Source organism: Campylobacter sp. CNRCH_2007_0968H (genome assembly GCF_025773245.1).
Lineage (GTDB): Bacteria > Campylobacterota > Campylobacteria > Campylobacterales > Campylobacteraceae > Campylobacter_D > Campylobacter_D lari_D.
Window position 1 is genome coordinate 1 of record NZ_JAKMTQ010000006.1, and the last position, 57,671, is coordinate 57,671.

A 57,671-nucleotide genomic window follows, 5' to 3' on the forward strand; every position below is an offset into this window, starting at 1 on the left:
AATGAAAAAGTTAATATGATTGTAAAACAGTTGTTATGAAATTTTACACTATATCAAAAAAACTAAAAGAAAATGTCAAAAATTTTTACAAAATAACTCTGTATCATGCCCATAAAAACATCACAAAAGAAGATGTTTTTATAGGTTGGGGTAGAAAAAAGTCAGGTTTAAAAGCTGTAGAACTAGCTAAAAAATATAATGCAAGATTTTTGCTTTTAGAAGATGGCTTTTTACGCTCACTAAATTTAGGTATGGAAAATAGTCCAAGTTTTTCTAATGTCAAAGATGATGTGGGAATTTATTATGATGCCACGACTCCATCTAAACTTGAAAATATTTTAAATACTTATGAATTTGACTCTAAAGAGTTAGAGCAAGCAAAAAAGGCCATAGAGCTTATAAAAAAAGAAAAGCTTAGCAAGTATAATAATAATCTTTGCGTGCCAAAAGAGCTTTTTAATATTAACGAAGAACGTGTACTAATCATCACTCAAGTAGCAAATGATGCTTCTCTTAAATTTGGCTTGGCTGAGAATTTTTTAACTCACGATATTATAAATGAAGCTATTAAAGAAAATCCAAATGCTAAAATATATATTAAAATTCATCCTGATGTATTAAGTGGTAAAAAACAAAGTGATTTTGATGTGCAAGATTTGTCAAGTAAATGTGTAGTTATAAAAGAAAATTATAATCCCATAGAATTACTAAGTTGTTTTAAAAAAGTTTATACCAAAACTTCTGGCATGGGTTTTGAAGCTTTGATGTTGGGATGTGAATGTGTGTGTTATGGCGTGCCATTTTATGCAGGTTGGGGTTTAACTCAAGATAAGCAAGTGTGTAAAAGAAGGCTTAAAAAAAGAAGTTTAGAAGAGGTTTTTTATACTGCTTATATTTTATATAGTGAGTATTTTAATCCGTATTTAAATCAAAAAAGCGATATTTTTGATACCATGTATACTTTAGCAAAGTATAAAAAGATAGAACAAGCTAATTCAAATACTTTGTATTTTTTAGGTTTTTCTAAATGGAAAAGAGAATATATAAAACCCTTTTTCAAAGCTAAAAATAATAAAATCATTTTTTTAAACTCACTAGATGAACTTTATAAAGCGAATTTAAATCCTGAAGATAAAATTTTCATTTGGGGTAAAAAGTATGATAAAACTTTATTGGCTAAAGATTTTAATAATGAAATTTTCTTAGTAGAAGATGGCTTTTTACGCTCTGTTTTTTTAGGTTCAGATCTTACACGCCCTTTTTCTTTGATAATAGATAGTAAAGGTTTGTATGTTGATCCAAGCAAATCAAGCGATTTGGAAGATATTTTGCAAAATCATGAATTTGATGAAAGCTTAAAACAAAGAGCTAAAAAACTCATCACTACCATTACACAAAATAAATTTTCAAAATATAATGGCTTAAAACATGAAAAGCTAAATTTTAATACCAACAAAAAAATCATCTTAATCCCTGCTCAAGTAGAAGATGATGCTTCTATGATTTTAGGTGGGGCTGGTTATGATACTTTAAAACTTTTACAAAGTGTAAGAAAGGCCAATGAAAACGCCTTTATAGTTTTTAAACCTCACCCTGATGTATTAAGTGGTAACCGTAATGGTTTAAAAGATAAAAGCATTATTTTAAAATATTGTGATGAGATTATAGAAAATATCAGCATAGATAGTGCTATAAATGCTTGTGATGAAGTGCATACTATAACCTCTACAAGTGGTTTTGACGCTCTTTTGCGTGGCAAAAAAGTAGTGGTGTATGGTAAGCCTTTTTATGCAGGTTGGGGTTTGACAAGCGATTTACATGAAATTCCAAGACGCACAAGAATGCTTAGTTTAGAAGAGTTAGTTGCGGGGGTTTTGATCCTTTATCCAAGATACATCCATCCAAAAAATAAAAATTTATGTGAAGTTGAGCTTGCATTAGATATAATGTTAAAAATGCAAAAAGATTATTTTTCTAAATTTTATTTGCGTTGGTTTATGGATATAAGAATTTATATATTAAGAAAAATAAGAAGATTAGTAGAATTTATTTTGATTAGATGAATTTAAGTAAGAAATTAAAAAAATTTTCTGGTAAAAATGTTTTATTACTCCAAGGACCTGTGGGAGGTTTTTTTCGTAAAATTGCTACAAAAATTCCAAAAGCTAAGGTTTATAAAGTAAATTTTAATGGTGGAGATTTTTTCTTTTATCTTTTTAAAAGCATTAATTACACTAAAAGTTTAGCTGATCTTGAAGACTTTTATAAAAAGCTTTTTGAAGAAAAACAAATTCAAGTTATCTTGATGTATAATGATTGTAGAAAAGTGCATGAGATAGCCATTAATGTTGCTAAGCAAATGGGTATTGAAGTATGGATTTTTGAAGAAGGTTATATAAGACCAAACTTCATTACTTTTGAAAAAGATGGAGTGAATGCAAACTCCACTTTACCAAGAGAAAAAGAATTTTATCTAAGTCAGAAAAAATTTGATAAAGATTTTAAATTTAAAACTTTCTCAAGCACTTTTAGAAATATGGCCTTTGCTTCATTTTTATACTGGCTTTTTGCTTTTTTATTTTCTTGGTATTTTAATAATTCTTTACATCATAGAAGTTTAAAACTATTTGACTTTTTACCTTGGCTTTGTTCAGTATATAGAAAAAATAAATACAAAATCACAGAAAAAAGTTTAAATGAAAAAATTTTTTCTTTAAAGCAAAAGTATTTTTTAGCTATTTTACAAGTGCATAATGATACCCAACTCTCCCATCATTATAAAAAAACTACAGAAAAATTTATAGAAGAGGTGATTATCTCTTTTGCTAATCATGCCAAAGCAAAGTCATATCTAGTTTTTAAGCACCATCCTATGGATCGTGGCTATAGAGACTATACTAAACTTATAGAAGATTTGAGCTTAAAATACAATGTCGAGGGTAGAATTTTATATGTACATGACTTACACTTACCTACGCTCTTAATTAACACAAGAGGTACTATAGTGATAAATAGCACAGTAGGACTTTCTGCTTTATATCATAATAGTCCTTTAAAGGTTATGGGAAAAGCCTTTTATGATATAGAAGGTTTGACTTATCAAAAAAGCTTGCATACTTTTTGGAAAGAATGCAGGGCATATAAGCCTGATGCTGTTTTACACGCTAAATTTAGAAATTATGTGATATATAAAACCCAAGTCAATGGAAATTTTTTCAAAAATACTAGTTTAGATTAAATTTTCTTTTTATAGTTTTTTGCAATTTTTTTTAGTTTAAAAGGTAAACTTAAATAGCCTATTTTAAAAGGAGTTCTTGAAGCTTGCAAAAGTGCATTACCTAAAAGATAAGGCAAGTGTGTTTTGGCTATTTGAGCATGTTTATAATCCGCATAAGCTTTTAGTGGTGGTAGATTTTTTTGATCTTTTTGATTTTTAAAATGATCTTTTTTGACTTTTTTCAATTCAAAAGGTATTTTAAAATATCCTAGATAACTTTTACTATTTTTCATGATAGCTTCCCCAAGCTTATAGCTTAGTCTTTCTTTTATCCTTAAGCTAGCTCCATAAAGTTTATTGTTTTGGTGGATAAACATCTCATATTCATTTTTTAAGCCTTTATGATTTAAAAAACGCAAAAGATTATGATTTTGACTTTGTAAAAATGTTTGCATATCAAGTTTTTTTAGTTCATGGTATTCTAGTGCTAATTCTTTGTAAAATGCTATAGGTGGTATCAAAAGCTCATAAGCATTTGTAAGTTGAATTTTACATTCAATTTTTTTATCATCATCTTTTTCTAAAAGTAAAATTCCTATTAAGTCCACATAATCAAGTCTTGGTGTTTTTTCATTTGCTATGCTTAAGCCCGAACTTTCCTCACTTTGCTTGATAATTTGTGTATTAACATACAAAAAGGTTTGCTCATCACAAATTGCTTTTTCATTTTGTATATCTTGAAAAGTATTGATAAGTCCAAAATTTTTTACTAATTTAAAAGATGAGTTTTCAATGCTTATAGATGATATAGCATGGGTTAATGAACTGGCGTGATTCCAAGTGTGTATGCCTAAGATTTGATAATTTTTGAACTCTTTTGGAAAAATGATTTTTTCATTAGCTTTAATCTTTGTAGTTTTTTCGCAAAAAAATGAGTTTTTATGCTCTATTTTAGTTGAATTTGAGGGCGTAAAGATATGAAATTTTCTTTTTGAGCAAATGATATTTTCTTTAGATTTTTTAAAGCTGTGTAAATTTTTAATGATGTTTTTACCAAGCTCTTGCATAGCTAGTGGCATAGGGTGGAATTTATAGTTTTGATCAAAATCATAAAGATTATTTTTTTGGTAGTAAAGATCTACATCGATTAGATTAAAACCATAATGAGCACAATTTTTCCTATGAGCTTCATTGATAGCTTTTGATTTATCATTACAAGCTGGTATGGGGAGTATAAGCACTATAGTAATTTTGTTTGCTTTGTAAAGTTCTTCATAAAAATAATCAATATTTCTAAGTATAATATTTAAACTCATAGGGCTTAAATAATCATTGATATTTGATTCACTGATGAGAAAATTACTTTTATTTATAGTATTTTCATGGCGTATTAACTCATAAAGATTTTGCAAAGAAGTACTAAGCCCTAAAGCGTAATTATGTAATGTAATGTCTTTATTTTCAAGACCTATCCTAAGACCATTTTTAACTACACTATTACTACCACCTAGTAAGATTACATCCATAAGTTCTTTCTTGATTTTTTTAATTTTTATTTATTTTATAAAATATTTTTTAATGAATAATTTCAGAGTAAAAACCCCTCATTTTATCTTTAAATAGGTATTTGACAAAGATAACAACTTTAGCTATATTTTTAAATTCAGTATTAAATTTACTTAGGATGTTGATGAAAAAAATATGCCAAAAAAGAGATGTTTTTTATATAGCTGGTTATGATCCTAGAGGATATAGGCATTATTATGCTGTGTTTAAAAAAAATTTAGCTGAGCAGAATATACTTTTAAATTATGATTATACTTTATCAAAAGCTCAAGTTAATATTTATCCTTTTTGGCAAATTCAAACCCCACATACAAGTACTTCTTACACCTTTTTAAGCTGGAATGATATAGTCAAAAAAAACTGGTCAGAGGGTATAAAAGATGCTCTGAGTGATTGTTATAGTTTTTTTAGAATTTATACCATCACAGGGCTTTTTTTAAAATTTGGTAAAGAATCCCCACATCAACTTATCACAGGTTATTATCCATTTTTTTATGTGCTTTTGAGTTTGATTTTTACTTTATTTTGTGCTTTTGGAAGTTTATTTTATTTGCAAAATTTTCATATTATTTTAGGAATTTTAGCTTTTGTTTTATCGTTAGTGTTTTTACCAAAAATGCTTTATAAATTAGGCAAGAAATTAGCTGTTTTTTGGATAGCTAGAATTTGTTCTTTTTGTGCAAACTGGGAGAAAAATTCTCAAGGTGAACTTGAGTTAAGAATGGATGATTTTGCTAGAGTTATTTTTGAAAAACTAAAAGAAAATGCAAATGATAAAAACTATGAGCTCATCTTAAGCGCACATAGCGTAGGAACGGTGCTTTGTATAAATGTTTTAGCAAAAGTACTTAGAAAATGTGAAAAAGAAAATATTTCTTTTGAAAATTTAAAAGTTTTAACTTTGGGTGAGTGTATACCTTTGGTAAGCTATCAAAAAAGATCTTTTGAGTTTAGAAAAGACTTAGAGTATTTGGGAAGTAAGAATTTAATATGGTATGATTTTACTTCTATTATTGATGGGGCTTGTTTTGCACAAGTTGATTTTATACGCACAAGCGGAGCGAAAGCACAATTTAGTCCAAAATACCTTTCGGCTAAATTTCATACCTTATATAAAAACAAAGATTATAAAAAAATCAAAAAAGACAAATATAAAGCACATTTTTTATATTTATTTGCCACACAAATTCAAGGAGTATATAACTTTTTTGAATTTATTATAGGTAAAAATAAATTAGAAGAAAAAATCAAATAGGAGGAAATCATGGGTCAGTGTCCTTTTCATCCAAAGCCTTATAAAAATAAAGCTTCTACATTAACTACTTTTTTACTAAAAAGAAGATCTTGGCTTGATGGACTTTATGAGCGAAGCTATAAAATGATGATGGGTAGAGTAAAAATGCCCGGATTTGATTTATATGTAGTAAATGATCCAAAAGAAGTTAGACGCATTATGGTAGATGAGGTTAGAGAATATCCAAAAAGCCAACTTTTACATGAACTTTTAGAACCACTTTTAGGTATAAGTATTTTTACAACTAATGATAGAGTATGGGAAAAGCAAAGAGAACTTTTAAGACCTTCTTTTGAAATGACAAGGATTTCTAAGGTTTTTAATTTGATGAGTGAAGCAGCTTCTGATATGATGGCAAGATTTGCAAGGTATGAAGATAAAGCGATTATAGAAGTAGATGAAGCTATGACTTTTGTGACTGCAGATGTGATTTTTAGAACTATTATGTCATCAAAACTTGATGAGCAAAAAGGTAAACTTGTTTTGGATGCTTTTGTAACTGTGCAAGAAGAAACAGTTAAAACAGCTATGCGAAGAATGTTTCGCTTTCCAACTTGGCTTTCAAATCTTTTGGGCGAGAAAAAAAGACTTAAAGCAGGTGGAGTTATACGCAAGGTTTTATCAGATATTATAAAGCCAAGATATGATAATGCCCTAAATGATCAAGGAAAATATGAAGATATTTTATCATCATTGCTTATGGTGGTAGATGCAGATACTAATGAGAGATTTTCTTTTAATGAAATTTTAGACCAAGTTGCCATGCTTTTCTTAGCAGGCCATGAAACCACTGCAAGCTCGCTAACTTGGACGCTATATATTTTAAGTATTTCTCCAAATGAGCAACAAAAAGTTTATGAAGAAATCATGCAAGTTGCGGGTGATGAAGAGTTTAAAATAGAACATATTAGAGCAATGAAATATCTTACAAATGTGTTTAAAGAAAGTTTAAGACTTTATCCACCAGTTGGCTTTTTTGCTAGAGAAGCAAGAAATGATAACAAAATGAGAGATAAGCTTATTAAAAAAGGTTCGGGTGTAGTGGTAGCTCCATGGCTTATTCATAGACATGATAGTTTTTGGGAAAATCCACATGAGTTTGATCCAAGTCGCCATGAAGATAAAAGCAAGATTAAAAAAGATACTTATATGCCTTTTGGCATGGGAGAGCGTGTGTGTATAGGGCAGGGTTTTGCTATGCAAGAGGCTGTTTTGATTTTAGCTAATATTTTAAGGACTTATAAGTTAGAATTAGAAGAAAATTTTATACCCGATATAGTAGGAAGACTAACTATAAGATCAGCAAATGGTATGAATATAAGATTTATAAAAAGGCAAAAATGAAAGAAAAATTAGCAGGAACTATACTACTTTGCGCTATCGTTCCTTTAGCGGTGATTAGTTATCTTTTTATTGTTATAGTGGGTACTTTTGGTAATCCTGCTAGGGTTAGACAAGGTGTGAGAGCGCTTGATCATTTTGTCAATGCTACTTTGTTTAATGGTTATGCTTGGGAGTCTTTATCGTCTCATGCTTGGAGAGAGCGTGATAAAAGATGGGCTAAAATAGTTATTAAAATCACAGATTTTTTTGATAAAAATCACTGCCAAAAGGCAAATAAAAGAGAGCAACCTATAGTGGATTTAGTTTTAGAAAGAAAGCTTACCGAACAAACTGTCGGTAAGCAGCTTTAATTTTCTCCAAATAAAGCTTTAAGGTTTTTAAACGCTTCTTCTTGGTTATTAGTTTTATCTTCATTATTTACTTCATTAAGTTCTATCTCATATCCAAGAAGCATGCTAGCTAGGCGTATATTGATACCACTTTTTCCTATGGCTTTGCTTTTTTGCTCGCTATTTAGCGTTACAATAGCTTTTTTATCTTCAATGCTAACTGAGTTTATAATGGCTGGAGCTAAGCTTCTAGTGATTAAAATTGCCATTTCGTTAGAATACTCAATGCAGTCAATATTTTCATTTTTTAATTCTTTGCTTACAGCATTGATTCTAACTCCTTTTATACCCACAGTTGCTCCTACTGCATCAACACTCGGGCTATTAGCTTGCAAGATGATTTTTGCTCTCTCGCCTGGAATTCTTGCACTTGCATAAATATTTATAAGGCCATCTTTGATTTCAGGAACTTCAGCTTTTAATAAAGCTTCTAAAAATTTAGGGCTAGTTCTACTAAGCTCCATTCTCATACCCGATTTATCAATATATACATGTCTAATAACAGCTTTAATTACATCGCCTACTTTAAATTTTTCACCTTTGATACGATTTTTTCTAGGTAAATATGCACGAAACTCATCAATTTCTACATAGGTATTTTCTTCACTATCTACTCTTACTACGCTACCAAAAACCATATGTCCTACCATTTTTTGGTATTTTTCATAGATTTTTTCTTCTAAGAGTTTTTGAATGTTATATTCTAATTCTTTATGTAAGATATTTACAGCAGTACGGCCTAAATTTTCCAAAGAACATTCATAAGTTAGCTCATCGCCAATTTCTACATCTTTAGCTTCAGACCTTGCTTTACTTAAAGCGATAAAATGCTCATTTTCATTTTCTAATCTTTCATCATTATCAGCTACTATGATGATTTTTTGATAAAGTTGCAAATTTTTACCCGAATCAACAAAAAATTCATATTTATCGCCATAAATTTTCTTAGCAGTATTAATAAGTGCTTTTTTAACTCTTTCTCTTACATCTTCTATTTGTAAATTTTTCTCATTAGCAATGGATTCAATTATATCTGTGATTTTTTCCATAATGACAATACAACCTTAATTTTGGATTTTAAAAGTTTGAAGAATAAAATTATATCTTTAATAAGTTTAATTAAAAGTAAAATTTGCTATAATTTCAGATTAAAAAAACTTGAGGATGATGATATGGACTTAAAAATAGCAAGAACCTCTGTTGATGAAAAGCCAAAAAGTATAAGTTTAGAAAGTATTGAAAAGGCTGTGGATAAAGAAGGTCAAAAATTTTTCTATTTTGATAAAGACAATGCACATAAGCAATTAATCGCTTTAGTAGAGCATTTTGAAAAAAAAGGAAAATGTGTTTATCATAGAACAATCAAATATGGTTTAGATGATGCAGATTTTATGTATGAGGTACATATTCTTTGAGTAAAAAACTTTTTATACAAACTTTAGGTTGTGCTATGAATGTGCGTGATTCAGAGCACATGATAGCTGAACTTAAAGAAAAAGAAAATTATGAATTAACTCAAGATGCAAAAGAAGCAGATTTGATTTTAATCAATACTTGCTCGGTGCGTGAAAAGCCTGTACATAAGCTTTTTTCAGAAGTTGGAAGTTTTGAAAAAATCAAAAAAAATGGCGCTAAAATAGGAGTTTGTGGTTGCACTGCTTCACATTTGGGAGATGAGATTTTCAAGCGTGCTCCTAATGTGGATTTTGTTTTGGGCGCTAGAAATGTTTCTAAAATCACAAAGGCTGTAAATACTCCAAAATTTTTAGGTAATGATATAGATTTTGATGAGAGTAATTATGCTTTTGCAGATTTTAGAAATAGCCTTTATAAGACCTATATTAATATCTCCATAGGTTGTGATAAGCATTGTACTTATTGTATAGTGCCTCACACAAGAGGAGATGAGATTTCTATACCTTTTGAGATTATTAAAAATGAAGCATTAAAAGCTGTTTCTAAGGGTGCTAAAGAGATTTTTTTACTAGGACAAAATGTTAACAATTACGGCAAAAGATTTTCTAATGCTCATGAAAAGATTAATTTTTCAGATCTTTTGGAAAAGTTAAGCGAAATCGAAGGTTTAGAGCGTATCCGCTTTACAAGCCCACATCCATTGCATATGGATGATAGATTTTTAGAGGTTTTTTCTAAAAATCCTAAAGTTTGCAAGTCTATGCATATGCCTTTGCAAAGTGGTTCAAGTGAAATTTTAAAGGCTATGAAACGCGGTTATACTAAAGAGTGGTATTTAGATAGAGCATTGAAACTTCGTTCTATGTGTAAAAATGTGAGTATTTCTACTGATGTGATTGTAGCTTTTCCAGGTGAGAGTGATAAAGATTTTGAAGATACTATGGATGTGCTTGAAAAAGTGCGATTTGAGCAAATGTTTTCTTTTAAATACTCTAAAAGACCATTAACTAAAGCTGCAACTATGCCAAATCAAATTCCTGATGATATAGCTTCAAAACGCTTGAGTGTTTTACAAGCAAGACATACAGAAATTTTAGATGAAATTGTTGTAAAACAAAAAGATAAAGAATTTGAAGTTTTATTTGAAGAATTAAGAAGTGAAGGTTTTGTAGCAGGTAGAAGTGATAATAATTTTTTGATTCAAGTTAAAGGCAGTGAAGAGCTATTAGGACAAATGAAAAAAGTAAAAATCACCAATCCTAGGCGTATGGTGTTAAATGGCGAAATCCTTTAAGATTAATCTTTTAGCTTTTGGAATTTTTTTATTACAATGGCTGATTTTTTTAACTTGTAGAAAGGTTTATTTAGGGCAAAAGCTTCCAAAAAGATCATGTGTGATACTTTTTTGGCATGGGCGTCTTGCTCTAATGCCTTTTGCTTATCGTAAAATGGGTATTAAAGGAAAAAAAGCTTATGTGATGATTTCACACCATAAAGATGGAGAAATCATTGCTAGAAATATTGCTTTTTTTGGTTTGGATACTTTAAGAGGTAGCACAAGCAAAGGTGCTTTGGCTTTATTGAAACAATCTTTTAAAATTTTAGATCAAGGTGATGATGTGATTATCACTCCAGATGGGCCAAGAGGACCTTATCATAGTGTTTCAGATGGTTCTGTGATGATAGCTTTTAAAAAAAATGCTCCACTTTTTTTGCTAAATTATGAAGCAAGTTCTTTTTGGGAATTTAAAAGTTGGGATAAAATGATTTTACCTAAGCCTTTTTCTAAGATTACTTATAGATTAAGTGAAGAAATCAAAATACAAAATTTGAATTTAGAAGAAGCTAAAGTATTGATAAAAGAAAAATTTGATATGATAAGTCAAATAGATAAAGGATAAACACCATGTTATCTTTTTTTAGAAAGTATATTTTACAGCTTTTAATTTGTATTTGTTATGATGAAAAACAATACATTATAAGATGTCATACTTGGAAAAAATCTCAACCAGTTGATACTTTTGAAAAAAGTTTTGAAGATAAAGAAAAAGCAATAGAATATGTTAAAAATTTAAGTAAAGACTTTCAAATTTATTATATTTGTACTTTTTTTACACCTATTGCTCAAGGTGTAGTGCCAAGTTCAAATTTTAAAGAGCTTTCTAATTTTGGAGTAGAAGCAAATAATGTTAAATGTATTCCTTTTAATAATGCTTTGTTGTATGTTTCCAATCAATCTTTGAGTTCTTACAAAGAAGATTATGAAGCTTTTGGTGGTTTAGATTTGCTTTACTCACCTTTTTCTTTGCTTTATCATTGTATAGCAAATAGAGGTTTTGAAGAAAAAATAGGCCTTTATGTGTATAGATATCATGATTTTGTTGCGATGTTAATTTGTAAAAATGAGATTATACTATTTGGAAGTTATTTTAATATAGCTAGTCAAAATTATGATGAAGATGATTTTTTTGATGATATTAAAGAAGAATTTGATTTACAAATTGATGATGAAAATCAAGAAGAAGAAAATGAGCAAAATTATGACTTAAAAAGTTTAGAAGAAATGAGTCAAGAGCTTGATAAACTTGAGGAATTAGATGAAGAAAAAGAAGAGCTTCCTATCGAGTCTTTAGAAAATTTTAGCTCAGATATGAAAATGATAGAATACATCATTTCAAGTGTAAAAGAATTTTATCAAAATCCTTTGTATGATAATAGCTTTTTGGAAGAAATTGTGATTTTTGATGAGGAAAGTTTTAGCGCAACCTCGCTAGATTATTTAGAAAATGAGCTTTTTATAAAGCCAAAAGTAGAGCTTATAGATACTTTAAATTTGATGAATGAGCTTGTAGTTAAGGATTTGAAGCTATGAGATATAGTTTAATAAAGCCGAAGATAAAACCAGTTTTTAATCTTTTTACTAGAATTTGGATTTATTTTACTAGTATTAGTGTGTCTTTGATTTTTGTGGTGTTTATTGTTGTTGTTTTTAAAAGCTACTATGCATCTGTGCAACTTGATGATAAGAAAAAAGAATTGGCTCAAATCATAGCTCAAATTAATTCCAATAAACTTAAATATCAAGAATTAGTAAGACAAAATAATAAAGCAGAAATGATTTTAGGGGATTTAGAACAAGAACGAGAGAATGGTAAAAATAAAGTTTTATTAAAAAGTATTCAAAACCTTTTTACTTTAGTGCCTAAAAATATATCTTTAGATGAGGTTTTAATGGAAGATAGGTCGCTTATTTTAAGAGGTATTACACCTACTAAAGAAATGTTTGCTTTGTTGTTAGAAGCTCCATTAAGAAGTATTTTTTCAAATTCTCAAACAAGCTATTATCAATTAGAAAATGGGTGGTATCGCTTTGTTAGTGTAAATATTACTATACCAGAGGAAATGTATGAACAAAAAAGATAAGAGCTTAGAAGAAGCTGATATATTAAAGATATTGATTTATTCTTTTTCATTTGTTGCACTTTGTGCAATATTGATTTTATTCTTAATTGTACCTTTTTTGAAGGATTATAAAATCGAACATTCTAGATTAGCCGCTCAACAAATTCAAAACACCAAAGCATTAAATGAATTACAAGCTTTGGAAAAGGTTATTAGAGATTTTCAAAGTACAAACGCGCAAAATTTAGCTCAAATCAATGCGGAATTTTCTCAAAAAGAATTAATGGATTTTATGAAAAATTATTTTGATGATGTTAAAATAAATCTTATTCCTATTAAAAAAAGACAAGAATATTTAAAATATCAATTTGGAGTTAGCGTAAAGATGAAAAATCCACAAGCTTTTTATTCTTTTTTAAATGATTTACAAAGATATAAAAATTTAATAGAAATAAGTACGCCTGTTGAATTTAAATCAGAAGAAAAACACATTGATCTTAAATTTAGAATCAAAGTGTTTCATGCTTTAGCTATTCAAAAATAATTACTTCATTATTTTGATAAGGAGAGATTTTTTCTTCCTTTCTACTATCTTGTTTTATATCTTGAGCTTCTAAATTTTCTTGTGCTTTTGATTCTTCCTTGATTTCTTTTATATTGGTTTTTAAACTAGAAGTGATTTCTTTGTAAAAAGCAATAAAAACTTTATCAATTTCCAAAGCACTAGCTGTAAGACTTTCATTTACTTGGGTTGGGACAGCACTATAAACTTGTCTAAAACTTTCTATACTTGCTTGACCTTTTATAGGATAGTTTAAAATAATAGGATCATTTAATTTTGCTGAACTCGTTGTGCTTTGGAAAGTATCTTCTTGATGCAAATTATTTAAATGACTTTGAGCTTCTAAAATAATCATAAAAGAAGATTCTACACTATCGCCTCCAAGACTTGAATTTCTTGTAACTTTATCCTCATATAAGTTAGCACTGATGGTAATATTAAAAGCATAATCAGGATTTTCATTATCTATAGTATATCCTTTACTTTCTAATAGTGCTTTACTATCTTTAAATAGCTGTTTTTTTAGTAATTCTAGGCTTTTATTGATTCTTTGATTTAGGGTAGATTGTTCAAAATAAGAACTATAAAAAGTATTTTTAATAATTTCTATTTCATTGATTTTAACTTTTGGGCTATTTTCTTTTGTATTGTTATGTTCTTCAAAAGAACTTTTAAAACTTGGCATAGAAATATAATAAGTTTTTTGATTACCAGTGCAAGCACTTAAAAATAAAATTATGCTAAAAAATAATAATATTTTTTTCATTTTCTCTCCTTGTTATTTTTATAATTATACAATTTTTTGTTATATTATGTGTTTTATTATAAAGGCTTTTTTATGGAATTTTGGCAAAATATTTATGCAAATTTTGATGTAGTGGCTTTTGAAATTTTTGGTTTAAAAGTGCATTGGTATGGTATTATGTATGTATTAGCCTTACTTGTTGCTTTAATGGTTGCAAAATACTATGCTATTAAAGACAATATGGGAATTTCAAAAGCTATGCTTGATAGTTATTTTATATGGGTTGAAATTGGTGTAATTTTAGGTGCAAGATTGGGTTATATTTTAATTTATGATGCAAATACTTTATGGTATCTTACGCATCCTTGGCAAATTTTTAATCCTTTTTATAATGGAGAATTTGTAGGAATTAGAGGTATGAGTTATCATGGTGCTGTTATAGGATTTTTAATAGCAACTTATGCTTTTTGTAAAAAAAATAAACAAAATTTATGGAAATATTTAGATTTGGTTGCTATTAGTGTGCCATGTGGTTATATTTTTGGGCGTATTGGAAATTTTTTAAATCAAGAGCTATTTGGTAGAGCTACGGATGTACCTTGGGGTATTTATGTAGATGGGATATTGCGTCATCCTTCGCAACTTTATGAAGCATTTTTAGAAGGTTTTATAGTTTTTATCATTTTATTATTGATAAAAAAATATAAAAAATACAATGGAGAGCTTATTGCTTATTATACAATTTTTTATGCTTTAGCGCGTTTTGTTTGTGAGTTTTATAGAGAGCCTGACTTTGGTATAGGCTTTGTTGCTTTTGGTATGAGTATGGGCCAAATTTTAAGTATTATAATGTTTTTATTAGGACTAATTTTATCTTTTTATTTAAGAAATATTAAAAAAAATTTATAAATTTTTATTTTTTTTAAGAATAAAAGTTCTATAATTGCTCCGATATTATAAATTATCAACTTTTTAAAGGAGTAAATATGAGCCAACTCATTGAAGGTTTTTTAGGCAAGAGTGTTGATGGCAAAAAAAGCAAAATGCCAGCAAAACTTGACTATATTCAAAGTGCAACAGGCTTGATTTTAGGCTTGTTTATGTGGGCACATATGTTTTTCGTTTCTACCATTTTGGTTAGTGATGATTTTTTTGATTCAGTAGTTCACTTTTTGGAACTAAAATTTATCATTGATAGCCCTATGATGAGCTACATCACTTCTTTTTTAGCTGCCTGTGTTTTAGTGATTTTCTTTGTGCATGCAGGTCTTGCAATGAGAAAATTTCCTATCAATTTTAGACAATATCAACTTTGTAGAACACACTTAAAATATATGAATCATGGTGATTCTTCTTTATGGTGGGTTCAAGCTGCAACTGGTTTTGTAATGTTTTTCCTAGGTTCAGCGCATTTGATTTTTGTTATAACTAATGCAGATAAAATCAGTGCTGATATGTCAGGCGATAGAGTGGTAAGTCATTTTATGTGGTTATTTTATATTGCCTTATTAATCTGTGTTGAGTTGCATGGAAGTATTGGTTTATATAGATTATGTGTAAAATGGGGTTGGTTTGAAGGTAAAGATGCAAAAGAAAGTCGTAAAAAACTTAAAAAAGCAAAATGGTTTATTAGTATTTTCTTCTTAGTTTTAGGTGTATTAAGCTTAGCTGCTTTTGCAAAAATAGGTCTTAATAATTACCAAAACAACTCTGTAGCACAAATAGTAAAAACTTATGATGGAGCTAAATATGAACATACAATATAGTGATGCTTTAGTTATTGGTGGTGGTCTTGCAGGTTTAAGAGCTGCTATTGAAGTTGCAAAAAGTGGTCAGAGTGTAACTTTATTAAGTATTTGTCCAGTTAAAAGATCTCACTCAGCTGCTGTACAAGGTGGTATGCAAGCAAGTTTAGGAAATAGTGTAAAAGGCGAAGGTGATAATGAAGATGTGCATTTTGCTGACACAGTAAAAGGATCTGACTGGGGCTGTGATCAAGAAGTAGCTAGAATGTTTGCGCAAACTGCTCCAAAAGCGGTTCGTGAGCTTGCTGCTTGGGGTGTGCCTTGGACTAGAGTTACAAAAGGACCTAGAACTGTTGTTATAAACGCTCAAAAAACTACTATCGAAGAAAAAGAAGAAGCGCATGGTCTTATAAATGCAAGAGACTTTGGTGGTACTAAAAAATGGAGAACATGTTATATAGCTGATGCAACAGGGCATTGTATGTTATATGGTGTGGCAAATGAAGCGATTAAACATCAAGTTAAAATCATTGATAGAATGGAAGCAGTAAGATTAATTCATGATGGTAAAAAATGTTTAGGAGCTATTGCTAGAGATTTAACTAATGGAGAATTAATTGCTTATGTTGCTAGAGGAACTATGATTGCAACAGGTGGTTATGGTAGAATTTATAAACAAACTACAAATGCTGTTATTTGTGAGGGAACAGGAGCTGCTATTGCACTTGAAACTGGACTTTGTAGACTTTCAAATATGGAAGCAGTGCAATTTCATCCAACTCCAATCGTGCCAAGCGGTATCTTACTAACTGAAGGTTGTAGAGGTGATGGTGGTATCTTAAGAGATGTTGATGGTTACCGCTTTATGCCTGATTATGAGCCTGAGAAAAAAGAACTTGCAAGTAGGGATGTTGTAAGTCGTAGAATGATGGAACATATTAGAAAAGGAAAAGGGGTAAAAAGCCCTTATGGAGATCATTTATGGCTTGATATTTCTATCCTTGGTCGTGCTCATGTTGAAAAAAATCTTCGTGATGTTCAAGATATTTGTAAAACATTTAATGGTATTGATCCTGCTGATGAGGGTCCAAAAGGCTGGGCGCCAGTTTTACCTATGCAACATTACTCAATGGGTGGTATTAGAACAAAACCAACCGGTGAAAGTCAATGGCTAAATGGTCTTTTTGCATGTGGTGAGGCAGCTTGTTGGGACATGCACGGATTTAACCGCTTGGGTGGAAATTCATGTTCAGAAACTGTTGTTGCAGGTATGATCGTAGGGGATTATTTTGCACAATATTGTAAAGAAAATGGTTCAGAAATTGATACAAACATCGTTAAATCTTTCCTTTCTAAAGAGTATGATTATTTAAAATCTCTTGTTAGCAAAGAAGGAAAGCATGATGTATTTGAAATCAAAAACAGAATGAAAGACATTATGTGGGAAAAAGTAGCTATCTTTAGAACGGGTCAAGGTCTTGAAGAAGCGGTTAAAGAACTTGAAGAGTTATATCATAAATCACTTGATCTAAAAGTGCATGATAAAGAATTAAAATGTGCAAATCCAGAGCTTGAAGAAGCTTACAGGGTTCCAAGAATGCTAAAAATTGCTTTATGTGTTGCTTATGGCGCGCTTTTAAGAACAGAAAGCCGCGGGGCTCATTATAGAGAAGATTATCCAAAAAGAGATGATTTAAATTGGATGAAAAGAACAAATACTTACTGGGTAGAAGGTGAAAGTATGCCTAGAGTTGAGTATGAAGATCTTGACATTATGAAAATGGAAATCCCACCTGCATTTAGAGGTTATGGTGCTAAAGGAAATATCATTGAAAACCCATTAAGTGAAAAACGCCAAGCTGAAGTTGATGCGATCCGTGAAAAAATGGAAGCAGAAGGCAAAGGTAGATATGAAATTCAACATGCTTTAATGCCTTATGAATTACAAGCTAAATTTAAAGCACCAAATCAAAGAATAGGAGTTGATTATGAGTAGAAAATTAACAATAAGAGCATTTAAATATAATCCATTAAGTAAAATTTCTAAGCCTCATTTTGTTACTTATGAGCTTGAAGAAACTCCATTTATGACGATTTTTGTGTGCTTAACTCAAATCAGAGAAAAAATGGATGCGGATTTGAGTTTTGACTTTGTATGTAGAGCAGGGATTTGCGGAAGCTGTGCTATGATGATTAATGGTAAGCCAAAACTTGCTTGTAAAACATTGACAAAAGATTATCCAGATGGTGTTATAGAGCTTATGCCTTTACCTGCATTTAGACATATCAAAGATTTGAGTGTCAATACAGGTGAGTGGTTTGATGGTATGTGCAAACGCGTTGAAAGCTGGGTGCATAATGAAAAAGAAACAGATATTTCTAAACTTGAAGAGCGTATTGAGCCAGAAGTTGCTGATGAGACTTTTGAACTTGATCGTTGTATAGAGTGTGGAATTTGTGTTGCTTCTTGTGCGACTAAGCTAATGAGACCTGATTTTATCGCAGCTACTGGACTTTTAAGAACAGCTAGATATTTACAAGATCCACATGATCATAGAACTATAGAGGATTTTTATGAATTAGTGGGCGATGATGATGGTGTATTTGGATGTATGTCTTTACTTGCATGTGAAGATAATTGTCCAAAAGAACTACCTTTACAAAGTAAAATTGCTTATATGAGAAGACAGCTTGTCGCTCAAAGAAACAAATAATCCTAGCCCCCAAGAAAAGGGGGCACTTAAAACCTTACTAAAACAAATTTGGCAAAATCATAGTGTTTATCTTGACACAAATACACTTTTTGATGAAAGTTTAATTGATGCTCAAAAAGCAGCAATTCTTTTAAGTACTAATCTTGATAATTATGAAAGATTTAGCGCTTTAAATGAATTTAAAAATTTGATGAAAAGTTTAAATTTACGCTTAGATCTTTATGGTATACAGTATGCACAGGTTTGTTTTATTAATGCTTTAAATTTGGGAATTTTAGACAAAAACGAGCTTTTAAAAGCCTTGGAAAAACTTCAAAAAATCACCGATAATACTTTAATATGTGCTTTTGTATCTAGGCAAAAAGTTATTCAAAAAGATTACAAGCAAGAAGTTAAAAACTCACATCAAACACTAGATCTCATTAATCAAAACTTACAAGAGCTTTGCGAGGATGAAAAAGCTCAAAAACTTTTACAAGAAGCTTTGGTTAAATTTAGTAATATTGATTTTTCTATCGCGGTAACGGGTGTGGTAAATGCAGGTAAATCAAGCATGCTAAATGCGCTTTTAAAAAAAGATTTTTTAGGTGTATCTAATGTGCCTGAAACTGCAAATTTGAGTGTTTTAAAATACGGCAAAGACCAAAAAGCTAAGATATATTTTTGGAGTGATGAAGAATGGCAGGATATTTTAAAAAGCTCTAAAGATAATCAAGACATGCAAGAACTTATAAAACAATTAGAGCAAAATTTTAATCTAAATGAATATCTTGAAAAAGAAAATAAAAATGTAGAAATAAAAATTGAAGAATTAAAAAATTACACTAGCGCAAAAAACAAAATCTCAGCACTTATTAAAAAAATAGAGCTTTTTTCATCGCTTGATTTTTTAAAAGATAATGTTTGTATAGTTGATACTCCAGGACTTGATGATGTTATTATCCAAAGAGAGCTTTTAACAAAAGCGTATATAAGCAAGGCTGACTTTTTAATCCACCTTATGAATGCTTCTCAAAGTCTTAGTCAAAAAGATTGTGATTTTATTATAGAATGTTTGCTAACTTCAAGGGTAAGTAAGCTTTTGATTGTGCTTACTAAGGCTGACTTGCTTAGTCAAAAAGACTTGCAAGAAGTAATTAGCTATACTAAAAATAAACTCAAAGAAAATTTAGCACAAAAGCAGCTTAGCCAAGAATTATTAGATAATTTAGATTTTGTGTGTATTTCTTCAAAATTAGCTAATGATTTTTATCAAAAAAAAGGTGGGAATTTAGAACAAAGTAATATTTTAACACTAGAAGAACTTATAGCTAAAAGTTTATATGATAAAAACAAAATTGCTCTAAGTGCTTATAAAAAAGAATTATTATTACATTTAGAAAAAATAGAAGAAAAAATTAAATTTTCTAATAAAATGCTAAATTATGAAAGCTTTGAGCTTGATAAGCAAAATCAAGCTATTGTTAATGATTTTAAAGCAAAAAAAGAAAAATTAACGCAAGTAAAAGCAGAACTAAGTGCTATTTTTAACACAAAAGATGAAAATACTCAAGAAATTTTAACACTTTTGCATTTACTAGCTAAGAAATTAAAAGAAAAACTTATAGATGAGCTAAAATATAATCAAAATAATAAAATCAAAAACAACACTCAAAGACTAAATACTATCATTGATACGACTTTAAAAGATGGAATTTTTGATCTTTTAAGAGAGCTAAAACAGCAAAGTGAGTATAAAATTAATGAGCTTAAAAGCACACTAAGTGTGAAATATGATTTTTTAAAAGCTATTTTAGAGCAAAATTGTGATGATTTTAAAAGTAAGGTTGAAACAAAAATAGAAAGCATTTTTACCAATGATCTTTTTATGGCATTAAAAGCAGGACTTTTAAAAAATTTAGAATCCACGCAAGATATTTATAAATTAGAAAGCTCTTTAGAAAATCAAATTTTAGAAAAATTACAAACATTTAATATAGAAAAAATCGCCCTAGATTTAAAAAATAATCAAGAATTTTTTACTAATTTAGAATTTAGTTTAAATTTATACGAAAAAGAGCAAGAAGAACAAATCAAAGACTTAAAAGACTTGATTTTACAAATAGAACAAAATGAACAAAATTCCAAAGAGTTTTTAGAAAAAAACAATACAAAATTACAAAGTTTAAAGACTTTAAAAACGGAGCTTTTAAATGCAAAATGATTTGATTAATGATTTTTTAAAAGCTTATGAAAATGCTTATTGTAAAAGCTTTGATGATAGTTTTGAAGGAAAGATTTTAGCAATCAAAAATGCATTTTTAGAACCGAGTTTGCATTTAAATGATGTCTTTTTAAAAGATCTTGAAATGATTATAGCTAGCTATAAAAGAGCCATTAATGTGGCCATTATAGGGCAATTTTCCAGTGGTAAATCTACGCTTTTAAATTTAATTTTACAAAAAGAATGCCTGCCAACAGGCGTGGTGCCAGTGACTTTTAAGCCTACTTTTTTACGCTATGCTAAGGAGTATTTTTTAAGAGTTGAATATGAAGATGGCAGTGATGAGATTGTTGATATAGACGAACTTTCTAAATTTAGCGATCAAAGAAATGAGTTAAAAGAAACTAAAAGTTTGCACCTTTTTGCGCCTATTGAACTTTTAAAAGATATCACACTTATAGATACCCCAGGTTTAAATGCAAACACCACCGATACGCTAACTACTTTTAAAGAGCTTTCTTTTATGCATAGTGCTTTTTGGCTTAGTTTGATTGATAATGCAGGTAAAAAAAGTGAAGAAGATGCTATAAAAGCAAATGCTAAGCTTTTAGAGCGTGGCGGAATTTGTGTACTTAATCAAAAAGATAAGTTAAGTCAAGATGAGCTAGAAAATGTTTTAAATTATGCACATTTAGTTTTTGATAAGTATTTTGAAAAAATCATCGCAATTTCATGCAAAGAAGCAAAATTTGATTTACAAAAGTCAAATTTACCTTTACTTTATGAGTATTTAAAAGAACTTGATTATGAGTGCATTAAAAAAGATTTTATTAAAGAAAAACTTAGTAATTTATGCGAACTTTTGTCAAATCAATATGATTTGTTTCAAAATGCGCTAGAGCAATTAGAGCTTAAATTTAATACTGTTTTGCAAACTTTCAAAGCAAGCAAACTAGAGCAAAAAATCAAAATTTTAAATCATAATTGTTTAGATAAATTAAAACTTGTTGGAGAAAAAATTGCTCAAGAAATTTTAAAATTTATCAAAGAAAAAGATAGTAGTTATTATAAAGAAGCTAAGGGTTTATTTAAGAAAAATCTTTATGAAAAAGTTGCTTATAAAGCACCATATCTTTCAAGTGATGATGCGTTTTTGGCTATGTTTTATAACTCTGAAGCAATGAATAAGGAATTTAAAAGATTAAAAAATGAAATCGCTTTAGAATTTAGTCAAATTAAAGATGATTTTTCCTTATTTTTTACTCATTTAGAAGAGCAAATTTTGCTTTTTAAGGCTCAATTTTCAAATTTACAAAAAGAAAATGCCTTAGAAAGTGAAAAAGAATTTGCTAGTTTTAGAAGCTTTGCTAGTGCTAGTGAAGAACTTTTTTTAAAAGATTTTAAACAATTATTGTTTAAAAGCCAACTTGAACTTGATCTATTTTTAGAAAAGCTTAATCTAAAGGCTTTGGCAAATTATGAAAGTGCTACTAAACTTACTTTGGGATTTTTTAGTACTAAAATGAATGCGAGTAAAGAATTTTACGAGCTTGATAGTACCGAGTTTAGCTTGTATCATCCAAAAGCAAGTGAAGTGCACCAAAGAGTATTAACCGAGCTTAATGTATATGAATTTGAAGATTTGCTTTTAAATAAGCCTGTGGTTTTAAAAATTTATAAAAATTATATGCAAAGTTTTGTTGATTTTATTGAGACTAAAAGACAGATTATTTTGAATTTAAAAAGTGAATTTGAGGCTAAAAAATCAATGATTTCTAGCATCAAATCCCAAATTTCTAAGCTTTAAAAATTTTTTCTAAGTGCGCTTTATAATTTGTGAAATATTCTTGTACTTGAGGATTTTTGATTACATCGTTTGCTATGAAAGTAGGCAAAGCACTCATTCCTAAAAACTCATGTGCTTTGTGAAAGTGTAAATACACTCCATCAACTCCAACTCCATTAAAGAATTCATTCTCATCATCAAAAGCTTGCATTGGAGCATTCCAAGTTAGCGAAAGCATGTATTTTTTATTTTTTAAAAGCCCACCTGTGCCATAATTTTTAGTAGGTTCATTATGACTTCTACCATCGTTTTTATAAAACACTCCATGTCCTGCTGTGAAAACATCGTCAATGTATTTTTTCACTATCCAAGGCTCTCCCATCCACCAACCAGGCATTTAATAATAATACTTTTTGCATATTTTTCCTTTTTATGTTTTTAAAATTATAATTTAACTATAATTTTATTTCAATACTGAAATTTATGTAAGATACTATATAAAAGGAAAGTATATGGAAGAAAAGTGCGATTTTATGGAATGCGGATTTAATTATACTTTATCTTTGATTTCGGGAAAGTATAAGATGAGTGTTTTGTATTGTTTGTTTCGTTATGAAGTTGTAAGATATAATGAACTTAAAAGATATCTTGGTAATATTTCTTTTAAGACTTTGACACATACTTTAAGAGAGCTTTAAAATGATGATTTAATCACGCGTAAAGAATACCCACAAATCCCTCCAAAAGTAGAATACCGCCTTGCTAAAAAAGGTCAAAGTTTAATTCCTATTTTACAAGCGATGTGTGATTGGGGCGAGGCAAATCAAAAGGAAGAAAAATGATAGAATTATTAGATGGTATAAATTTAGAAAAATACATGGGTACATGGTTAGAAATGGCTAGAAAACCTGCATTTTTTCAAAAAACTTGTAAAAGTGCTAAGGCAGAATATGAGCTAGAGTATGAAGGCTCTACGCCTATAATTAAAGTCAAAAATATATGCACTAAAGAAAATGGAGAAATCTCTCAGGCAAATGGCAAAGCTAGGGTAAAATCACCAAGATCTTTAGCGGTTAAAATTAGTATTTTTATGAATGTTTTTAACAAGCCAAATTATGAGATTATTTACATTGACACAAGCTATCAAGTTTCTATCGTAGGTAGTCCTGATAAAAAATATTTATGGATTTTGTCAAGAGAGATTTTAGCAAAAGAGCAAATAAACTCTTTGCTTGAAATAGCCAAGCAAAGAGGTTTTGATACTAGCGATGTGATTTTTGATGAGTATTAATCCTGCTCACTCATATCGATTACATAACGGAATTTGGCTTTTCCTGAAGTGAGGTTTTCATAAGCTTTGTCAATCTCGTTTGGTTTGATGAGTTCAATTTCAGGATAAATTCCATGTTCTAAAGAAAAATCAAGCATTTCTTGAGTTTCTTTAATGCCCCCAATAAGCGAGCCATATACTTTTTTACCTGCTTTATGTACAAAGTGAATGATGTTAATGCTAGGACTTACTTCATGTGGAGGCAATCCTACTATAGCCATCTCACCACCAAATTTTAATAAATCCATATAAGCTAGCGGATCATAAGGGGTTGGTATGGTGGAAATGATGAGGTCAAATCTTTCTTTTACCGCACTTTTATCTGTACTAGTATAAAAATTACTCACACCCATAGCTAGAGCTTGTGCTTTTTTGTTTTCATTTCTTGCAAAAACACTTACTTTTGCACCCATTTTCACAGCATATTTTACTGCCATCATACCAAGCCCACCAAATCCTGCTACGGCTACGCTTGAGCCTTCTTTAATATTTGAAAATTTAAGCGGTGAGTAGGTAGTAATACCCGCACACAGCAAAGGCGCTATCTTTTCAAGTGGTGCATTTTTTGGTACATTGATAGCAAATTTTTCACTTACTACGATGTTGTTTGAGTAACCTCCATAGGTGTTTTCATTATCATGAAATACATCTTTGCAGTTATAAGTGTAGATGGTTTTACCATTTTCGCAAAATTGCTCTTGAGATTTTTTGCATGCTTCGCACTCTCCGCATGAGTTTACCATGCACCCAACTCCAGCAAAATCACCTACTTTAAATTTACTCACATTTTCACCCACCGCGATAACTTCTCCTGCTATCTCATGGCCAGGTACGCAAGGGTAGGTTGCTTCGCCCCATTCGCTTCTTGCAGTGTGTATGTCACTATGACAAATTCCTGCGTACTTGATAGCGATTAAGATGTCGTTTTTACCTACTTTATGGCGTGTAAATTCAAAAGGTGTAAATTTAGAATCTTTGCTAAGCATAGCATAACCTTTGCTTTTAACACGACCATTTTCTAAAAAGATTTTTGAGTCCATTTTATCTCCTTTGTGGTTTTTGAAATTATATTAAAGCTAGGTTTTTATTGCAATAGGGAAAATAAAGTAAGATACTATATACTAAAGGTGTGTAGAATTAATATGTTAAAAATTTTTGATTTTTTAACATATTTTTTTATAATGTTAAAAAATTTTATAAATTTTAACATATGGAAAAAACATGAAAGAGTTTATACCGCCAAAACTACCTTTAGATATAAAATTAAACGCAAATATTTATAACCTTATCATCAAAGCTTCAAGAAAATTAGCCGAATTAAATGGACTTAGTAAAAGCATTCCAAACCCAAATATTTTAATCAATGCTTTAATTTTGCAAGAAGCTAAAGATTCAAGTGAGATAGAAAATATTATTACTACTCACGATGAGCTTTTTTTATCTAAAATTGATGAAAAGAAACTAACAAGGGCAACAAAAGAAGTAAAAGACTATGAAAATGCTTTAAAAAAAGGATATGAGCTTTTAAAAAAAGAGCAATTATTAAGAAATGCTCATATTTTAGAAATTCAAAAAAGGTTAGAAGGAAATAATGCAGGTTTTAGAAAACAAAGTGGAACCATGCTTAAAAATCCTATTACAGGTGAAATTAAGCATATACCACCACAAAATTTTGATGATATACAAAAACTTATGAAAAATTTAGAGCAATACATTAACGATGATACTCTAGATGAACTTGATTTTTTAGTAAAAATGGCAATTATTCATTATCAATTTGAAAGTATACATCCTTTTTATGATGGAAATGGTAGAACAGGTAGGATTATAAATATACTTTATTTAGTGTATAAAGGGCTTTTGGATTTGCCTATTTTATATTTAAGTGCTTATATAGTTAAAAATAAAGATGAATATTACACTCTTTTGCAAAAAGTACGCGATGAAGGTGCTGTTTTAGAATGGATAGAATATATACTAAAAGGTGTAGAGCAAACTGCCATAAAGACAATTGAAACTATCATTATAATAGAAAAAATGATGAACGATGTAAGTGATATTTTGCAAAATAAAACAAATTTTTATAGTAAAGATTTTGTGGAACTTTTGTTTTCTCACCCTTATACAAAAATAGATTTTTTAATAAAAAAACTAGATATTTCAAGACAGAGTGCTTCAAAATATCTTAAAATTTGTGAAAAATTAGGGGTTTTAGAATGTGTTAAAATAGGTAGAAATAATTATTACATTAATACAAAACTTTTAGGACTTTTTAGAAAAGGGATTTTTTGATATTTTAGTATATTAAATTAAGGTTATGCATGAAAAATTATGATATATATGTATATGATGAAAAGTGTAGATATGTTTTAGGAAAGAAATCAAATAGTATTTTACTATGCATAGGAATCAATCCTAGTATTGCAACTGATAAAAAAGCTGATCGAACCATAAAAAAATTAGAAAATATAATTAAATTTAATAATTATGAAAGCTTTGTAATGTTGAATATTTATCCAGAAATTTCAACTAATCCAAATAAACTTCCTTATGGATATAATGTTGATATACATAACAAAAATTTAGAGTATATAAATCACATTTTATGTGAATATAAAAATGTGGATATTTTGGCTTGTTGGGGAAATTTAATTAATATAAGAGAATATTTGCATGTGCTATTAAAGGATATTTTTACTCAAGATAAATTTAATAAAACAAGAAAATGGTTGTGTTTGGGAGTTACAAAAACTAATAACCCAAGACATCCATTGTATTTAAAAAATGATACCAAAATAATGCATTTTGATATGAAAAAATACTTATGTAAAAACTAAGGCATTAAAACAATATCCACTAAATCATTTTCTTTTATATCATCATGTGCTATCATTAATGCAGCTTTGTGGTTAAGGTTGTTGATGATGGCACTTGAGCCTTGTTTTTTGCCTTTTAAATTGGCATAAATTTTTCCATCTTTAAATTCCACATTACAAGCTACAAATTCTAAATGCGAACTTTTTTTCTTATAGTCAGTATTTGCAAATGCTTTAAATACATAGTCTTTTTCTTGTAAAAGCCAAGCATTTAAAAGTTCTCTTACATATAAATTAAACATTACCATAGCCGAGTATGGAAAACCCGGCAGGGCAAAGATGAATTTATCTTCAAATTTGGCTATTTTGATATGTTTTCCAGGTTTTACATCGACTTTGTCTAAGATGATTTCATACTCTTTAACAGCTTGTTTTAAAAAGTCAAAATCCCCCATGGAAACTCCACCGGTGGTAACTAAAATATCACACGCATTAAGTGCTTGTTTTAAAACACTTGGAGTTTTTTGCATATCATCTTTTAAAAGTGGAAAAATTCTAGCTTCAGCACCAAGTTTTTTTGCCATATTAGCTATGGCTACATGGTTTGATGAGCGAATTTGTGCAGGGTGTTCTAAGCTTTCGCCTAAGTCTTTGATTTCACTTCCACTACTTAGCACGCCTATGATAGGTTTAGCAAAAACACTAATGTGAAAATATCCAAGCTCAGCTAAAAGTGCTATTTCACTATAGCCTAGTTTTGTGCCTTTGGTGAGTAAAATTTCGCCCTTGGTGTAGCTCTCGCCCACCTTTCTCACAGCAAAGCCTTGTGAAACTTTTTCTTTTACATAAACCATATTATTTTTAACTTCAACTTTTTCCACAGGCACTAAGGTATCACAACCCTCACTCATTAAAGAGCCTGTAAAAGTTTTAACACATTCTTTATTTTGTATTTTAAAGCTTGGGAAAATTCCAGCAGGTACTTCGCCTATGATAGACAAAGCCTCATCTTGTTCGCTAAATTTAATTGCATAGCCATCCATAGAAGCAGTAGGAAATTGAGGGTTGTTAGTAGAAGCTTTGATGTCTATGGCTAAAATTCTATCTAAGCACTGTGTTAAAGCTATGTTTTCTATCTTTTCATATGTTTGTATGTGTGAATGAAGTATGTCTAAACTTTGGCTATAAGAAGTTAGCATTTTAGTCCTTAGTGCTTAAAATTCCTGCTCCTTGAAGTTTCAAAGAGCGTTCTTTGGCATAAATTTTTTTGCCATTAATGATATCATATTTCCATATAGGTGCGCTTGCTTTAAAATCTTCTACAAAATCATTAATTAACTTAAGTCCTAATTTTCTTTGCTTGCTTAAAACCCCAGCAAAATAAGAACTCTCATGCACTTTAACCTCACCGATAGAGTGAGCAAACATCAAGCTTACATTTTCATTTGTAAGTTTTTGGCACCATTTTTCAAACCAAGTTTTTAATAAAGGCTCATATATATCAAAACTTAAAGCCTCAATCTCATCTTCAGCCCTCACTATACCGCAAAATGTGATCAAAGCTCCGCAGTTTTTATCTTTAGCATATTCATACCATCTAGCATAAATGCTAGGAATTTCTAAGGCTCCTTGGTGTAATTCAAACATAACTCATCCTCCACAAACCGGTGGTAATAAGCAAATTTTATCCCCATCTTTTAAGGTAGTTTCATCATCAAAAACCATTTCATCATTTAAAGCAACTGCACAAAGTTCAAGCCATTCTTTTAAGCTTTCATCTTGTCCTAAAATTGCTTTTAATTCTTTAAGATTGCTTACATTTAGTTCTAAGCTTTCTTTGTTAATTGGCCCTAGAAATTCAATTTTTACCATTTTTTTTACCTTTATTCTTTTATTTCTAAAATTCCCATCATTCCAAGATCTTCATGCTCTAAAATATGGCAGTGAAACATTCTAATACCGGTAAATTTTTGACTCATTCTAAGTTTCAATTCTTCTCCAGGTCTTACATTAATCGTATCTTGCAATGCTCTGAATTTTGCTTTTGTTATTTTACCCTTAAATTTAGAAGATATGAGTTCAAATTGTGTTCCATGTATATGGAAAGGATGATCCATATGCGATTTGTTTTTTATTACCCATTCTTCTACTTCATTTAATTTTGAGGTTAAATCCGTTCTATTCATATCAAATGTTTTACCATTGATTAAAAACATAGAGGCAAGGCTTTTTTTGATTTCTTCTTCACTTTTTTTACTAATACCATGCATTTGCATATGATCTTCGCTCATAATCACTTCTTTAAAGCTTGTAGCTTCTTTTAAAGGTGGAAATTCTCGTAGCTTTTCAGGTATGTTTTCTATAGTTTTTTCTACTTTAAGATCAGCTAACATAAGAGTATAAGGTTCTTCTTTAACAAGCATTTTATCGCGGTCATAATAAGTACTTTCAAGTTTAAATTCACCCTTACTTGCTTTGATTAGCACTTCTACTCTTGATGCAGGACTTAAAAATAACTCATCTAATTCAACACCTTTTTCTATAAGCCCTCCATCAGTTCCTACTAAAATAAATTTAGCACCTTTAATGCGTAAATTTAAATATCTTGCCGCACAAAAATTATAAATACGAATTCTTTGAGCTTTGTCAAGTGTTATTTTTGGTTTTAATTGTCCATTGATAAGAACTAAATTTCCTTCTCTACCATTTAGCCAATCAAATAAATTATTATCAGGAATTTGTGCGTTTTCATCTAAACGCAAATCACTAATCACCCAATCTTGTTCTTGTAAATGCGACAACGCGTCTTTTTTGGCTTTTACTACAAATACCCCTGCTAAGCCTTTATAAACTTGCTTTGCTGTGGTGTAGTGTGGGTGTGGATGATACCAGTAGGTTCCTGCTGAATTTTCTCCAAGTTTAAAGCGATAAATTCTTTCTCTACCAGGCATGATAGGATCGTGTGGGTTGCCATCTTGCTCAGGTGGTATGTCAAGTCCATGCCAGTGGATAGTAGTTGGCTCTTTTAAACTATTTTTTACCAAAATTTCTACAGTATCACCTTCATAAACTTCTATTTTAGGTCCAGGTATAGAGCCATTGTAAGTAAAGCATTTTGTTTTTTTACCTTTAACAAGCTCTATTTGACTTTCTTTGATTTCTATACTTGATCTAAAGAAATTTTTCTTTGCACTTGTGTTTTTTAGAAGTTTTAAATTTGCTAATGTTTGTCCGCTAGGAAAGTCTTTTTCATTGAGTAGTTTAATGTTTGGATTTTCTAGTTTGATAAAAGAAGTATCGATTTCTTTTGTATCTTTTTGTGTATGTTTTGAGTGCATATTATGATGAGAATGATCCCCCATTGCATAAGCACTGCTAATACTTGCTAAACCTAAAGCATTAAATTTTAAAAATAACCTTCTATCCATTAAATTTTTACTCCTAAATTAATTTTGATTTGGATTTTGATTATAGCTATTATTTGATTAATGATTGTAAATTATAAAAACAAGATATAATTTTAATATGATTTGTTATACAAGTGGTTTTAAATCAAAAATTAAGGACAAATAATGCTAATTAAAAATCATTTAGATAAAGACTTTCAAACCCCTGCTTATATTTTAGAAGAAGACAAGCTTAGAAAAAATTGTGAGCTTTTAGCTAAAGTGAGTGAGCAAAGTGGAGCAAAAGTCTTGCTTGCTCTAAAGGGTTTTGCTTTTTCAGGTGCTATGGATATAGTGGGTGAGTATCTATCAGGTTGTACTTGCAGTGGGCTTTGGGAAGCTAAATTTGCAAAAGAATATATGAATAAAGAAATTCATACTTTTTCACCTGCTTTTAAAGATGATGAAATAGATGAAATCATAGATCTTTCACACCATATAGTATTTAATTCTTTTAATCAGTTTAAAAAATTTAAAGACAAAGCAAGTAAAAAGTCTCTTGGTTTGCGTTGTAATCCAGAGCTATCAGTGGCTCCAAAAGAACTTTATAATCCTTGTGGTAGATTTTCAAGATTAGGAATTCGTGCGATTGATTTTGAAAATGAAGATTTAAGTGCTTTAAGTGGGCTTCATTTTCATGCTTTGTGTGAAGAAAGTGCGTATTCTTTAGAGCTTGTGTCAAATGCTTTTGAGGCTAAATTTTCAAAATTTATTAAAAATATAAAATGGGTTAATTTTGGTGGAGGTCATCATATTACTAAAGAAGGTTATGACACGCAAAAACTAATTGATCTTTGTAAAAAATTTAGCGATAAATACGGTGTGCAAGTGTATCTTGAGCCAGGTGAGGCTGTGGGTTGGCAGTGTGGGACTTTAGTTGCAAGTGTAATAGATATAGTAGAAAATGAGAAAAAAATAGCTATTCTAGATACTTCAAGCGAAGCTCATATGCCAGATACTATCATTATGCCTTATACAAGCGAGGTTTTAAATGCTAGAATTTTATCAAGTCGTGATGGACAAAATTACAGCGAGTTAAAAGAAAACGAATTTGCTTATTTACTTGGTGGCAATACTTGCTTAGCAGGGGATATCATGGGTGAGTATGCTTTTAATCAAGAGTTAAAAATAGGACAAAAAATAGTATTTTTAGATCAAATTCATTATTCCATAGTTAAAAACACTACTTTTAATGGAGTAAGACTTCCAAATTTAATGTTCTTAGATAAGAATGAAAATTTATCTATGATAAGAGAGTTTTGTTATGAAAATTATTCAAAAAGAAACTAAAAATTGAGTTTTTTTGTAGTTTTTTGCAAATTTATGTTTTTTAAATAAAACTTTTTTTAAAATAAAAATGGAAACTGAAAATTAACAAAACTACAATGCTAAGCTTTTTCTAGCGTGTAATGTTTAGGAGTAATTTATGCATAGAGTTATACTAGCTCTTTTAGCCTGTTTTAACTTTCTATTTGCTCAAGAAAATTTTGAAGTTAAAAATACTCAAATTTGGGATGTGCAAAGAGTGATGAATATAGAAAGTTATCAAAATTTTGGTGCTTTGTGGACTAAACTGCAAGGTGAGTATATTGCAAGTGCTGTTTTGATTATACTTATAGTCGTAATTTCAGCTTTTGCTTTGCATTATATGGTCATAGGTCCAAAGAAATTTTCTCATGATGGTAAGAAAATTTATGCTTTTTCAGTATTTGAAAGATTGTTTCATTTTGTAGCAGCAATCTCTTGGATTATCCTTGTACCAACCGGACTTATTATGATTTTTGGATCGTATTTTGGCGGTGGATTTTTTGTAAGAATGTGTAAAAACTTACATGGTATTGCTACTATTTTATTTATCATTTCTATCATTCCTATGTTTTTGTGTTGGATTAAAAGAATGCTTCCTGCAAGTTATGATTTAAGATGGATGATGATAGTAGGTGGATATTTAAGCAAAGAAAAAAAACCTGTGCCTGCGGGTAAGTTTAACTTTGGTCAAAAATCTTGGTATTATATAGCTGTTTTTGGTGGCTTTTTGATGATAATCACTGGTGCGTTTATGTTTTTCCTTGATTTTAATTCTACTTCTTTGCAATCTATTTTTGGAATTTCTCATATAGATATTTTAAGAGCTTCAGCTATCATCCATAATATTTTGGGTATTTTATGTGCAGTATTTTTTGCTATTCATATTTATATGGCCGTATTTGCTATTAAAGGAAGTATCCATTCTATGATTAGTGGTTATAAAGAAGAAGAGGAAGTTTATATTTTACATTCTTATTGGTATAAAGAATTAAGCGATAAAAAACAAATCAATCCATCGTTTACTTACGATTCTAAAACAAAATTTTAAAATCTCACTTGATTTTTTTAAATTTTCCTTGTTATAATCAAATAAAAATAACAAGGAAAATTAATGATACAAGATATTGATCTTTCGCGCAAATATTTTTATGAATTTTTTTCAAAAGCTTTTAATTTTATCGACGAAAATGAGTTTAAAATTTGGCATGAGCAAGTTTTAGTTTTAGCTCAAAGTCCTTTAGATGATAGTTTAAAATTTGATTTTGAAAAACTTAGTGTATGTGATTTTGCAAGTTTTAAAGAAGAACAAAATGGAGTATTTTTTGATTTTTCTTATGTGAATGTGCCTATTAGTGCTTCTTTTTATGATGAGGGTAGAGATGATGGCAAAATGAAGCTTCAAGCCTGTGAAATCATTAGAAAAACCAAATTTAGAAAAAAAGAAGATTGTAGGCAAAGTGAAGATGAATTTGGCTTTTTGTTTGCTTTTATGGCAAGTATTATTGAGCATGATTTAAAAGTTGCACAGCAATTATTTCGTTTTGTGATAAACCCTGTAATAGATGAGTTTATAGAAAAATTACAAATCCACAAAAACTCAAATTTTTACATTGCTATTGCCAATATTATGAAAGTCTTTTTTGTAAATGAAAGAGCTTATTTGGAAGTACAAGCACCTATAAAAAAAGAAGGTAAAAGTGTAGCAGATGAGGCTTTACAAAGACTTCCTTATGAGCCAAGACTTCCTACTAAATTTAGCAAAACAAATATAGAAGAACTTAGTAAATTATAGAAATTAATATGTATTTTGTTACCAAAATACATATTATCAAAACCATCTTTTTATGAAAATAGAAATTAAATAAAATCTTAAGTGAAAATATGCAAAATTTATTTTGTTAAGTGTATAAATACTTTGAAAATAAGTATTTATAGTTATTCTTTACTTTTATTTCAAAGGAGAGAACATGGAGGCCAATCAAAGAAGGGATTTTTTAAAAAAATCTTTGAAAATTGGTGCTTTAGGGGTAGTAGCTGGGGCAAGTGTGAATGCTTTAGCTAAAGATGATTACCAAGAGCAAAATACCGTAGTTTTAGGAAAAAGTACTAAAAAAGAAGTGCTTTATAGAAAAACTATGCATTGGGAAAAATACTACAAAATAGCTTATTAATTAAGAAAGGAAGAAGATGGCATTAGCAAGAAGAAATTTTCTTAAGCTTGCTGGTATTGCTGGTCTTGGAAGTGCGGCTTTTGGTAGTGAAAACAAAGCTATTAGAGTTGCAAGTGAACAAGAAGTAGCAAATCCTTATCCAGATTCTAAGATTGTTAGAACAATCTGTAGTATCTGTAGTGCAGGCTGTGGAATTAAAGCAGAAGTACAAGATGGAGTTTGGGTGCGTCAAGAAAACGCTATAGAACATCCTATTTCTCAAGGATCACACTGCTGTAAAGGGATAGATCAAATCGATCTTACTAAATCAAAGCAGCGTATTAAATATCCTATGAAAAAAGAAAATGGCAAATGGGTACGTTTAACTTGGGAGCAAGCTATCAATGAAATTGGCGATAAAATGCTTGAAATCCGTAAAGAAAATGGACCTGATAGTGTTATGTTTTTAGGTTCGGCTAAATTTAATAACCAACAAGCTTATTATTTTAGAAAATTTGCAGCATTTTGGGGTACTAACAATATAGACCACGTTGCTAGAATTTGACACAGCGCAACAGTCGCCGGTGTGGCGAATACATGGGGTTATGGCGCTATGACAAATCATTTTGGTGATGTGACTAAACACTCAAAAATGATGATTATTTTTGGTGCAAATACTGCCGTGGCAAATCCTATCGGATTTAAACACTTATTACAAGCAAAAGATCGTAATAATGCTAAATTAGTAGTTGTAGATCCTGTATTTACAAAAACTGCAGTACATGCTGATGAATATGTAAGAATTCGTCCAGGCACAGATATAGCTTTAGTTTATGGTATGCTTCATTTGATCTTCAAAAACGGTTGGGAAGACAAAGAGTTAATCAAAACTAGAACTTATGGTGTTGAAGAAATAAAAGCAGAGGCTGCTAAATGGACTCCTGAAGTTGTAGAAGATGTAACAGGCGTTCCAGCTGCTCAACTTGAAAAAATTACAAGAATGCTAGCTACAATCAAACCTGCTACGCTATTTTGGGCTTTAGGTATTACTCAACACTCGGTAGGTAGCTCCAACACAAGAATTCTAGCTATTTTACAACTCGTTCTTGGTAATATAGGCAAACCAGGTGCAGGAACAAACATCATTAGAGGTCATGATAATGTTCAAGGTGCTACTGATATGGGCTGTTTGGCTGATACTTTACCAGCTTATTATGGGCTTGATGATAATGCGTGGAATCATTTTGCTAATTTTTGGAATGTAGATAGAGAATATTTAAATTCAAGATTTTATTCTAAAGAATGGATGCATGAAAAAGGTTTTTCACTAGCAAAATGGTGGCAAGGCGTTTTACATGAAGAAAAAACTTATTCTAACTCACCTATCCGTGTGCTTTGGGTGCAAGGAACGGGTATTACTTCTATGGCGCATACGGTAAAAATTCAAGAAGCGCTTAAAAAACTTGATATGATTGTAATCGCTGAACCTTTTGTAAATGAAGTAGCAGTTTTAGCAGATCGTTCTGATGGTATTTATATTATCCCTGCTTGTACTCAATTTGAAACAGAAGGTTATGTCACTGCGACTAATCGTGCTATGCAATGGCGTTCTCAAGTAGTAAAACCAATTTATGAAAGCAAAGAAGATCAAGAGATTATGTTTGCTTTTGCTAAAAAATTCGGTTTTTATAAAGAATACACTCGCGGTATGAAAATGGAATTGAAAGATCATAAGCTTGTGCAAACAAGAGATGATAATGATGATAATTTTATATGGCCTGATGATGCTACAAGAGAAATGAGTAATGGTCTTTTAAGCATAGGCTTAAGAGGTATTTCAGCTGAACGCTTAAGAAAACACCAGCAAAATTGGGAACATTTTGATCCTGATACTCAAAGAGGTATTGGTGGTAAAGTTAAAGGCGAATACTATGGTTTACCTTGGCCTTGTTGGGATGAACAACATCCGGGAACTTCTATATTATGGAATACTGATGTGCCTTATGAAGAAGGCGGTATGGGCTTTAGAAACCGCTTTGGTTTAGAGCATGAAGGACATTCTCAATTAGCAGATGATGCCTTTACTCCAAAAGGATGTAAAGTTAAAGGTGGTTACCCACAAATCACTAAGGCAAATATTGAAAAAGTATTTAATATCAAACTAAGTGATAGCGAAAAAGAATTAATGGGCGCTAGCTGGAGTACAGATATTTCAGGTATTATTTTAGAAAAATGTAGAGAAAAGAGTGCTTGCTGTTTAGGTAATGCAAGAGCTAGAATGAAAGTTTGGGAATTTGCAGATCCTATTCCGTTACATAGAGAGCCTATTCACTCACCTCGTTGGGATTTGGTTAAAAAATATCCTACTTGGGGCGATCAAGAGAAAAACTTCAGAGTTGAGAGTAAATTTATCAGCGAGCAACAAAAGAAAGATTGGAGCAAAGAGTTTCCAACTATCATTTCAAGTATGCGTTTAGTAAATTTAAGTGGTGCAGGTATGCTTGAGAGAACTAGTAAATATCTTGCTGCAATCACACCTGAAATGTTTGCTAATGTTCACCCTGAACTTGCCTTAAAATATGGTATAAATGATGGAGATATGATGTGGATTCATTCACCGCAAGGTACTAAGATTAAAGTAAAATGTGTGCATAATCATTCTGTTACACCGGATAGAATTTGCTTGCCTTATAACTTTGCGGGTATTATGCAAGGAGTGGATTTAAGTTATAATTATCCTGAAGGCACTAGACCTTATACTATAGGTGAAAGTTCTAATACGGTTACTAACTATGGTTTTGATATAAATACGCAAATTTCTGAATTTAATGCAGGACTTTGCAGACTTGAAAAGGCTTAAGGGGTAAGTTATGGCTAGAATGAAATTTTATGTAGATAATAATCGCTGTATTTCTTGCTTTGCTTGTCAAGTGGCTTGTTCAAGTGCGCACGAAGTGCCAGTGGGGATTAATAGAAGAAAGGTAATCACTCTAAATGAAGGCATAGAAGGAAAAGAGTTTTCAACAACTCTTGCCTGCCAACACTGCACAGATGCTCCATGTGAGCAAGTTTGTCCTGTAAAATGCTTTTATATTAGAGCTGATGGTATTGTTTTACATGATAAAAAAACTTGTATAGGTTGTGGGTATTGTCTTTATGCATGTCCTTTTGGTGCTCCACAATTTCCAAGAGATGGTGCTTTTGGTATCAAAGGTCAAATGGATAAATGTACTATGTGTGCAGGTGGTCCTGAACCTACTAACTCTCATGAAGAAAGAGAACTTTATGGACAAAATCGTATCGCAGAAGGTAAAGTGCCTATGTGTGCTGCGGTTTGTTCTACAAATGCACTTTTGGTTGGTGATGCAGCTGAAGTTAGTGCAATGTATAGAAAAAGAGTTTTGCTTAAGGGCCAAAATTTAGGACTTGATGCAAAATAACCCAAAGGGTGTTTACAGGCACCCTTTTTTACTACTTATAATCCAAGGTTAATTCATGGAAGAATTAAATTTAAAAATTCAAAAAAATCTTGATGAAAATAATAAACTTACTTGTAAAAAAGCACTAGAGCTTTTAAAACAATACTCCAAAGAAGATTTTCAAGCTAGTATAAAAAAAATGGATGTAAAAATTTCAGATTGCGAGTTAGGTCAATTTGGAAAGTTAAATAAAAATATAGCAAAAAGTGAAATTTTAGAAAAATTAGAAACAAAACTAGATTCTAAGCGTCGCATATCATGTAAAGATGCTTTAGAATGTGCTAAAAACTTTAATATGGCTGATATGAGAGCTACGCTTAAAACTTATAAAATTGATGTTAGATACTGCGAACTTGGTTGTTTTGAAGAAAAAAAAGGTAAAAAATTTCATATAAAAAGCAAAATTTGGGTAGAAAATCCTGATGGAGAATTGCTTTTTGGTAAAGGGAAAACAGATATTTTAGAATTAGTTGGAGAATGCGGAAGTATTTCCCAAGCGGCTAAACAACTAGGGATGAATTATAAAAAAGCTTGGCTTTATATACAGGATTTAGAAAAAAATATGAAAGAAGAATTGCTCATTGCTAAAAAAGGAAGAGGAAGTGAAGCTGGTAGTAAGCTTACTCCAAGAGCTTATGAGTTAATTCAAAATTTTAAAATTTTACAACAAGATGTAGAAGAATACACTAATAAGCGCTTTAAAGAATTATTTTTCAAGAAAAATCAAGAAAAAGATAAAACTTAATTTGAATACAAGTTATAAAAATATATCATTAAGTAAAAAAGGTAAAAAATGAAAATTGATTGTAGAGATTTAGCTTGTCCGCGTCCTGTGATAGAGACAAAAAAGGCTTTAGAAGAGTTAAAAGAAAATGAAAATTTAGAAATTCTTTTAAATTCTCAAGCTTCTAAAGAAAATGTAATGAGGTTTTTAAAATCTTTAAATTTGAACTTTAGTGTGAAAGATGTAAATGATGAAAGTATTATTAGTATTATAAAAGATGGTGATATAGTTCAAATTCAAGAACAAAATTTGCAAGAATATAATGTGTTGTTTTTAAAAAGCGATAAAGTAGGTGAAGGGGAGCTTGGGAAAAATCTAATGCTAGGTTTTTTAAAAACCTTAAAAGATTTACCTAATAAACCTGTAAAAATCCTTTGCGTTAATGATAGTGTTTTAATGAATACTGATTGTTCTCATATGGCTTTTGAAGCTATGAAAGAGCTTGAAAATTTAGGGGTTGAAATTTATAGTTGTGGGGCATGTTTGGAATTTTTTGGTAAAACTAAAGAGCTTAAAATAGGCAAAATAGGTAATGCTTATGAAATTTTAAATGAACTTTTTGGAAAGGCAAAGATTATTTCTTTATGATATATAAAGATCAAAAACTAACTCAATATGTAAAAGCTGCGGGTTGAGCTGCCAAACTAGACTCGGTGGGTCTTGACAAAATTCTTGGCATTTTAAAACCGCATGAAAACATTTTAAGTGGTATTGATAATAACGAAGATGCAAGTGTTTATAAGCTAAATGAAGATTTAGCTTTAGTGCAAACACTTGATTTTATCACACCTGTGGTTGATAGTGCGTATCATTTTGGTGCTATAGCTGCTGCCAATGCTTTAAGTGATGTATTTGCTATGGGTGCTGAGGTGATTAATGCCTTAAATATTGTAGGCTTTGATACTTGTCATTTTAACAATGAAATTTTACTTGAAGTTTTAGAAGGTGCTAGAGCTAAGGTTGAAGAAGCTGGTGCTGTGCTAGTAGGTGGCCATACTATAGAAAATGATGAATTTATTTTTGGTCTTAGTGTGACAGGTGTAGTTCATCCTAAGAAATTTATAGCTAATAATAGTGCAAAAGATGGTGATGTTATTTTACTTACTAAGCCTATAGGTAGTGGCATTATTAGCACTGCTATCAAGGCTGGTTTGCTAGAAAAAGCAAAGATTTTAAAAGCAATAAAGCAAATGAGTTTTTTAAATCTTTACGCAAGTCGTATTTTAAAGGGGTTTAAAAGTCTTAGTGCTTTAAGTGATGTTACTGGTTTTGGCCTTTTGGGACATTTAAAAGAAATGTTAAATGAAGAGATTATGATAGAAGTGTATAAAAATGAAATTCCTTTAATGGATGGAGTTTTGCCAATGGCTAATATGGGGATAATCCCAGCAGGAGCTTATAAAAATAAAGATGGTCTAAAAATTTGGGTTGATAATTTAAATGAAAAAGATGAGGATATAGTGTATTTTGATCCTCAAACTTCAGGTGGACTTTTAGCTGCAATGAGTGAAAAAGATGCAAATGAGGCTTTGAAAATTTTGAAAGATTACAATATAGAGGCAAAGATTATTGCTAGATGTGTAAGAAATACTCATAATTATTTATTATTACGCTAATATTTTATTTACAATTAAAAATATATGTTTATATTTGTTACTTTTTTACATAAAAAAATAAATTATAAATAAATATATGTTGATTTTTGTGGCTATTTTTGTATCATAAAAGATATTAATTACTAAATGGAGGAAGAAATGATACAAAAAGCTTTGCAATTAGCTGAAGAATTACAAAGAAAAATAGAAAGTAATATCTCTCAAAGTGAAAAAGAATTTCACGCCAAAATGCAAAAACTTTTAAACAATCCTAAAAATAAAGTGATGTTGATTGAACTTTTAGATCGCTCTTTTAGATGTAAAGATAAAAGTGCGAGTTTTGAGCTTATAGAGCATACTTTAAACAAATATGGTATAGCAGATTTTTTTAGTGCTTTTGAAAAATTTTTGCTTTTTTCATTTTTAAATTTTGGAAAATTTGCACCAACTCTTAGTGTGCCATTTTTCATTAAGCATTTAAGAGAAGATACTAAAGCTATGGTTTTAGATGCAAATCCTAGTGTTTTAGAGCCTCATATGCGTAAAAGAAAAGATGAAGATAAAATTACCTTAAATGTAAATTTAATTGGTGAAGAGGTTTTGGGTGAGGCTGAGAGTGCTTATAGAGTAAAAAAATATGAAGAAGCATTAAAAACAAGCTATATTACTTATATTTCAATTAAAATCACTACCATTTTTTCTCAAATTAATATCATTGATTTTGAATACTCTAAAGATGAAGTGGTAAAAAGATTGGATAAATTATATGCTCTTGCTTTAGAAGAAGAAAAAAAGCAAGGTGTGTCTAAATTTATCAATCTTGATATGGAGGAATTTAGAGATTTAGAATTAACCGTTGAAGCTTTTATGGAAAGTATTGCAAAGTATAATATTAAAGCAGGTATCGTTTTACAAGCTTATCTTCCTGATTCTTATGAATATTTGAAAAAACTTTTTGCTTTTTCAAAAGAAAGAGTTTTAAAAGGTATGAAGCCTATAAAAATTCGCTTTGTTAAAGGAGCGAATATGGAAAGTGAAGAAACTATAGCTTCGCAAAGAGGTTGGGCTCTACCTACTTTTTATAAAAAAATTGACACAGATAGTAATTATAAGAAAATGCTCGATTTTGTCTTAGAAGGCGATAATTATAAATATATTAATGTAGGTATTGCGAGTCACAATTTATTTGAAATTGCTTATGCTTATACTAGAATTTCACAAGCAGGAGCTTTATCATCTTTTACTTTTGAAATGCTTGAAGGTATGAGTTTGCAATGCTCTTATGAGCTTTCTAAAATGCATGATCTTATACTTTATGCACCGGTGTGTGATGAAGCGCATTTTAATAATGCTATTGCTTACTTAGTAAGAAGACTTGATGAAAATACTAGTGAAGATAATTTCATGAGATATTTTTTCAACCTTAAAATCAATGATAAAAATTGGCAAATGCAAAAAGAATTATTTATAAAATCTTTAGAAGGCGTTGCTAGTTTGGATAATTCTACTCATAGAACTCAAGATAGAAATAATGAGACAAAGACTATTAGTTCTTATGAGAGTAAAGAATTTAAAAACGAACCTGATACAGATTTTATCTTAAAAGCAAATAGAGAATGGGCTAAAAATATAAGAACTAAATATGAAAATTTAGAAAATTATGATGTGTATCCGGTTGCAAAAGAAGAAATTAAAAATGAAAATTTACAAGTAATAGAAGTTAAAGATAAAATCAAAAATCGCACTATAGGTAAAGCACATTTAGCAGGCCAAAAAGAGATTAAATATGCTTTAGATGTAGCTAAGAGCTCAAATTTTAGTGATTTAAGTCATGATGAAATTTATAAAATTTTAGCAAAAACTGCTCAACTTGTTAGAGATCGTAGAGGAGATTTAATAGGTATAGCAGCTTTAGAAGTAGGAAAAACTTTCTTAGAGATTGATCCTGAAGTTAGTGAGGCTATAGACTTTTTAGAATTTTACCCACATTCTTTGGAAAAACTAAAAGAGCAAAATCCAAATACTACTTTTAAAGCAAAAGGCATAGGTGTGGTAATTGCACCATGGAATTTTCCAGTAGGTATTTCAGTAGGAACCATAGCAGCACCTTTGGCTGCAGGTAATAAAGTAATATATAAGCCATCATCTTTATCCATGCTAACAGGTTATATGCTTTGTAAATGCTTTTGGGATGCGGGAATTCCAAAAGATGCTTTGATTTTCTTACCTGCTAAAGGTAGTGATATATCAAAATACTTGCTTGTTGATCAAAGTGTGAAATTTTCAGTATTAACCGGTGGAGAAGAAACTGCTTATGCAATGCTCAAAGCTAATCCAACCTTACTTTTAAGTGCTGAAACAGGCGGTAAAAATGCAACTATTGTTTCTAAATTTGCCGATCGTGATAGTGCGATTAAAAATATCATTCATTCAGCATTTTCAAATTCAGGTCAAAAATGCTCTGCTACTTCTTTGCTTGTTTTGGAAGAAGAAGTTTATGAAGATGAGGAATTTAAAAAGACCTTAGTAGATGCTGCTAGTTCTATGGCGGTTGGAAATCCATTTGTATTTAAAAATAAACTTGGAGCTTTAGCAGATAAACCAGATGTAAAACTGCAAAAAGCATTAGATGAGCTAGCTCCATATGAAAGTTGGGCTTTAAAACCTAAATTTGTAGATAATAATCCTTATCTTTTAACTCCAGGGATTAAATATGGTACTAAAAAAGGTGATTTTACGCACATGAATGAGCTTTTTGCACCAATCTTAACTGTAATGAAAGCAAAAGATTTAAAAGAAGCTATTGATATAGTAAATTCAACAGGCTATGGACTTACAGCAGGATTTGAAAGTTTAGATGAGAGAGAATGGGAATACTTCCACACTCACATAGAGGCAGGAAATATTTACATCAATAAACCAACAACAGGAGCTATAGTTCTTAGACAGCCTTTTGGTGGTATTAAAAAATCAGCCATTGGTTTTGGTAGAAAAGTTGGAATTTATAATTACATCACTCAATTTTTAGATATAGAGCAAAGTCAAGCTGATCAAAATGTTTTAGATAATGAGTTAGTATCAAATTTAAATGCTTTAAGCTTGGATTTAAATGAAAAAGATAAAGCTGATTTTGAAGTCATTAAAGCTATGGCAAGAAGCTATGCTTATCATGCAAAACATGAATTTGCAAGTGCAAAAGATTATGTCAATATAAGAGGCGAGGATAATATTTTCTCTTATACAAAGGTTAAAAATATCGCTTATAGAGTACATAAAGATGATAGTTTAAAAGATATTTTAGGGGTTATTTTAGCAGCCAGTGTGCTAAATATTGATCTTATTTTAAGTTATGATGAGCATGAGAAAATAGATCTTGTGCAAAAGATTAATCAAAAAATTAGTTCAAAAACTTTATTCCTTAAAGAAAGTAAAGAAAATTTCATTAGCAAAATAGCTGATTATGAAAGAATTCGTTATTTTGCTCCATTAAATATTAATGATGAAATTTTCATAAAAGCAGCAAGTTGCGCAAAAATCATTGCCAATGCTAAGCCTTTAATGAACGGACGTTTTGAGTTGCTTTTATATCATAATGAAAAAGCTTTAAGTATATCTTTCCACCGTTATGGAAATTTAGGCATTCGTGCTTTAAAATAAAAAGGAGAAAAAATGGAGGTTGTACACATTAATACTCAAATTGCGATAATGTTTGTCGCATATTCAGCATTAATGCTTTTTATTGGATTTTATTTTTATAAACAAAATAAAAACTCAGAGGATTATTTTTTAGGTGGTCGTTCTATGGGGCCAGTAGTTTCAGCACTTAGTGCTGGAGCTTCTGATATGAGTGGTTGGCTTTTAATGGGTTTACCGGGAGCTTTATATGTAAGTGGTTTAGCTGAAAGCTATATTGCAATAGGTCTTAGTATAGGAGCATTTTTAAACTGGGCTTTTGTAGCAAAAAGACTTAGAATTTATACTAGTGTGATTGCAAATTCTATTACAATTCCAGATTATTTTGAAACAAGATTTGATGATGATAAGCATATATTAAGAATAGTTTGTGCTATTGTTATTTTGATATTCTTTACTTTTTATGTTTCTTCAGGACTTGTAGGTGGAGCAAAGCTTTTTGAAGCAACTTTTGGAATCCAATATGATTATGCACTTACTACAGGAACTGTGATTATAGTTGCTTATACATTTTTGGGTGGATATAAGGCAGTTTGTTGGACGGATTTGATTCAGGGTTTATTAATGATGAGTGCCTTGATTATCGTACCTATAGTGATGATTTATCATTTGGGTGGCTTTAGTGAAGCTGTTAATATAGTCAAAGAAATTAAGCCAAATACTTTTTCTATGGGGGAAGGATTAAGCTTTTTGGGTATAGTTTCAGCGCTTTCTTGGGGGCTTGGGTATTTTGGTCAGCCACATATTTTGGTGCGTTTTATGTCTATAAGATCAACTAAAGATATTCCAACTGCTACTTTTGTAGGAATTTCTTGGATGGTTATATCTTTAATTGGAGCTTGTTTGATAGGTATTTTAGGTATAGCTTATGTGAGTAAATTTGAGCTTAGTTTGCAAGATCCTGAAAAGATTTTTATCGTAATGTCGCAATTGCTTTTCAATCCTTGGATAGCAGGTGTTTTATTAAGTGCTATTTTGGCAGCCATTATGAGCACAGCAAGTTCGCAATTACTTGTTTCAAGTTCAACTATAGCAGAAGATTTTTATAAAAGAATTTTCAACAAAGAAGCGTCCAATAAAACAGTGATGACTTTGGGTAGATTTGGTGTTTTAGCAGTAGCTGTGATAGCTTTTATTATTTCTACTGATAAAAACTCAAGTGTATTAAGTATAGTAGCTTATGCTTGGGCGGGATTTGGAGCAAGTTTTGGTTCTGTAATGCTCTTTTCGTTATTTTGGTCAAAAATGACTAGATACGCTGCTATTGCAGGTATGATTACCGGTGCAGTTGTGGTTGTAGCATATAAAAATTTCTTAGCCGAGTGGCTTGATTTTCCTATTTATGAAATCATTCCAGGATTTTTAGCTGCTTCTGTTGTGATTATTTTAGTGAGCATGGTAACTAAAGTTCGCCCAGGAACTAAAGCAGCTTATGAAACAATGCTAAAACATCTCTAATACTCTCGCAATATGCGAGAGTAACTATGAAAAAATATTAATCAAATAAGTATTTAAAGGTATTGCAACAATATCAATTAAAACAGCACCGCATAAAGGTACTATTAAAAAAGCTTGTCTAGAAGTTAAATTATATCTAGAACAAACTGCATTCATATTTGCTACTGCATTTGGTGTTGCACCTAGACCATGTCCCATAAGTCCGGCACACATAATCGCACTATCATAATTTTTTCCGCATAATCTAAAAACTATAAAAATTGTAAAGAATAGTAAAGCTAAAACTTGCACAATCAAAGTAATAAAAAGAGGTGTAGCAACAGCACTTAGTTCGTTTATTTTTAAATTTATCATAGCCATAGTTAAAAAAATACCAAGGCTTAATTCACTTATAGTATCTATTGTATATTGATTTAGCTTGAAAATATTAAAAGAATCATTAATATTTCTTACAACAATAGCAACAAGCATAGCACCAACATAACTAGGCAAAGAATAGCCGCTATATTGTGTAAATTTGGAACTTAAAAAAAATCCAATACACATAATACATAATATTAAAAATAAAGATTTTAAAAAATCTTTATAATTTGCATTGTGAATTTCATGCTTTAGAGGATCTATATCTTTAATATCTTGATTAGTTGTGATTTTTAATTTGTGTTTATTTATAAGATATTTTGCTACAGGACCTCCGAGCAAAGACCCTGAAATCAGTCCAAAGGTTGCCGCTGCCACTGCTAAAACTTTAGCGTTATTTAAGCCACTTAATTCTTCAACCATACCTCCAAAAGCTATAGCATTTCCATGTCCTCCTTCCAAAGAAACAGCACCACATAAAATTCCATATAGTTTATTTAAATCGAATAAACTCATCATGGAAATGCCGATAAAATTTTGCATTAAAGCCATAAACCAGCAACAACCTAGATAGATTAAAAGTACTTTTCCTCCTACTTTTAAGAGTTTAAAACTTCCACTTAATCCTATTACGGTAAAAAAAGCCACCATTAAAGGAGTTTGTAAACTTGTATCAAAATCAACTTTAATCTCAATAAAACTTAAAATCCAAATGATTATACTGATTAAAAATCCACCTATAACTGGTGCGGGAATGCAAAATTTTTCTAAGATTAAAAAACGTTTTTTCAAAAACATACTAAACAATAAAACCCCGATACTAATAGCCAATACACTTAAACTATCAAATTTCATATCATTCCTTTACTTAATAAAAAATATGCTAGATAAGCAGCGATTTTTGCAGTGTGATTGTCTATATCAAATTTAGGATTAAATTCACAAATATCTGCTAAAGCAACTTTTTTGCTTTCAAAAATAATTTTTATCGGAGTTAAAATTTCTTTTAAATTGATACCAAAAACAGCAGGGGCACTTACAGCAGGAGCTATGCTTTGTGAAAATACATCCATATCAATACTTAAATAAACAACTTCATTTTGTTTTAAGAAGTTTTTAATGACTTCTATACATTTTTCAAATTCAGTATCTAAAACATAACTTGCTTTCATATTATCCATAGTTTGAAAAAGTGCTTTTGTGTTAGATAATTTACTTGCACCCAAGCAAAGATAAGAAAAATTATAATTATTTTCTTTTGCATATTCATAAGCTTTGTAAAAAGAATTTCCAGAAGTATGTAACTCCTGAATTCTTACATCAAAATGTGCATCAAAATTTATAACTCCTACACTTTTTTTGTAATCTAAAAGCGCTTTAATACAAGCTAAAGATGTTTCGTGTCCACCTCCTAAAATTACACCATAATGATTATTATGTAAAATTTCTAAGCACTTGTGATAAAGTAGTTCATCGCCTAATTCTAGGGTATCAAAATTTTCAATATCTCCTAAATCATCAAAATCAAAATCATCATGTATAGCAAAATTTGCCATATTCTTTCTTATAATTTTTGGTGCTAATTCACTTCCAATTCTACCATTATTTCTCTGCACGCCCAATGATGAACAAAAGCCTAATAATTTATTATTTGAAGAGTGATTTAAACATTTAAATAATCGTTTATGGATAATTTCATCACCATCATTTCTCCCTTGCCACATGTATTCCTCCTTTTTTGTGTTTAATTTCAATGTAAGATATTTTTTTAAATATTTTTGTATTTTGAGAAATAACATTATTTATTTGTGTATTTTAGTAGCAATAATTTATTGATTAAATAATTTTTATTATAGTAAAAAATATTTGAAAATACTAAGGTATGGCTTTTAATGCATTTATGATAAAAGTTTCTTTAAGTTTTATTTTAAAATAAGAAAATACTATATATTTACTACTTGAAACAAAAAGGAGATTTATGCAAAAAAATAATCAAAAAACTTATGATTTATTTTTGATAGTGACATCTATCTTGGCGGTTTTTATGGTGATTGTAATTTTACTTATAAATCCTAGTAAAGCTTTAGAAGTAGCAAATTTTCTTTTTAGTAAGCTTACACATATGTTTGGCTCATTTGTTCAACTTTTTGAGTTTATTTGTGTAGTTTTTATTTTCTACTTGGCTTTTTCTAAAATAGGTAATATTAAATTAGGCGATGGGATAAATCCTTATTCAAATACTGCTTGGATTTTTATGTTTATTTGTGCAGGACTTGGATCTGCTACTATGTATTGGGCATTTATGGAATGGGCATATTATTATTTAGTACCTGGATTAAATATTACTCCAAAATCTACAGAAGCTTTAAGAAGTGCAACTTCTTTTGTGTATTTGCATTGGGGTATTACGCCTTGGGCTGTATATGCTTTAAGTTCTATTGCAATGTGTTTTCATTTTTATATTTTTAAAAATAAAAATTTAAAAATTTCAAGTTTAATAGCAAATATCTTGCATATTAATCAAAATATAGTGCTTGATAAAATCATCGATGTTGTGTTTTTATTTAGCACTTTTGGTGGACTTGTGCTTACTACAACCCTTTCTATAATTACAATTAGTGCTGGACTTTCTGGAATTTTTGATATTAATGATGGTTTTTATTTAAAATTTATTCTTTTAGCTATTGTTACAGCTGTTTTTACCTTTTCTAGTTTTGTTGGATTATCAAGTGGTATGGCAAAACTTGCTAAAATATCTTGTATCTTGTGTTTTGTGTTTGCAATATTGGTATTTATTTTAGGAGATAGTGTATTTATATTAAATAATATAATAAATAGTATAGGGGTATTTTTTAGTAATTATGTTTCAATGAGCTTATATAATGATATTGCTGGTGTAAGTAGCTTTAATTCTGATTGGACAGTTTTTTATTGGCTTTATTGGATTACTTACACTCCTGCTGTTAGTATTTTTGTGACAAAAATTTCTAAAGGAAGGACCATTCGTCAAGTAATTTTTGGTCTTATTGTAGGTGGATGTATTGGGACTTGGTTTTTCTTTGGAGTTTTGAGTTCATATGCAATAGATATTTTTCAAAGTGGAATCTTAGATGTTCCAAATTTTATTAGTTCAAATGCTGGAGAAGCTGGAGTGGTAGCATTGATAAAAACACTACCATTTGGTACTATTTTTACTCTTTTTTATTTCCTGCTTATGATGGTATTTTTGGCTTCTCATATGGATGCTACTGCATTTACTATTTCTTGTGTAAGCACAAAAATAGATAGTGAAAATCCTAGTAAATATTTAAAAGTTTTTTGGTGTATTATGCTTGGATTAATTCCTTTAGCAATGCTTTATATAAATGCAGATTTAAATACCTTAAAAGTTGCAGTTGTTTTGAGTGCTGCTCCTTTTTTGGTAATACTTGCTATTAGCTTTTATGGGCTTATTAAATGGATAAAAAGGATGGATAATGAAAATTACAAAGGTTGAACCTATATGGTTAAGGACAAAAACTTTTGATGAGTCTTGTGAGTGGGGTGAAGATGCCTTTATATTAAGAATTTATACAGATAATAATCTTTATGGAATAGGGGAAAGTGATAGTGCTGCAGCAGTTTTAAAGATAATGTTTGAGCAGCCTAGTACTCATGGATCTTGTAGAAATTTAAGTGAAATTTTAATAGGACAAGATCCAAGAAATATTAAGAAGATTATGGATGATTTGATTGAGGGAAGTGCGTATTATGGACTTAGCGGAGCATTAATTTGTGCTTTAAGTGCAATAAATATTGCTTTATATGATTTACTTGGAAAAATTTATGGTGTAAGTGTAGCTACTATACTTGGTGGAAAAAGAAAAGACTTTTTAAATGCATACGCTACTTTTATTCCGAGTAAAAATATGGAAGAAAATATTTCTAGAGTAAAATACTTAAAAGAAGAAGGTTTTAAACTATTAAAATTTGGTGGTGCAGGCTTTGGTAATAATGCATTATCTGATAAAGAGATTATCAAGAATATTAGAGGTGCAGTGGGTGATGATATTAAACTTAGTATTGACTTAGTAGGGCTTTGGAAAAATTTTTCTTATGCAAGAGAAAGATTTTTGGAAATTGAAGAATATAACTTAGAGTGGATAGAAGAACCAGTTAGTGCAAATAATTTTTATGATTATGCAAGACTTAGCGAACACTTACCTTGTAAGATTACGGGTGGAGAGAGTTTTTACACGCTAAATGAGTTTGAAAATTTTATTAAAAAGTCAAAAGTTTCTATTGTGCAACCTGATATTACTAGATGCGGTGGTTTTGACACTATGTTAGAAATTGAAAAAATATCTTTAAAATATGGTTGTGATTTAGTCCCGCATGGTTTTTCTACAGGAATTTTACTTGCTGCTACGGTGCAGTTTCTAGCAAGTACTAAATATTGTAATTTGATAGAGTATTCTCAATCAACAAGTGTGCTTTTTACTCATTTGGTGAAAAATTTAATCCCTTGCAAAGATGGTATAGTTGAAGTCAATGATGCTGTGGGTATAGGAGTGATGTTGGATGAAAATTTAATAGAAAAATATCGTATAAATATAAAGATTTGAGTAAATACTCAAATCTAATTTTTAAGGTTTTTGAATTAAAAATCTAAGCGTTGGTCCATCTTGATCTATCTCTAAAATTTCAAATCCGCGATTTTTCGCATCTTGAGGTATAGAATTAATACTTTGTGGGCAATCACATAAAATTTCTAAGACTTCACCTGATTTTAATTCTTTTAATGCATCAATGGTAGCTATAGCAGGATATGGGCATGCCTCACCTTCTAAATTTAAACTATAATGAATAATCATAATTTTCCTTTGTTGTGTTGGAAGAATAATCTTTTAAATTTTAAAACAAACAAAAATAAAATAGCAAACAAAGCTAAATTGATTAATAAGCCATTAAAATAACCAAAATCATTTAAAAGATGAATTTTTATACCATTTGTTAGTATTTTTGGGAAATGATCATAATTTAAAGCTAAGATCATAGTACCGATGATATTAGCAATACCCACTATAATAAAATGACTTTGTCCCTCGCAAGCTCTATACATCCAACCACACTCGCATCCTCCAGCAAAAACTATTCCAAATCCAAATAAAAAAGCACCTATAGCAAGGTTTGGTGATATTTCTATTACTTTACTAGTATGCCCTTGTAATATAAAAGCAAAAGCTATTAAACAAGCTATGATCATACCTATTAAAGCGCCTTTTATAGCATTGTCTCTACCAAATAAAAATAAATCTCTAAAGCAAGAAGTGAAGCAAATTTGAGCCCTAGAAATGATAAAACCAAAAACAAAACCAAATATTAATGCTAAAGGAAAAAAACTTTCTTTGTTTTTAATATCAATATTTTGTTTTTGTAGTATAAATACAACATAAGTTATAAAAATTATAAATACACCAAGTCCTATGTAAAAATATATTTTTGAAATTTTATTTTGTGTTTTTAATTTTTGATTTTCTTTGCAAACGCGTTGTAACTTTGCTTTTGGCTTAAATAAGGCAAGATTACAAACCTTAACACCTAGATAAATTCCTAAAATCATAAATAAAGTAAAAACCCAAGTATGTAAGGAAAAATAAGGTAAACCTGTAAAGAAATTTGCTAAATTACAACCAAAAGCAAGTCTTGCACCAAAGCCTGATAAAATTCCTCCTATAATAGCTTGAAAAATTCGAATTTTGCTAGCAGGCAAACGCCATTTAAATTTATTTGCTAAAAATGCAGCTACTAAGCATCCTATAAACATACCTATGAGCATGATACCATCAATTCTTGTTAAGGGATTACCACTTAAATTTTGCTTTTGGTAGTAAGTATAGGAGCTTAAATCCATACCAAAAAATTCTAAAATTTCTCCACCCCAGCGTGTCATTTCACCTGTAACAGCCCAAACACTACCAAAAATTCCAAAATAAATAGCACTTAAAATTCCAAGTATAATCATGCCTTTGGAATTATCCCAAAAATTTATAAAAAAAGATTGTTTGAAAGAATGCATTGATATATCCAAAAATTGTAATTGTCAAAACTTGACACTGAAAAACAAACATTATAACTAAAAAATATAATATTTCAAAGTATTTTTACACGCTTATAATTTCATATGTTTAATTTTTGTTTCAATTAAAAATATTAAGATATAATATCATTTTTGGAAGGTTAGCTTATCTGGTGATGGCCACTGACTTCAAATCAGATGAAAGGGTAGTTGACTACTTTTTGGGGAGTTCGATTCTCTCACCTTCTCGCCAAATTTAAGTCAAAATGGAGTTTTTTTATGAGTAAAGCAGATATTGTCGTTGGTATCCAATGGGGTGATGAGGGTAAGGGTAAGATAGTTGATAAACTATGTGAAAATTATGATTATGTTTGCAGAAGTGCAGGTGGACATAATGCAGGTCACACTATATGGGTTGATGGTATAAGATATGCTTTACATTTAATGCCATCAGGTGTTTTAAATAAGCAATGTATTAATGTTATAGGTAATGGAGTTGTAGTTAATCCTGATGTATTAATTAGTGAAATGGCTCAATTTGAAAATTTAGAAGGAAGATTATTTATAAGCGATAGAGCTCATTTAAATTTAAATCATCATGCTTTGATTGATCAAGCAAGAGAAAGACTTAAAGGCGATAAAGCTATAGGAACAACAGGCAAAGGTATAGGGCCAAGCTATGAAGATAAAATAAGTCGTAATGGACATAGAGTAGGGGAATTGCTAGAGCCTGAAAAACTTTGTGAAAATTTAATGAAAGATTTTGAACTTAAAAAAACTTATTTTGATGTTTTAGGTATTGCAATGCCTAGTTATGATGAAATTTTAAAAGATTTAAAACGCTTTAAAGAAGTGCTAGCACCATATATTACAGATACTACAAGAATGCTTTGGAAAGCTTTAGATGAGGATAAAAAAGTATTGTTAGAAGGCGCGCAAGGTTCTATGCTTGATATTGATCATGGAACTTATCCTTATGTAACTAGTTCAACGACTATTTCAGCTGGAGCTTTAAGTGGTTTGGGATTAAATCCAAAAGAAATTGGAAAAGTTATAGGCATAGTAAAAGCTTACACAACAAGAGTGGGAAATGGAGCTTTTCCAAGTGAAGATTTAGGTGAAGATGGTGAAAAAATAGGACTTATTGGTAAAGAAATCGGAGTAAGCACAGGTAGAAAAAGAAGATGTGGTTGGTTTGATGCAGTTGCGGTAAGATATACTGCAAGATTAAATGGCTTAGATACTTTATCATTAATGAAACTTGATGTATTAGATGGTTTTGAAAGTGTTAAAATCTGTAAAGCATATGAATATAAAGGACAAGAAATAGACTATGTACCTTGTGATTTAGAAAACGCTAAGCCTATTTATGAAGTAATGGAAGGTTGGGATAAAGTTGCAGGGATTAGAGATTATGATTTACTACCTGAAAATGCTAAAAAATACATTAAGCGTTTGGAAGAATTAAGTGGCGTTAGAGTAGGTTATATCTCCACAAGTCCTGAAAGAGAAGATACTATCATTTTATGAAAAGCAAATATTCTTCTGTGATTAAGCTTAGAAAACAACAGCTTGATAAAGCAGAGGCAAATTTGACTAGAACAAGACAAAAGCTTTTGTTGTGTGAAGAAGAATTTAAAGAAGCTTTAAAAACATGCGAAAGCTTGACTTTGGCTGATAAAGGTTCGGTGGCTTTGTTAAGATCGTCTTTAAAAATGCAAGAGATTGCAAGAGAGGGTAAGCAAAGAATTAAACAAAAATTAGACCTAACTAAAAAAGAACTTGCACATCATCAACATTTATACAAAAAGGCTCATTTGGAATTTGAAAAAATTAAGGTTTTAGAAAATGAAGAATTAAAAAAAATCCAAAAAGCTTTACAAAAAGAAGAAGAAAAATTTATAGATGAACTTGCTATAACAAGACATTTTAATAAGGATAAATGATGAAAAAAATAATATTTTTATTGATTTTCTTAAATTTTGTAAATGCACAGCAAAATTGCGAGCAGTATTTTGAAGCAAGAAAAGAGCAAATGCAAGAGCAAATTAGAGAATATGATGAAGCAAGACAAAGTTTAGAGGCTTATAGAGCTTCTTTTGAAGCTTTGCAAAAAGAAAAAATGCAAGCTTTGGAGCAAAAAGAAGCTGATGTTAATGCAAGTTTAGAGCAAATAAAAAGTTTAAAAGAGCAAAATGAGCGTATATTAGAAGCGACTAAACAAAATCTTCAAGTTATTAATGATAAAACTATGGGGCGTATCACAGAAATTTATGCTAAAATGAAAGATGTGGCCGTGGCAGGTATATTAAGCGAAATGGAACCGGATGAGGCTTCAAAAATTCTACTTTCGCTAGATCCTAGAAAAATTTCATCCATTATGGCCAAGATGGATCCAAAAAAAGCTTCCGATTTAACACTACTTTTGAAAAATTTAGATCAAAATGCAAGTTCGCAGTAAGTTTTAAGCAGTTTTTACCTTTTTTTTAGTATTATTTCAAAATAAAAATAAAAAGGTGAATAAATGCGTATCAAACCAGCTCATATACCTTATATAGCAAATAAAATAATACTTGATTTAATGCATTCTTCTTTTGTTAAAATTAAAGATGATAGTCAAAAACTTTTAAAAACAGCAAAAGAAATTATAGAAATAGATGTTTTAAATGAGCGTAAACTTGATGAAAAAGCAAAAGAAATTTTAGAAAGCCAAGAAGATGAAATTGAGTTTATGCAAATAGATAGAAAAAGTATGTTTTGGATGATTAAGAAAAAACTAGCAAATGAGTTTAAATTTATGCTTGATAGTGAAGATAGATACAATAATCTTTCTCATAAAATTTTAGAAAATTTAGTGGAAGAAGATTTGATAAACTACAATGTATCAGAAAATCGCGTGAAAAATCTCATTTTTTCAAGTATTATGTCTTATTTAAAAGAGTATGAAAATTTAGAAGATTTAGTCTATGAAAAAATTTCAAATTATAAAAGAAAACTTATTCCAGGTTCTGAAGAATATGAATTGGTATTTGAAAAGCTATATCAAGAAGAGCTTAGAAAAAAGGGACTTTTATGAAAGCATATATTTATATAGAGAATGATGTTTTTTTAAGCGCAAAGGCTTTTGGACAAAGTGGAACTTTTTTTGGAGAGCTTGTTTTTAATACTTCTTTAACGGGATATCAAGAAATTATTTCTGATCCATCATATGCAGGTCAGTTTGTAGTATTTTCAATGCCAGAAATTGGTATAGTTGGTATTAATGATGAAGATAATGAAAGTAAAAATGTATTTGCTAGCGGAATGATTATAAGAGAATTAAATGAAGATTATTCTAATTTTAGAGCCAATGATTCTTTAAGTGCTTATTTGAAAAAACATGAAAAAATAGGGCTTTGTGAAATTGATACTAGATTTTTAGTTAAAATGATCAGAGATCAAGGAAATTTGAGAGCGGTAATATCTACTGAAATTAAGGACAAAGAAGAGCTTAAAAAAATGCTTCTTTCTAGTGCTAAAATTGATGAGGTAAATTATGTAGCACAGGTTAGCACTAAAAGCTCTTATAAACATAGTAAAGGTGCTTGGGATCATAGCAACAAAGCTTATGAGAATGTAAAAGCAAATGGTAAAAAAGTAGCTGTGATTGATTATGGTGTAAAAGAAAATATTTTAAATGAGCTTGTAAGTGTTGGACTTGAGGTGGAGGTTTTTCCTTATAATACCAAGGCAAAAGATTTGATTGATTTATATCAAAAAGGTAAAATTCATGGTGTATTTTTATCAAATGGACCAGGTGAGCCAAAAATTTTAAAAGATGAAATCGCAGAGATTAAAAAACTAGCAGAAGCTAAAATTCCTATGCTTGGTATTTGTTTGGGACATCAACTTTTAAGTAATGCTTTTGGTTATGAAACTTATAAAATGAAATTCGGCCAACATGGAGCAAATCATCCTGTTATTAACCTTACTAATAACACAGTAGAAATTACAGCACAAAATCATAATTATAATATTCCTGAAGAAATAGTAGAGGTCGCAACTATTACTCATAGAAATTTGTTTGGTGATAATGTAGAGGGTGTGAGATATAAAAATTATCCTATTATATCAGTGCAACATCACCCAGAAAGTTCTTCAGGACCACATGAGAGCAAGTATATTTTTAAAGAATTTTTAGAGCTTTTGTGAGTTTAGATTTTATTGCTTTAGCAAGTATAGCTTTTCTTTCTAGTTTTGGGCATTGTTATGGAATGTGTGGAGGTTTTGTTTTAGCTTATACTCAGCTTTCAAAGCAAATTAAACTCCCTTTTTTTCTTTTAATTTTCTCATATCATCTATCTCGAATTTTTGCTTATGTTTGCTTGGGTATATTTTTTGGAGTTTTTGGAAGCTTGCTTTCATTTAGTGAATTTTCAAAAGGCATAATGTTTTTTATAATTGGAATTTTTATGATAACATTAGCACTTGCTTTGATTTTTAAAGGAAAATTTCTAAGTTTTTTTGAAAATTCTTTATTTTTTGAATGCGTAATTAAAAAAAACATCTCTAGATTGATTCAACAAAAATCTTTCAAGAGTACTCTTTTTTTAGGATTTTTAAATGGCTTTGTGCCTTGTGGTTTGGTGTATTTTTATATAGCCTTTGGAATGAGTGTGCAAAGTGTGTATTTATCGGCTTTAATTATGCTTGTTTTTGGTTTTTCAACTTTACCAGCATTGATATTTCTTGCGTATTTTTCTAAAACATTAAATGAAAAATTTCAAAAAATAGCTAGTTTAATTTCCTATATTTTAATTTTTTGTTATGGTGTGTATTTTTCTTATATAGGCTTTGTTTTTACGCGATAATTTATTAATAAATAATAAATAATTAGACATAGTTTAAGCTAAAAAAGATATTAAGTATCGTATAATATAAAGATCGCATAATTGCAGAAAAAAACTTAAGGAGAGGAAATGCACCCAGGAAATGCATTAAACTATGACTATACGGTTGCTAAATATTTTATGTTTGCTACCTTATTGTTTGGTGTTATTGGTATGGCTATTGGAACGCTTATTGCCTTTCAGATGGCTTATCCGGATTTAAATTATTTAGCCGGTGAGTATGGTACTTTTTCAAGACTTAGACCATTGCACACTTCAGGTGTAATTTTTGGTTTTATGCTCTCAGGAATTTGGGCTACTTGGTATTACATTGGTCAGCGTGTGCTAAAAGTTAGTATGGCAGAATCAAGCTTTTTAATGTTCATTGGTAAATTGCATTTTTGGCTTTACATGATCACTATGATTATAGCTGTTATTACTTTGTTTGCAGGTGTTAGCACTTCAAAGGAATACGCAGAGCTTGAATGGCCACTTGATATATTGGTAGTTTTAGTTTGGGTTTTATGGGGTGTAAGTATTTTTGGGCTTATTGGAATTCGCCGTGAAAAAACTTTATATGTTTCACTTTGGTATTATATAGCTACTTTCCTAGGTATAGCAATGCTTTATTTATTTAACAATATGGCTGTGCCTACTTATTTTGTGAGTGGAATGGGTGATTGGTGGCATAGTGTTTCTATGTATGCAGGGACAAACGATGCATTAGTTCAATGGTGGTATGGACACAATGCAGTTGCATTTGTATTCACTGTTGGTATTATCGCTCAAATTTATTATTTTCTACCAAAAGAAAGTGGACAACCAATTTTCTCATACAAACTATCTTTATTTGCATTTTGGGGCTTAATGTTTGTTTATTTATGGGCAGGTGGACACCACTTGATTTATTCTACAGTGCCTGATTGGATGCAAACTATGGGTTCAGTTTTTTCAATCGTTCTTATTTTACCTTCTTGGGGTTCAGCAATTAATATCTTACTTACTATGAAAGGTGAGTGGAGTCAATTAAGAGAAAGCCCATTAATCAAATTTATGATTTTAGCTTCAACTTTCTATATGTTCTCAACTTTGGAAGGTCCTATTCTTTCTATTAAATCAGTTAATGCATTAGCACACTTTACAGATTGGATTCCAGGACATGTTCATGATGGTACTTTAGGTTGGGTTGGCTTTATGACTATGGCTGCGCTTTATCACATGGTGCCTAGAATGTTTAAAAGAGAATTATATAGTAAATCGCTAATGGAAGCTCAATTTTGGATCCAAACTACAGGTATAGTATTGTACTTTAGTTCTATGTGGATAGCAGGTATTACTCAAGGTATGATGTGGAGAGCTACAGATGAGTATGGTAACTTACTTTATACTTTCATTGATACTGTTGAAGCTATTATTCCTTATTATTGGATTAGAGCTGTAGGTGGCTTGTTGTACTTAGTAGGATTTTTCATGTTTGTTTATAATATTTATAAATCAATTTCAGTGGGTAGAGTGCTTGATAAAGAGCCAAAAAGTGCTTCACCTATGGCAGCATAAGGAGGAAAAATATGTTTAGTTGGTTAGAAAAAAATCCATTCTTTTTTGCTGTGGCAGTATTTATAGTGATCGCATATGCAGGTATTGTGGAAGTTTTACCTGATTTTGCTCAAAATGCAAGACCAATTGAAGGTAAAAAGCCTTATACGGTTTTACAACTTGCAGGACGCCATGCTTATATTAAAGAAAGTTGCAATGCATGTCATTCACAACTTATTCGTCCTTTTAAATCAGAAACAGATCGTTATGGTATGTATTCAGTTAGCGGTGAATATGCTTATGATAGACCATTTTTATGGGGTTCAAAAAGAACTGGACCTGATTTATTGCGTATAGGTAATTTTAGAACTACAGATTGGCATGAAAATCACATGTGGGATCCAGTT

53 protein-coding genes, 1 tRNA gene and 2 pseudogenes (1 of these 56 running past the window's edge) are annotated in these 57,671 nt (G+C 30.1%); 43 read left to right on the plus strand and 13 right to left on the minus strand.

Features of this window, described 5'->3' with window-relative positions; all coding sequences use genetic code 11:
• Window positions 1-35: 35 nt before the first annotated feature.
• Window positions 36-2,063: a capsular polysaccharide biosynthesis protein gene (locus L8Y18_RS04360; protein ID WP_263676345.1), complete on the plus strand. Its 2,028-nt coding sequence runs from the start codon at window positions 36-38 to the stop codon at window positions 2,061-2,063.
• Window positions 2,060-3,238 carry a capsule biosynthesis protein gene (locus L8Y18_RS04365; RefSeq protein ID WP_263676346.1) on the plus strand — a complete coding sequence of 393 codons (1,179 nt, stop codon included), beginning with the start codon at window positions 2,060-2,062 and terminating at the stop codon, window positions 3,236-3,238. Before L8Y18_RS04360 ends, L8Y18_RS04365 begins: the two co-directional genes overlap by 4 nt.
• Here the strand turns inward: L8Y18_RS04365 and L8Y18_RS04370 are convergent.
• Window positions 3,235-4,743 carry an SGNH/GDSL hydrolase family protein gene (locus L8Y18_RS04370; protein WP_263676347.1) on the minus strand — a complete coding sequence of 503 codons (1,509 nt, stop codon included), beginning with the start codon at window positions 4,741-4,743 and terminating at the stop codon, window positions 3,235-3,237. The genes L8Y18_RS04365 and L8Y18_RS04370 overlap by 4 nt on opposite strands.
• A 164-nt stretch (window positions 4,744-4,907) precedes the next feature.
• Between L8Y18_RS04370 and L8Y18_RS04375 the strand changes: the two genes are divergently transcribed.
• From L8Y18_RS04375 to L8Y18_RS04385, 3 genes are read left to right on the plus strand one after another with little or no spacing between them, the layout of a single operon-like run.
• On the plus strand, window positions 4,908-6,038 hold the full coding sequence (locus L8Y18_RS04375) for a DUF829 domain-containing protein (protein ID WP_263676348.1): 1,131 nt from the start codon (window positions 4,908-4,910) through the stop codon (window positions 6,036-6,038).
• A 9-nt stretch (window positions 6,039-6,047) separates the two neighbouring features.
• A complete protein-coding gene (locus L8Y18_RS04380) occupies window positions 6,048-7,421 on the plus strand; it encodes a cytochrome P450 (protein ID WP_263676349.1) in 1,374 nt (457 codons plus the stop codon).
• Window positions 7,418-7,771 carry a membrane protein gene (locus L8Y18_RS04385; protein WP_039627957.1) on the plus strand — a complete coding sequence of 118 codons (354 nt, stop codon included), beginning with the start codon at window positions 7,418-7,420 and terminating at the stop codon, window positions 7,769-7,771. The genes L8Y18_RS04380 and L8Y18_RS04385 overlap by 4 nt, the downstream gene beginning before the upstream one ends.
• On the opposite strand, the gene nusA is transcribed toward L8Y18_RS04385, so the two are convergent.
• A complete protein-coding gene (gene nusA / locus L8Y18_RS04390; protein ID WP_263676350.1) occupies window positions 7,768-8,859 on the minus strand; it encodes a transcription termination factor NusA in 1,092 nt (363 codons plus the stop codon). The two genes, L8Y18_RS04385 and nusA, sit on opposite strands and share 4 nt — an antisense overlap.
• A gap of 123 nt (window positions 8,860-8,982) precedes the next feature.
• Between nusA and L8Y18_RS04395 the strand changes: the two genes are divergently transcribed.
• Genes L8Y18_RS04395 through L8Y18_RS04420 form a run of 6 tightly spaced genes read left to right on the plus strand, consistent with a single transcriptional unit; the run spans window position 8,983 to window position 13,172 of the window.
• On the plus strand, window positions 8,983-9,225 hold the full coding sequence (locus tag L8Y18_RS04395) for an HP0268 family nuclease (RefSeq protein WP_070255886.1): 243 nt from the start codon (window positions 8,983-8,985) through the stop codon (window positions 9,223-9,225).
• On the plus strand, window positions 9,222-10,520 hold the full coding sequence (miaB, locus tag L8Y18_RS04400) for a tRNA (N6-isopentenyl adenosine(37)-C2)-methylthiotransferase MiaB (RefSeq protein ID WP_263676351.1): 1,299 nt from the start codon (window positions 9,222-9,224) through the stop codon (window positions 10,518-10,520). Before L8Y18_RS04395 ends, miaB begins: the two co-directional genes overlap by 4 nt.
• Window positions 10,504-11,127, plus strand: a complete 624-nt coding sequence (locus L8Y18_RS04405; protein WP_263676352.1) for a lysophospholipid acyltransferase family protein — start codon at window positions 10,504-10,506, stop codon at window positions 11,125-11,127. The genes miaB and L8Y18_RS04405 overlap by 17 nt, the downstream gene beginning before the upstream one ends.
• A gap of 5 nt (window positions 11,128-11,132) precedes the next feature.
• Window positions 11,133-12,098, plus strand: a complete 966-nt coding sequence (locus L8Y18_RS04410; protein ID WP_263676353.1) for a hypothetical protein — start codon at window positions 11,133-11,135, stop codon at window positions 12,096-12,098.
• Window positions 12,095-12,649: a hypothetical protein gene (locus L8Y18_RS04415; protein ID WP_220566268.1), complete on the plus strand. Its 555-nt coding sequence runs from the start codon at window positions 12,095-12,097 to the stop codon at window positions 12,647-12,649. Before L8Y18_RS04410 ends, L8Y18_RS04415 begins: the two co-directional genes overlap by 4 nt.
• Window positions 12,633-13,172 carry a hypothetical protein gene (locus tag L8Y18_RS04420; RefSeq protein ID WP_070255897.1) on the plus strand — a complete coding sequence of 180 codons (540 nt, stop codon included), beginning with the start codon at window positions 12,633-12,635 and terminating at the stop codon, window positions 13,170-13,172. Before L8Y18_RS04415 ends, L8Y18_RS04420 begins: the two co-directional genes overlap by 17 nt.
• Here L8Y18_RS04420 and L8Y18_RS04425 read toward each other — a convergent pair.
• A complete protein-coding gene (locus tag L8Y18_RS04425; protein ID WP_263676354.1) occupies window positions 13,159-13,956 on the minus strand; it encodes a membrane lipoprotein lipid attachment site-containing protein in 798 nt (265 codons plus the stop codon). The two genes, L8Y18_RS04420 and L8Y18_RS04425, sit on opposite strands and share 14 nt — an antisense overlap.
• 72 nt (window positions 13,957-14,028) lie before the next feature.
• On the opposite strand from L8Y18_RS04425, the gene lgt reads away from it, so the two are divergent.
• The 6 genes from lgt to L8Y18_RS04455 all read left to right on the plus strand — a co-directional run bounded on the left by lgt (window position 14,029) and on the right by L8Y18_RS04455 (window position 22,404).
• A complete protein-coding gene (gene lgt / locus L8Y18_RS04430) occupies window positions 14,029-14,844 on the plus strand; it encodes a prolipoprotein diacylglyceryl transferase (RefSeq protein WP_263664654.1) in 816 nt (271 codons plus the stop codon).
• 77 nt (window positions 14,845-14,921) lie between these two features.
• On the plus strand, window positions 14,922-15,701 hold the full coding sequence (locus tag L8Y18_RS04435) for a fumarate reductase cytochrome b subunit (RefSeq protein WP_070255907.1): 780 nt from the start codon (window positions 14,922-14,924) through the stop codon (window positions 15,699-15,701).
• The gene (locus tag L8Y18_RS04440; protein WP_220566271.1) at window positions 15,685-17,676 is read left to right on the plus strand and encodes a fumarate reductase flavoprotein subunit; all 1,992 of its coding nucleotides are present in this window, start codon (window positions 15,685-15,687) and stop codon (window positions 17,674-17,676) included. The genes L8Y18_RS04435 and L8Y18_RS04440 overlap by 17 nt, the downstream gene beginning before the upstream one ends.
• Window positions 17,669-18,394 (plus strand): fumarate reductase iron-sulfur subunit, encoded by a 726-nt coding sequence (locus tag L8Y18_RS04445; RefSeq protein ID WP_012661078.1) that lies wholly within the window; start codon window positions 17,669-17,671, stop codon window positions 18,392-18,394. Before L8Y18_RS04440 ends, L8Y18_RS04445 begins: the two co-directional genes overlap by 8 nt.
• The gene (locus L8Y18_RS04450) at window positions 18,372-20,597 is read left to right on the plus strand and encodes a dynamin family protein (protein ID WP_263676355.1); all 2,226 of its coding nucleotides are present in this window, start codon (window positions 18,372-18,374) and stop codon (window positions 20,595-20,597) included. The genes L8Y18_RS04445 and L8Y18_RS04450 overlap by 23 nt, the downstream gene beginning before the upstream one ends.
• On the plus strand, window positions 20,587-22,404 hold the full coding sequence (locus tag L8Y18_RS04455) for a dynamin family protein (RefSeq protein WP_263676356.1): 1,818 nt from the start codon (window positions 20,587-20,589) through the stop codon (window positions 22,402-22,404). Before L8Y18_RS04450 ends, L8Y18_RS04455 begins: the two co-directional genes overlap by 11 nt.
• On the opposite strand, the pseudogene L8Y18_RS04460 reads toward L8Y18_RS04455, so the two are convergent.
• Window positions 22,394-22,780 (minus strand): annotated as a pseudogene (locus L8Y18_RS04460) (NAD(P)H-dependent oxidoreductase); the annotation flags it as partial. The gene L8Y18_RS04455 and the pseudogene L8Y18_RS04460 sit on opposite strands and share 11 nt — an antisense overlap.
• 115 nt (window positions 22,781-22,895) lie before the next feature.
• Between L8Y18_RS04460 and rrpA the strand changes: the two are divergent.
• Both rrpA and L8Y18_RS04470 read left to right on the plus strand, forming a co-directional pair.
• Window positions 22,896-23,225: pseudogene (rrpA, locus tag L8Y18_RS04465) on the plus strand (MarR family transcription factor RrpA).
• Window positions 23,222-23,674 (plus strand): lipocalin family protein, encoded by a 453-nt coding sequence (locus L8Y18_RS04470; protein ID WP_263676357.1) that lies wholly within the window; start codon window positions 23,222-23,224, stop codon window positions 23,672-23,674. Before rrpA ends, L8Y18_RS04470 begins: the two are co-directional and overlap by 4 nt.
• Here the strand turns inward: L8Y18_RS04470 and L8Y18_RS04475 are convergent.
• The gene (locus L8Y18_RS04475; protein ID WP_263676358.1) at window positions 23,671-24,753 is read right to left on the minus strand and encodes an NAD(P)-dependent alcohol dehydrogenase; all 1,083 of its coding nucleotides are present in this window, start codon (window positions 24,751-24,753) and stop codon (window positions 23,671-23,673) included. The two genes, L8Y18_RS04470 and L8Y18_RS04475, sit on opposite strands and share 4 nt — an antisense overlap.
• A gap of 181 nt (window positions 24,754-24,934) precedes the next feature.
• Between L8Y18_RS04475 and L8Y18_RS04480 the strand changes: the two genes are divergently transcribed.
• Both L8Y18_RS04480 and L8Y18_RS04485 read left to right on the plus strand, forming a co-directional pair.
• Window positions 24,935-26,005, plus strand: a complete 1,071-nt coding sequence (locus L8Y18_RS04480; RefSeq protein ID WP_263676359.1) for a Fic family protein — start codon at window positions 24,935-24,937, stop codon at window positions 26,003-26,005.
• 29 nt (window positions 26,006-26,034) lie between these two features.
• A complete protein-coding gene (locus L8Y18_RS04485) occupies window positions 26,035-26,550 on the plus strand; it encodes a DUF1643 domain-containing protein (RefSeq protein ID WP_263676360.1) in 516 nt (171 codons plus the stop codon).
• On the opposite strand, the gene L8Y18_RS04490 is transcribed toward L8Y18_RS04485, so the two are convergent.
• The 4 genes from L8Y18_RS04490 to L8Y18_RS04505 are packed head-to-tail and all read right to left on the minus strand — an operon-like array spanning window position 26,547 to window position 29,957.
• On the minus strand, window positions 26,547-27,728 hold the full coding sequence (locus L8Y18_RS04490) for a molybdopterin molybdotransferase MoeA (protein WP_263664646.1): 1,182 nt from the start codon (window positions 27,726-27,728) through the stop codon (window positions 26,547-26,549). The two genes, L8Y18_RS04485 and L8Y18_RS04490, sit on opposite strands and share 4 nt — an antisense overlap.
• A 1-nt stretch (window position 27,729) precedes the next feature.
• Complete coding sequence (locus tag L8Y18_RS04495; RefSeq protein ID WP_263676361.1) at window positions 27,730-28,176, minus strand: molybdopterin synthase catalytic subunit; 447 nt, start codon at window positions 28,174-28,176, stop codon at window positions 27,730-27,732.
• A gap of 3 nt (window positions 28,177-28,179) precedes the next feature.
• Window positions 28,180-28,401 carry a MoaD/ThiS family protein gene (locus tag L8Y18_RS04500; RefSeq protein ID WP_263664644.1) on the minus strand — a complete coding sequence of 74 codons (222 nt, stop codon included), beginning with the start codon at window positions 28,399-28,401 and terminating at the stop codon, window positions 28,180-28,182.
• 11 nt (window positions 28,402-28,412) lie between these two features.
• Window positions 28,413-29,957: a multicopper oxidase family protein gene (locus tag L8Y18_RS04505; protein ID WP_263676362.1), complete on the minus strand. Its 1,545-nt coding sequence runs from the start codon at window positions 29,955-29,957 to the stop codon at window positions 28,413-28,415.
• 144 nt (window positions 29,958-30,101) lie between these two features.
• Here L8Y18_RS04505 and nspC point away from each other — a divergent pair, with 144 nt between their 5' ends.
• From nspC to putP, 11 genes are all read left to right on the plus strand, one after another.
• Window positions 30,102-31,265 carry a carboxynorspermidine decarboxylase gene (gene nspC, locus L8Y18_RS04510; RefSeq protein WP_263676363.1) on the plus strand — a complete coding sequence of 388 codons (1,164 nt, stop codon included), beginning with the start codon at window positions 30,102-30,104 and terminating at the stop codon, window positions 31,263-31,265.
• A 136-nt stretch (window positions 31,266-31,401) separates the two neighbouring features.
• Window positions 31,402-32,331 (plus strand): formate dehydrogenase subunit gamma, encoded by a 930-nt coding sequence (locus tag L8Y18_RS04515; RefSeq protein ID WP_263661079.1) that lies wholly within the window; start codon window positions 31,402-31,404, stop codon window positions 32,329-32,331.
• Window positions 32,332-32,394: 63 nt separating this feature from the next.
• Window positions 32,395-33,075 carry a molecular chaperone gene (locus L8Y18_RS04520; protein ID WP_263661078.1) on the plus strand — a complete coding sequence of 227 codons (681 nt, stop codon included), beginning with the start codon at window positions 32,395-32,397 and terminating at the stop codon, window positions 33,073-33,075.
• 175 nt (window positions 33,076-33,250) lie between these two features.
• Complete coding sequence (locus L8Y18_RS04525) at window positions 33,251-33,454, plus strand: twin-arginine translocation signal domain-containing protein (protein ID WP_133319416.1); 204 nt, start codon at window positions 33,251-33,253, stop codon at window positions 33,452-33,454.
• 16 nt (window positions 33,455-33,470) lie between these two features.
• The gene (locus L8Y18_RS04530) at window positions 33,471-36,293 is read left to right on the plus strand and encodes a formate dehydrogenase subunit alpha (RefSeq protein ID WP_263676364.1); all 2,823 of its coding nucleotides are present in this window, start codon (window positions 33,471-33,473) and stop codon (window positions 36,291-36,293) included.
• Window positions 36,294-36,303: 10 nt separating this feature from the next.
• Entirely contained in the window at window positions 36,304-36,873 is a 570-nt protein-coding gene (gene fdh3B, locus L8Y18_RS04535) for a formate dehydrogenase FDH3 subunit beta (RefSeq protein WP_133319414.1), read from the plus strand.
• 55 nt (window positions 36,874-36,928) lie between these two features.
• Window positions 36,929-37,657 carry a winged helix-turn-helix domain-containing protein gene (locus L8Y18_RS04540; protein ID WP_263676365.1) on the plus strand — a complete coding sequence of 243 codons (729 nt, stop codon included), beginning with the start codon at window positions 36,929-36,931 and terminating at the stop codon, window positions 37,655-37,657.
• Window positions 37,658-37,705: 48 nt separating this feature from the next.
• Complete coding sequence (yedF, locus tag L8Y18_RS04545) at window positions 37,706-38,284, plus strand: sulfurtransferase-like selenium metabolism protein YedF (protein ID WP_133319412.1); 579 nt, start codon at window positions 37,706-37,708, stop codon at window positions 38,282-38,284.
• Window positions 38,281-39,312: a selenide, water dikinase SelD gene (gene selD, locus L8Y18_RS04550; RefSeq protein WP_263676366.1), complete on the plus strand. Its 1,032-nt coding sequence runs from the start codon at window positions 38,281-38,283 to the stop codon at window positions 39,310-39,312. Before yedF (L8Y18_RS04545) ends, selD begins: the two co-directional genes overlap by 4 nt.
• A gap of 138 nt (window positions 39,313-39,450) precedes the next feature.
• Complete coding sequence (locus tag L8Y18_RS04555; protein ID WP_263676367.1) at window positions 39,451-42,948, plus strand: bifunctional proline dehydrogenase/L-glutamate gamma-semialdehyde dehydrogenase; 3,498 nt, start codon at window positions 39,451-39,453, stop codon at window positions 42,946-42,948.
• Window positions 42,949-42,960: 12 nt separating this feature from the next.
• Complete coding sequence (putP, locus tag L8Y18_RS04560) at window positions 42,961-44,442, plus strand: sodium/proline symporter PutP (protein ID WP_263665571.1); 1,482 nt, start codon at window positions 42,961-42,963, stop codon at window positions 44,440-44,442.
• A gap of 24 nt (window positions 44,443-44,466) precedes the next feature.
• Here the strand turns inward: putP and gltS are convergent, their stop codons facing one another.
• Together gltS and L8Y18_RS04570 are read right to left on the minus strand one after the other, a co-directional pair.
• On the minus strand, window positions 44,467-45,657 hold the full coding sequence (gltS, locus tag L8Y18_RS04565) for a sodium/glutamate symporter (RefSeq protein ID WP_263676368.1): 1,191 nt from the start codon (window positions 45,655-45,657) through the stop codon (window positions 44,467-44,469).
• On the minus strand, window positions 45,654-46,526 hold the full coding sequence (locus L8Y18_RS04570; RefSeq protein ID WP_263661071.1) for a formimidoylglutamase: 873 nt from the start codon (window positions 46,524-46,526) through the stop codon (window positions 45,654-45,656). The genes gltS and L8Y18_RS04570 overlap by 4 nt, the downstream gene beginning before the upstream one ends.
• A 254-nt stretch (window positions 46,527-46,780) precedes the next feature.
• On the opposite strand from L8Y18_RS04570, the gene L8Y18_RS04575 reads away from it, so the two are divergent.
• Together L8Y18_RS04575 and L8Y18_RS04580 are read left to right on the plus strand one after the other, a co-directional pair.
• The gene (locus L8Y18_RS04575) at window positions 46,781-48,298 is read left to right on the plus strand and encodes a BCCT family transporter (protein ID WP_263676370.1); all 1,518 of its coding nucleotides are present in this window, start codon (window positions 46,781-46,783) and stop codon (window positions 48,296-48,298) included.
• Entirely contained in the window at window positions 48,279-49,406 is a 1,128-nt protein-coding gene (locus tag L8Y18_RS04580; protein ID WP_263676371.1) for a mandelate racemase/muconate lactonizing enzyme family protein, read from the plus strand. Before L8Y18_RS04575 ends, L8Y18_RS04580 begins: the two co-directional genes overlap by 20 nt.
• A 21-nt stretch (window positions 49,407-49,427) precedes the next feature.
• Here L8Y18_RS04580 and yedF (L8Y18_RS04585) read toward each other — a convergent pair whose 3' ends face one another.
• Window positions 49,428-49,655, minus strand: a complete 228-nt coding sequence (yedF, locus tag L8Y18_RS04585) for a sulfurtransferase-like selenium metabolism protein YedF (protein WP_133319404.1) — start codon at window positions 49,653-49,655, stop codon at window positions 49,428-49,430.
• Window positions 49,652-50,860 (minus strand): selenium metabolism membrane protein YedE/FdhT, encoded by a 1,209-nt coding sequence (yedE, locus tag L8Y18_RS04590; protein WP_263676372.1) that lies wholly within the window; start codon window positions 50,858-50,860, stop codon window positions 49,652-49,654. Before yedE ends, yedF (L8Y18_RS04585) begins: the two co-directional genes overlap by 4 nt.
• Before the next feature lie 155 nt (window positions 50,861-51,015).
• Between yedE and L8Y18_RS04595 the strand changes: the two genes are divergently transcribed.
• From L8Y18_RS04595 to ccoO, 9 genes are all read left to right on the plus strand, one after another.
• A tRNA-Sec gene (locus L8Y18_RS04595) sits at window positions 51,016-51,113 on the plus strand.
• A 26-nt stretch (window positions 51,114-51,139) separates the two neighbouring features.
• Complete coding sequence (locus L8Y18_RS04600) at window positions 51,140-52,390, plus strand: adenylosuccinate synthase (RefSeq protein WP_133319402.1); 1,251 nt, start codon at window positions 51,140-51,142, stop codon at window positions 52,388-52,390.
• Window positions 52,387-52,806 (plus strand): flagellar FliJ family protein, encoded by a 420-nt coding sequence (locus L8Y18_RS04605; RefSeq protein ID WP_133319401.1) that lies wholly within the window; start codon window positions 52,387-52,389, stop codon window positions 52,804-52,806. Before L8Y18_RS04600 ends, L8Y18_RS04605 begins: the two co-directional genes overlap by 4 nt.
• A complete protein-coding gene (locus tag L8Y18_RS04610; protein ID WP_165955271.1) occupies window positions 52,803-53,321 on the plus strand; it encodes a MotE family protein in 519 nt (172 codons plus the stop codon). Before L8Y18_RS04605 ends, L8Y18_RS04610 begins: the two co-directional genes overlap by 4 nt.
• 63 nt (window positions 53,322-53,384) lie before the next feature.
• Window positions 53,385-53,936, plus strand: coding sequence for a DUF507 family protein (locus L8Y18_RS04615; protein ID WP_133319399.1), 552 nt, complete (start codon window positions 53,385-53,387; stop codon window positions 53,934-53,936).
• Complete coding sequence (carA, locus tag L8Y18_RS04620) at window positions 53,933-55,051, plus strand: glutamine-hydrolyzing carbamoyl-phosphate synthase small subunit (protein WP_263676373.1); 1,119 nt, start codon at window positions 53,933-53,935, stop codon at window positions 55,049-55,051. Before L8Y18_RS04615 ends, carA begins: the two co-directional genes overlap by 4 nt.
• Window positions 55,048-55,710, plus strand: a complete 663-nt coding sequence (locus L8Y18_RS04625; RefSeq protein WP_133319397.1) for a sulfite exporter TauE/SafE family protein — start codon at window positions 55,048-55,050, stop codon at window positions 55,708-55,710. Before carA ends, L8Y18_RS04625 begins: the two co-directional genes overlap by 4 nt.
• A 108-nt stretch (window positions 55,711-55,818) precedes the next feature.
• Window positions 55,819-57,285, plus strand: coding sequence for a cytochrome-c oxidase, cbb3-type subunit I (ccoN, locus tag L8Y18_RS04630; RefSeq protein ID WP_039617631.1), 1,467 nt, complete (start codon window positions 55,819-55,821; stop codon window positions 57,283-57,285).
• An 11-nt stretch (window positions 57,286-57,296) separates the two neighbouring features.
• A protein-coding gene (ccoO, locus tag L8Y18_RS04635) for a cytochrome-c oxidase, cbb3-type subunit II (RefSeq protein WP_087700416.1) crosses the window boundary here: on the plus strand, window positions 57,297-57,671 show its 5' portion. Its footprint extends 291 nt past the window's final position; the window shows 375 of its 666 coding nt (coding positions 1-375); it begins with the start codon at window positions 57,297-57,299; the stop codon falls past the right edge of the window.

Bases quoted from the DNA above. Each gene is read 5' to 3' on its own strand.
- lgt (WP_263664654.1), top strand. From the start codon at position 14,029: ATGGAATTTTGGCAAAATATTTATGCAAATTTTGATGTAGTGGCTTTT.
- L8Y18_RS04540 (WP_263676365.1), top strand. From the start codon at position 36,929: ATGGAAGAATTAAATTTAAAAATTCAAAAAAATCTTGATGAAAATAAT.
- L8Y18_RS04380 (WP_263676349.1), top strand. From the start codon at position 6,048: ATGGGTCAGTGTCCTTTTCATCCAAAGCCTTATAAAAATAAAGCTTCT.
- L8Y18_RS04600 (WP_133319402.1), top strand. From the start codon at position 51,140: ATGAGTAAAGCAGATATTGTCGTTGGTATCCAATGGGGTGATGAGGGT.
- L8Y18_RS04455 (WP_263676356.1), top strand. From the start codon at position 20,587: ATGCAAAATGATTTGATTAATGATTTTTTAAAAGCTTATGAAAATGCT.
- fdh3B (WP_133319414.1), top strand. From the start codon at position 36,304: ATGGCTAGAATGAAATTTTATGTAGATAATAATCGCTGTATTTCTTGC.
- L8Y18_RS04580 (WP_263676371.1), top strand. From the start codon at position 48,279: ATGAAAATTACAAAGGTTGAACCTATATGGTTAAGGACAAAAACTTTT.
- L8Y18_RS04440 (WP_220566271.1), top strand. From the start codon at position 15,685: ATGAACATACAATATAGTGATGCTTTAGTTATTGGTGGTGGTCTTGCA.
- nusA (WP_263676350.1), bottom strand. From the start codon at position 8,859: ATGGAAAAAATCACAGATATAATTGAATCCATTGCTAATGAGAAAAAT.
- L8Y18_RS04480 (WP_263676359.1), top strand. From the start codon at position 24,935: ATGAAAGAGTTTATACCGCCAAAACTACCTTTAGATATAAAATTAAAC.
- L8Y18_RS04610 (WP_165955271.1), top strand. From the start codon at position 52,803: ATGATGAAAAAAATAATATTTTTATTGATTTTCTTAAATTTTGTAAAT.
- L8Y18_RS04525 (WP_133319416.1), top strand. From the start codon at position 33,251: ATGGAGGCCAATCAAAGAAGGGATTTTTTAAAAAAATCTTTGAAAATT.
- putP (WP_263665571.1), top strand. From the start codon at position 42,961: ATGGAGGTTGTACACATTAATACTCAAATTGCGATAATGTTTGTCGCA.
- L8Y18_RS04410 (WP_263676353.1), top strand. From the start codon at position 11,133: ATGTTATCTTTTTTTAGAAAGTATATTTTACAGCTTTTAATTTGTATT.
- L8Y18_RS04425 (WP_263676354.1), bottom strand. From the start codon at position 13,956: ATGAAAAAAATATTATTATTTTTTAGCATAATTTTATTTTTAAGTGCT.
- L8Y18_RS04495 (WP_263676361.1), bottom strand. From the start codon at position 28,176: ATGTTTGAATTACACCAAGGAGCCTTAGAAATTCCTAGCATTTATGCT.
- L8Y18_RS04505 (WP_263676362.1), bottom strand. From the start codon at position 29,957: ATGGATAGAAGGTTATTTTTAAAATTTAATGCTTTAGGTTTAGCAAGT.
- L8Y18_RS04445 (WP_012661078.1), top strand. From the start codon at position 17,669: ATGAGTAGAAAATTAACAATAAGAGCATTTAAATATAATCCATTAAGT.
- yedE (WP_263676372.1), bottom strand. From the start codon at position 50,860: ATGCATTCTTTCAAACAATCTTTTTTTATAAATTTTTGGGATAATTCC.
- L8Y18_RS04405 (WP_263676352.1), top strand. From the start codon at position 10,504: ATGGCGAAATCCTTTAAGATTAATCTTTTAGCTTTTGGAATTTTTTTA.
- L8Y18_RS04555 (WP_263676367.1), top strand. From the start codon at position 39,451: ATGATACAAAAAGCTTTGCAATTAGCTGAAGAATTACAAAGAAAAATA.
- L8Y18_RS04375 (WP_263676348.1), top strand. From the start codon at position 4,908: ATGAAAAAAATATGCCAAAAAAGAGATGTTTTTTATATAGCTGGTTAT.
- L8Y18_RS04360 (WP_263676345.1), top strand. From the start codon at position 36: ATGAAATTTTACACTATATCAAAAAAACTAAAAGAAAATGTCAAAAAT.
- L8Y18_RS04475 (WP_263676358.1), bottom strand. From the start codon at position 24,753: ATGGACTCAAAAATCTTTTTAGAAAATGGTCGTGTTAAAAGCAAAGGT.
- nspC (WP_263676363.1), top strand. From the start codon at position 30,102: ATGCTAATTAAAAATCATTTAGATAAAGACTTTCAAACCCCTGCTTAT.
- yedF (WP_133319404.1), bottom strand. From the start codon at position 49,655: ATGATTATTCATTATAGTTTAAATTTAGAAGGTGAGGCATGCCCATAT.
- L8Y18_RS04420 (WP_070255897.1), top strand. From the start codon at position 12,633: ATGAACAAAAAAGATAAGAGCTTAGAAGAAGCTGATATATTAAAGATA.
- L8Y18_RS04575 (WP_263676370.1), top strand. From the start codon at position 46,781: ATGCAAAAAAATAATCAAAAAACTTATGATTTATTTTTGATAGTGACA.
- L8Y18_RS04415 (WP_220566268.1), top strand. From the start codon at position 12,095: ATGAGATATAGTTTAATAAAGCCGAAGATAAAACCAGTTTTTAATCTT.
- L8Y18_RS04470 (WP_263676357.1), top strand. From the start codon at position 23,222: ATGATAGAATTATTAGATGGTATAAATTTAGAAAAATACATGGGTACA.
- L8Y18_RS04385 (WP_039627957.1), top strand. From the start codon at position 7,418: ATGAAAGAAAAATTAGCAGGAACTATACTACTTTGCGCTATCGTTCCT.
- ccoN (WP_039617631.1), top strand. From the start codon at position 55,819: ATGCACCCAGGAAATGCATTAAACTATGACTATACGGTTGCTAAATAT.
- L8Y18_RS04605 (WP_133319401.1), top strand. From the start codon at position 52,387: ATGAAAAGCAAATATTCTTCTGTGATTAAGCTTAGAAAACAACAGCTT.
- L8Y18_RS04570 (WP_263661071.1), bottom strand. From the start codon at position 46,526: ATGTGGCAAGGGAGAAATGATGGTGATGAAATTATCCATAAACGATTA.
- yedF (WP_133319412.1), top strand. From the start codon at position 37,706: ATGAAAATTGATTGTAGAGATTTAGCTTGTCCGCGTCCTGTGATAGAG.
- L8Y18_RS04365 (WP_263676346.1), top strand. From the start codon at position 2,060: ATGAATTTAAGTAAGAAATTAAAAAAATTTTCTGGTAAAAATGTTTTA.
- carA (WP_263676373.1), top strand. From the start codon at position 53,933: ATGAAAGCATATATTTATATAGAGAATGATGTTTTTTTAAGCGCAAAG.
- L8Y18_RS04490 (WP_263664646.1), bottom strand. From the start codon at position 27,728: ATGCTAACTTCTTATAGCCAAAGTTTAGACATACTTCATTCACACATA.
- L8Y18_RS04520 (WP_263661078.1), top strand. From the start codon at position 32,395: ATGATACAAGATATTGATCTTTCGCGCAAATATTTTTATGAATTTTTT.
- L8Y18_RS04370 (WP_263676347.1), bottom strand. From the start codon at position 4,743: ATGGATGTAATCTTACTAGGTGGTAGTAATAGTGTAGTTAAAAATGGT.
- L8Y18_RS04515 (WP_263661079.1), top strand. From the start codon at position 31,402: ATGCATAGAGTTATACTAGCTCTTTTAGCCTGTTTTAACTTTCTATTT.
- L8Y18_RS04615 (WP_133319399.1), top strand. From the start codon at position 53,385: ATGCGTATCAAACCAGCTCATATACCTTATATAGCAAATAAAATAATA.
- L8Y18_RS04435 (WP_070255907.1), top strand. From the start codon at position 14,922: ATGAGCCAACTCATTGAAGGTTTTTTAGGCAAGAGTGTTGATGGCAAA.
- gltS (WP_263676368.1), bottom strand. From the start codon at position 45,657: ATGAAATTTGATAGTTTAAGTGTATTGGCTATTAGTATCGGGGTTTTA.
- L8Y18_RS04485 (WP_263676360.1), top strand. From the start codon at position 26,035: ATGAAAAATTATGATATATATGTATATGATGAAAAGTGTAGATATGTT.
- L8Y18_RS04500 (WP_263664644.1), bottom strand. From the start codon at position 28,401: ATGGTAAAAATTGAATTTCTAGGGCCAATTAACAAAGAAAGCTTAGAA.
- L8Y18_RS04395 (WP_070255886.1), top strand. From the start codon at position 8,983: ATGGACTTAAAAATAGCAAGAACCTCTGTTGATGAAAAGCCAAAAAGT.